45 protein-coding genes and 1 tRNA gene (2 of these 46 running past the window's edge) are annotated in these 57671 nt (G+C 35.8%); 29 read left to right on the top strand and 17 right to left on the bottom strand.

Annotated features, from left to right (window positions below):
- The 10 genes from ABD692_RS08395 to ABD692_RS20945 form a co-directional block, all read left to right on the top strand.
- A protein-coding gene (locus ABD692_RS08395) for a glycosyltransferase family 2 protein (protein ID WP_316763723.1) crosses the window boundary here: on the top strand, window positions 1-118 show its final stretch. It extends 836 nt beyond the left edge of the window; 118 of the gene's 954 nt are visible here — the last part of the coding sequence; the start codon falls outside the window, past its left edge; it ends in the stop codon at window positions 116-118.
- A 53-nt stretch (window positions 119-171) separates the two neighbouring features.
- Window positions 172-1140, top strand: coding sequence for a glycosyltransferase family 2 protein (locus tag ABD692_RS08400; RefSeq protein ID WP_316763720.1), 969 nt, complete (start codon window positions 172-174; stop codon window positions 1138-1140).
- Window positions 1137-1964 (top strand): hypothetical protein, encoded by an 828-nt coding sequence (locus tag ABD692_RS08405; RefSeq protein WP_344766173.1) that lies wholly within the window; start codon window positions 1137-1139, stop codon window positions 1962-1964. Before ABD692_RS08400 ends, ABD692_RS08405 begins: the two co-directional genes overlap by 4 nt.
- Before the next feature lie 85 nt (window positions 1965-2049).
- On the top strand, window positions 2050-3549 hold the full coding sequence (locus tag ABD692_RS08410; protein ID WP_344766175.1) for a GH3 auxin-responsive promoter family protein: 1500 nt from the start codon (window positions 2050-2052) through the stop codon (window positions 3547-3549).
- A gap of 296 nt (window positions 3550-3845) precedes the next feature.
- Window positions 3846-5033 (top strand): 1-deoxy-D-xylulose-5-phosphate reductoisomerase, encoded by a 1188-nt coding sequence (locus ABD692_RS08415; RefSeq protein WP_344766177.1) that lies wholly within the window; start codon window positions 3846-3848, stop codon window positions 5031-5033.
- Window positions 5034-5061: 28 nt separating this feature from the next.
- Window positions 5062-6378 carry an RIP metalloprotease RseP gene (rseP, locus tag ABD692_RS08420; protein ID WP_344766179.1) on the top strand — a complete coding sequence of 439 codons (1317 nt, stop codon included), beginning with the start codon at window positions 5062-5064 and terminating at the stop codon, window positions 6376-6378.
- A gap of 75 nt (window positions 6379-6453) precedes the next feature.
- Window positions 6454-6993, top strand: a complete 540-nt coding sequence (locus ABD692_RS08425) for an iron-sulfur cluster co-chaperone HscB C-terminal domain-containing protein (protein WP_316763706.1) — start codon at window positions 6454-6456, stop codon at window positions 6991-6993.
- A gap of 267 nt (window positions 6994-7260) precedes the next feature.
- Window positions 7261-7551 carry a DUF3817 domain-containing protein gene (locus ABD692_RS08430; protein WP_344766182.1) on the top strand — a complete coding sequence of 97 codons (291 nt, stop codon included), beginning with the start codon at window positions 7261-7263 and terminating at the stop codon, window positions 7549-7551.
- Window positions 7552-7637: 86 nt separating this feature from the next.
- Window positions 7638-7717: transfer RNA gene (locus ABD692_RS08435), tRNA-Leu, on the top strand.
- Window positions 7718-7764: 47 nt separating this feature from the next.
- Window positions 7765-8049 (top strand): GIY-YIG nuclease family protein, encoded by a 285-nt coding sequence (locus ABD692_RS20945; RefSeq protein WP_425567330.1) that lies wholly within the window; start codon window positions 7765-7767, stop codon window positions 8047-8049.
- 263 nt (window positions 8050-8312) lie between these two features.
- On the opposite strand, the gene ABD692_RS08440 is transcribed toward ABD692_RS20945, so the two are convergent.
- The 3 genes from ABD692_RS08440 to ABD692_RS08450 form a co-directional block, all read right to left on the bottom strand.
- Entirely contained in the window at window positions 8313-9035 is a 723-nt protein-coding gene (locus ABD692_RS08440) for a helix-turn-helix domain-containing protein (protein WP_344766184.1), read from the bottom strand.
- 233 nt (window positions 9036-9268) lie between these two features.
- A complete protein-coding gene (locus ABD692_RS08445; RefSeq protein WP_344766186.1) occupies window positions 9269-10453 on the bottom strand; it encodes a 4-hydroxybenzoate 3-monooxygenase in 1185 nt (394 codons plus the stop codon).
- 779 nt (window positions 10454-11232) lie between these two features.
- Window positions 11233-12129: an EamA family transporter gene (locus ABD692_RS08450; RefSeq protein WP_344766188.1), complete on the bottom strand. Its 897-nt coding sequence runs from the start codon at window positions 12127-12129 to the stop codon at window positions 11233-11235.
- Between the two features lie 118 nt (window positions 12130-12247).
- On the opposite strand from ABD692_RS08450, the gene ABD692_RS08455 reads away from it, so the two are divergent.
- Window positions 12248-13672, top strand: coding sequence for an aminotransferase-like domain-containing protein (locus tag ABD692_RS08455; protein WP_344766190.1), 1425 nt, complete (start codon window positions 12248-12250; stop codon window positions 13670-13672).
- Window positions 13673-13703: 31 nt separating this feature from the next.
- Here ABD692_RS08455 and ABD692_RS08460 read toward each other — a convergent pair whose 3' ends face one another.
- The 5 genes from ABD692_RS08460 to ABD692_RS08480 all read right to left on the bottom strand — a co-directional run bounded on the left by ABD692_RS08460 (window position 13704) and on the right by ABD692_RS08480 (window position 17726).
- The gene (locus ABD692_RS08460) at window positions 13704-13856 is read right to left on the bottom strand and encodes a DUF2256 domain-containing protein (RefSeq protein ID WP_344766192.1); all 153 of its coding nucleotides are present in this window, start codon (window positions 13854-13856) and stop codon (window positions 13704-13706) included.
- A gap of 7 nt (window positions 13857-13863) precedes the next feature.
- A complete protein-coding gene (locus ABD692_RS08465; protein WP_344766194.1) occupies window positions 13864-14700 on the bottom strand; it encodes a phytoene/squalene synthase family protein in 837 nt (278 codons plus the stop codon).
- Between the two features lie 12 nt (window positions 14701-14712).
- The gene (locus ABD692_RS08470) at window positions 14713-15327 is read right to left on the bottom strand and encodes a MarR family winged helix-turn-helix transcriptional regulator (protein WP_344766196.1); all 615 of its coding nucleotides are present in this window, start codon (window positions 15325-15327) and stop codon (window positions 14713-14715) included.
- A 53-nt stretch (window positions 15328-15380) separates the two neighbouring features.
- Window positions 15381-16100, bottom strand: coding sequence for an SDR family NAD(P)-dependent oxidoreductase (locus tag ABD692_RS08475; protein ID WP_344766198.1), 720 nt, complete (start codon window positions 16098-16100; stop codon window positions 15381-15383).
- A gap of 909 nt (window positions 16101-17009) precedes the next feature.
- Complete coding sequence (locus ABD692_RS08480) at window positions 17010-17726, bottom strand: helix-turn-helix domain-containing protein (RefSeq protein ID WP_316756855.1); 717 nt, start codon at window positions 17724-17726, stop codon at window positions 17010-17012.
- Window positions 17727-18448: 722 nt separating this feature from the next.
- On the opposite strand from ABD692_RS08480, the gene spt reads away from it, so the two are divergent.
- The 12 genes from spt (at window position 18449) to ABD692_RS08540 (ending at window position 31783) form a co-directional block, all read left to right on the top strand.
- Window positions 18449-19654 carry a serine palmitoyltransferase gene (gene spt, locus ABD692_RS08485; RefSeq protein WP_316756857.1) on the top strand — a complete coding sequence of 402 codons (1206 nt, stop codon included), beginning with the start codon at window positions 18449-18451 and terminating at the stop codon, window positions 19652-19654.
- Window positions 19651-20772: a hypothetical protein gene (locus ABD692_RS08490; RefSeq protein WP_344766202.1), complete on the top strand. Its 1122-nt coding sequence runs from the start codon at window positions 19651-19653 to the stop codon at window positions 20770-20772. Before spt ends, ABD692_RS08490 begins: the two co-directional genes overlap by 4 nt.
- Window positions 20769-21749 carry an NAD-dependent epimerase/dehydratase family protein gene (locus tag ABD692_RS08495; RefSeq protein ID WP_344766204.1) on the top strand — a complete coding sequence of 327 codons (981 nt, stop codon included), beginning with the start codon at window positions 20769-20771 and terminating at the stop codon, window positions 21747-21749. Before ABD692_RS08490 ends, ABD692_RS08495 begins: the two co-directional genes overlap by 4 nt.
- A gap of 21 nt (window positions 21750-21770) precedes the next feature.
- Entirely contained in the window at window positions 21771-23096 is a 1326-nt protein-coding gene (locus ABD692_RS08500; protein WP_344766206.1) for an inositol-3-phosphate synthase, read from the top strand.
- Window positions 23096-23551: a phosphatidylglycerophosphatase A family protein gene (locus ABD692_RS08505; protein ID WP_344766208.1), complete on the top strand. Its 456-nt coding sequence runs from the start codon at window positions 23096-23098 to the stop codon at window positions 23549-23551. Before ABD692_RS08500 ends, ABD692_RS08505 begins: the two co-directional genes overlap by 1 nt.
- 6 nt (window positions 23552-23557) lie before the next feature.
- The gene (locus ABD692_RS08510) at window positions 23558-23935 is read left to right on the top strand and encodes a GtrA family protein (protein WP_344766210.1); all 378 of its coding nucleotides are present in this window, start codon (window positions 23558-23560) and stop codon (window positions 23933-23935) included.
- Window positions 23932-26487: a DUF5686 and carboxypeptidase-like regulatory domain-containing protein gene (locus tag ABD692_RS08515; protein ID WP_344766212.1), complete on the top strand. Its 2556-nt coding sequence runs from the start codon at window positions 23932-23934 to the stop codon at window positions 26485-26487. The genes ABD692_RS08510 and ABD692_RS08515 overlap by 4 nt, the downstream gene beginning before the upstream one ends.
- A 10-nt stretch (window positions 26488-26497) precedes the next feature.
- Entirely contained in the window at window positions 26498-27778 is a 1281-nt protein-coding gene (locus ABD692_RS08520) for a DUF4833 domain-containing protein (protein WP_344766214.1), read from the top strand.
- A gap of 5 nt (window positions 27779-27783) precedes the next feature.
- On the top strand, window positions 27784-28404 hold the full coding sequence (locus tag ABD692_RS08525) for a sterol desaturase family protein (protein ID WP_344766216.1): 621 nt from the start codon (window positions 27784-27786) through the stop codon (window positions 28402-28404).
- A 1-nt stretch (window position 28405) separates the two neighbouring features.
- Entirely contained in the window at window positions 28406-29344 is a 939-nt protein-coding gene (locus ABD692_RS08530; RefSeq protein WP_344766218.1) for a phosphatase PAP2 family protein, read from the top strand.
- Window positions 29345-29469: 125 nt separating this feature from the next.
- Complete coding sequence (locus tag ABD692_RS08535; RefSeq protein ID WP_344766220.1) at window positions 29470-30315, top strand: AraC family transcriptional regulator; 846 nt, start codon at window positions 29470-29472, stop codon at window positions 30313-30315.
- Between the two features lie 142 nt (window positions 30316-30457).
- Window positions 30458-31783, top strand: a complete 1326-nt coding sequence (locus ABD692_RS08540) for an amidohydrolase (RefSeq protein WP_344766222.1) — start codon at window positions 30458-30460, stop codon at window positions 31781-31783.
- A 67-nt stretch (window positions 31784-31850) separates the two neighbouring features.
- On the opposite strand, the gene ABD692_RS08545 is transcribed toward ABD692_RS08540, so the two are convergent.
- Window positions 31851-32696 (bottom strand): alpha/beta fold hydrolase, encoded by an 846-nt coding sequence (locus ABD692_RS08545; RefSeq protein WP_344766224.1) that lies wholly within the window; start codon window positions 32694-32696, stop codon window positions 31851-31853.
- A gap of 290 nt (window positions 32697-32986) precedes the next feature.
- Here ABD692_RS08545 and ABD692_RS08550 point away from each other — a divergent pair, with 290 nt between their 5' ends.
- On the top strand, window positions 32987-33424 hold the full coding sequence (locus tag ABD692_RS08550; RefSeq protein ID WP_344766226.1) for a response regulator: 438 nt from the start codon (window positions 32987-32989) through the stop codon (window positions 33422-33424).
- A gap of 468 nt (window positions 33425-33892) precedes the next feature.
- Here the strand turns inward: ABD692_RS08550 and ABD692_RS08555 are convergent, their stop codons facing one another.
- The 3 genes from ABD692_RS08555 to ABD692_RS08565 all read right to left on the bottom strand — a co-directional run bounded on the left by ABD692_RS08555 (window position 33893) and on the right by ABD692_RS08565 (window position 37869).
- A complete protein-coding gene (locus tag ABD692_RS08555; protein WP_316756887.1) occupies window positions 33893-34186 on the bottom strand; it encodes a hypothetical protein in 294 nt (97 codons plus the stop codon).
- A 292-nt stretch (window positions 34187-34478) separates the two neighbouring features.
- Window positions 34479-35198 (bottom strand): 3-keto-disaccharide hydrolase, encoded by a 720-nt coding sequence (locus ABD692_RS08560; protein ID WP_344766229.1) that lies wholly within the window; start codon window positions 35196-35198, stop codon window positions 34479-34481.
- Between the two features lie 94 nt (window positions 35199-35292).
- Window positions 35293-37869, bottom strand: a complete 2577-nt coding sequence (locus tag ABD692_RS08565; protein WP_344766231.1) for a tetratricopeptide repeat protein — start codon at window positions 37867-37869, stop codon at window positions 35293-35295.
- A 225-nt stretch (window positions 37870-38094) separates the two neighbouring features.
- On the opposite strand from ABD692_RS08565, the gene ABD692_RS08570 reads away from it, so the two are divergent.
- From ABD692_RS08570 to ABD692_RS08585, 4 genes are all read left to right on the top strand, one after another.
- Entirely contained in the window at window positions 38095-46953 is an 8859-nt protein-coding gene (locus ABD692_RS08570; RefSeq protein ID WP_344766233.1) for an Ig-like domain-containing protein, read from the top strand.
- 23 nt (window positions 46954-46976) lie between these two features.
- Entirely contained in the window at window positions 46977-47978 is a 1002-nt protein-coding gene (locus tag ABD692_RS08575; protein ID WP_344766235.1) for a PorP/SprF family type IX secretion system membrane protein, read from the top strand.
- A gap of 8 nt (window positions 47979-47986) precedes the next feature.
- On the top strand, window positions 47987-49978 hold the full coding sequence (locus ABD692_RS08580; RefSeq protein ID WP_344766237.1) for an OmpA family protein: 1992 nt from the start codon (window positions 47987-47989) through the stop codon (window positions 49976-49978).
- 162 nt (window positions 49979-50140) lie between these two features.
- Window positions 50141-50335, top strand: a complete 195-nt coding sequence (locus ABD692_RS08585; protein WP_344766239.1) for a hypothetical protein — start codon at window positions 50141-50143, stop codon at window positions 50333-50335.
- Between the two features lie 81 nt (window positions 50336-50416).
- Here the strand turns inward: ABD692_RS08585 and ABD692_RS08590 are convergent, their stop codons facing one another.
- Together ABD692_RS08590 and ABD692_RS08595 are read right to left on the bottom strand one after the other, a co-directional pair.
- Window positions 50417-51610, bottom strand: coding sequence for a sugar transferase (locus ABD692_RS08590; RefSeq protein ID WP_316756901.1), 1194 nt, complete (start codon window positions 51608-51610; stop codon window positions 50417-50419).
- Between the two features lies 1 nt (window position 51611).
- A complete protein-coding gene (locus tag ABD692_RS08595) occupies window positions 51612-52016 on the bottom strand; it encodes a response regulator transcription factor (protein WP_316756903.1) in 405 nt (134 codons plus the stop codon).
- A 739-nt stretch (window positions 52017-52755) separates the two neighbouring features.
- Between ABD692_RS08595 and ABD692_RS08600 the strand changes: the two genes are divergently transcribed.
- A complete protein-coding gene (locus ABD692_RS08600) occupies window positions 52756-56208 on the top strand; it encodes a PAS domain S-box protein (protein ID WP_344766244.1) in 3453 nt (1150 codons plus the stop codon).
- A 65-nt stretch (window positions 56209-56273) separates the two neighbouring features.
- Here ABD692_RS08600 and ABD692_RS08605 read toward each other — a convergent pair whose 3' ends face one another.
- The 3 genes from ABD692_RS08605 to ABD692_RS08615 form a co-directional block, all read right to left on the bottom strand.
- Complete coding sequence (locus tag ABD692_RS08605) at window positions 56274-56471, bottom strand: DUF3606 domain-containing protein (RefSeq protein ID WP_316756907.1); 198 nt, start codon at window positions 56469-56471, stop codon at window positions 56274-56276.
- 128 nt (window positions 56472-56599) lie between these two features.
- On the bottom strand, window positions 56600-57589 hold the full coding sequence (mgrA, locus tag ABD692_RS08610; protein ID WP_344766249.1) for an L-glyceraldehyde 3-phosphate reductase: 990 nt from the start codon (window positions 57587-57589) through the stop codon (window positions 56600-56602).
- A gap of 77 nt (window positions 57590-57666) precedes the next feature.
- Window positions 57667-57671: the end of a M23 family metallopeptidase gene (locus ABD692_RS08615; RefSeq protein ID WP_344766252.1), read on the bottom strand. It continues 622 nt past the right edge of the window; the window shows 5 of its 627 coding nt (coding positions 623-627); its start codon lies off the right edge, out of view — the gene reads right to left on this strand; its stop codon occupies window positions 57667-57669.

Consider the following 57671-nt stretch of genomic DNA (forward strand, 5'->3'; position numbering starts at 1 on the left):
TGCACTGGTTGCTATAGTTGTAGGCTCGCAAATGTTTCTAACAGGTTTTGTTGCAGAATTGGTAACCCGAAATGCACCCGAAAGAAATCAATATTTAATCGAAAAAGAACTTAAATAAGCTACAAGACTAAGGCAAAAGTGCTTTGGTCTTTTAGCTTTTAGCTCCAGTACATGTTTTTCTCCATCATAATTCCGCTTTATAATCGCCCGCAAGAAATTAACGAGCTTTTAAAAACCTTAACTAAACAAACTTATTTACAGTTTGAAGTTTTGGTTATAGAAGATGGTTCTAAAAATGATGCAAAAGCAATTGTAGAAAGTTATGCAAATAAGCTTGATGTAAAATATTACTTTAAGGAAAATGCTGGACAAGGCTTTGCCCGTAATTTTGGGTTTGAAAAGGCGCAGGGCGATTATTTTGTAATCTTCGATTCTGATTGCCTTATTCCTGCAAATTACCTCGAAACGGTTAAAAATTATTTATACGAGCATCATTTAGATGCTTATGGCGGCCCCGATGCGGCGCACGAAAGCTTTACGCCAGTTCAAAAGGCAATTAGTTATTCTATGACCTCGCCCTTCACAACAGGTGGCATTCGTGGAAATAAAAAGCACGTTGGTCAGTTTCATCCACGTAGTTTCAATATGGGGGTTTCCCGACAGGTATGGGAACAGGTAGGCGGCTTTATTTTAACCCGCTTAGGCGAAGATATAGAATACAGTATCCGCATTCATGAAAATGGTTTTAAGATTGGTTTAATTCCTGATGCAAAGGTTTACCATAAAAGAAGAACAAGCTTCATACAGTTTTACAAGCAACTGCACTTCTTTGGCAGGGCTAGAATTAATATTTATAAACACTTCCCAAAAGAGTTGAAATTGATTCATTTTTTTCCAGCAGTTGCAACCATTGGTATGATCACAACAGTGCTATTGAATATCTTTTATCCGCCTTTGGCGTATATTTTCGATTTTCTGGTATTATTATACTTTTTGTTAATATTTTTTCACTCCTGGTCTGTAAATAAAGCTGTAAAAGTTGCATTTTTGAGCATTATATCTTCGTTTATCCAATTAACAGCTTATGGCTTAGGGTTTATACAAGATTTATTTAAAAGAGTGGTATTCAAACAACAATGATAAATTATCTAAAAGAAAGTACGTTTGCCGTTAACGATGTAATTCAAAAAGCCTGGGGCATTACTAAAAAACATTATTTCTCTATAGCTACGCTATGTTTTTTAATGTTTATTACAGCAAGTGCATCAAGTTTAATGGCTTTTTTTATTAAAGACGTAAGTCGTGTTTTAAGCTTTTTCATGGTCGTTATTTTTATCATGTTGTACTTTACCATTAACCTTTCTTTGTTTAAGTACATTTTTCATTTAATTGATAATGAAGACGAAGAGGTTACAATTGTGGGTACTTTGCCAACCAGACACCAGATTATAAGATTTTTAGTAGCAACGCTTTATTTTGTTGGCTGTATCTTGTTTGTTGGGATGTTGTTGGTGCCTATACTTTGGATTTTAGATCCTGTTTTACGTTATTTGGTTGATATCCGTTGGGTAGAAGATTTTACTGCTACAGGTAAAACAATAACAAGCATTGCAATTGGTGTTGCGTTGGTAGCTATTTTTGTAACCTGGTTACGGATTTCCTTCTTTCCGTTTTTCATTTTAGATAAAGGTTCTGCACCTTTTGAATCGATTAAGTTAAGTTTAGCAACAACTAAAGGAAACTTCACTAAAATTCTATTATTGCTCATGATTTTGGGTGGAGGCTATTTGATATACCTTTTATTGAATTATCTGCAATTACCTTTCATCGCGTTTATTGTTAATATTTTGAGTTCATTTATCATTGTACCTTTATCGAGTGTTGCGCTAACGGTAGCGTATCGTAAAATATCAAGCGAATACAAAGGAGATGAGCATCCTGATATTTTACATAACATCGTTTAAATTCATTATAATAGCATGCTGATTATAATTAAAAAAATAAATATTAACGTTAGAAAGGAGAAGCCCTTTTAGGGCTTGGGGTACTATGGGGTTAAAAGCAGCATTAAGTAAACCCTTTGCAGCATTTGCAGTTTGGCAAATTAATAAATGGAAGCATAATGCCGTAGCCGCACAGGCCAAAATTTTATCGAAACTGGTAACAAGTGCCCGAGAAACAGCTTTTGGGAAAGATCATCATTTTGAGGAAATAAAAAACTATTCCGATTTTAAGAAAAATGTGCCTGTACAGGATTACGAAGGTTTAAAAACTTACGTTGATCGGGTTGTAGCTGGCGAAGCGGATGTACTTTGGAAAGGCAAACCCCTTTATTTTGCCAAAACATCAGGTACAACTTCTGGCGTAAAATATATTCCGCTTTCTAAAGAATCGATGCCAGAACATATAAAGGCGGCTCGAAATGCTATTCTTACTTATATTAACGAAACTGGTAAAACTGATTTTGTTAATGGGAAAATGATTTTCCTTCAGGGAAGTCCTGTTTTAAATGTTAAAAACGGAATTAACGTAGGCAGATTGTCAGGCATTGTAGCGCATCATGTTCCTGCGTATTTGCAGAAAAATCGCTTGCCATCTTACGAAACTAATATTATAGAAGACTGGGAAGAAAAAGTTGATGCGATTGTTGAAGAAACCATCGCCGAAGACATGACGCTGATTTCTGGCATTCCACCGTGGGTTCAAATGTATTTCGATAAGCTTTCAGAGCGGTCGGGAGGTAAAAAGATTGCTGATATTTTTAAAAATTTTAGCCTTTTTATTTATGGCGGCGTTAATTTCGAACCCTACAGAGCTAAGATTGAACAAAGCATAGGTAAGAAAATAGATGCTATAGAAACTTATCCCGCTTCAGAGGGTTTTATTGCTTATCAGGATTCTCAAAAAGATAAAGGTTTATTATTACTAGCTGATGCTGGTATTTTTTACGAGTTTATTCCTGCCGATCAGTATCACAATAATAATCCGACAAGATTGTCGCTTGGCGAAATTGAATTAGACACTAATTACGCCTTAATTTTAAATACTAATGCAGGTTTGTGGGGCTATAGCATTGGCGATACGGTTAAGTTTGTTTCAAAAAATCCATATAAAATTGTAGTTACAGGACGTATAAAGCATTTTATATCTGCCTTTGGCGAACACGTAATAGGGGAAGAAGTGGAGCACGCTTTGTTAAGTGTTGCAAACGAAGAAAAAGTAGAAATAACAGAATTTACGGTTGCACCGCAGGTTAATCCAAACATAGGCGAGTTGCCTTACCACGAATGGTTTGTAGAGTTTTCTTCTGCCCCAAAAGATATGGTAGCGTTTAGCAAAAAGGTAGATGAGGCTTTGCAGAAAAAAAATATTTACTATTTCGATTTGATTGAGGGAAACATTTTGCAACCGTTAATAATACGTACTTTGCAAAAAGATGCTTTTGTTAATTATATGAAAAGCGAAGGTAAATTAGGCGGGCAAAATAAGGTACCAAGATTAAGTAATGATCGGAAGCTGGCCGATGAATTAGGTAGATACATTGTTTAATCAATCTCTCCCTATTGCTGGTTGATCCAAAAAGGCGAATTCGTTTGCTTTATAAACCCGATGGGAGTGAAAATACTTTTTTATTGCAGCAACCGTCAATAACTGTTATGCTGAGGAACGAAGCATTTGCAAGCGATGAAAAGGATGCCTCGTTTATCCGCATGACAGCAGTTAAAAAAGATTGAAGCGGACAGCGGGGCTTTCGGAACCGATAAGCAATAACCTGCTTTTCAAATAGAGCAAAAAAATAATTTTGAGCTTTATGAAAATATTAATTTAATACAGGGAAATAACAATTGAACAATATATCAATACAACAATCGCCTAAAGGAATTATAATATTAGGCTCTACAGGTAGCGTAGGTACGCAGGCGCTCGAAGTAATTCGGGATAACCCTGCAATCTTTAAAGTTTCAGTATTATCTGCATTAAAGAATTCAGAATTACTTATTCAACAGGCCAAAGAATTTAAGCCTGAGGCTGTGGTAATTTGTGATGAAAGCAAATATCTAGAGGTTAAAAGTGCTTTATCTTCTTTTGATATTAAAGTTTTAGCGGGTGAAGATGCTTTATCTGAAGTTGCAGTTTATCCACAAGGTGATATTGTACTTACCGCTTTAATGGGTTCAGTAGGTTTAAAACCAACAATGGCGGCAATTAACGCTGGTAAAAACATAGCTTTAGCCAATAAGGAAACCTTAGTTGTTGCGGGCGAATTAGTTACGCAATTAGCAATCGAAAATCAGGTTAAAATACTTCCTGTAGATTCCGAGCACTCGGCAATTTTTCAATGTTTGGTAGGCGAGGAGCAAAACGAAATCGAAAAAATTTATCTTACCGCATCGGGAGGCCCTTTTCTTGGTAAAAACAAAGATTTTTTAGCCACAGTTAAAAAAGAACAAGCTTTAAAACACCCGAACTGGGTTATGGGCGCCAAAATTACCATCGATTCTGCTAGTTTAATGAATAAGGGCTTAGAGGTAATCGAGGCTAAGTGGCTGTTTGGTTTAGATGTAGCGCAAATTGATGTAATTGTTCATCCACAGTCTATCGTTCATTCTATAGTGCAGTTTACGGATGGTTCGATGAAAGCGCAAATGGGCATACCAGATATGAAATTGCCGATTCAATATGCAATTAATTACCCCGATAGGCTAAAAAACAATTTTAAGCGTTTTAACTTCTTGGATTACCCAAGTTTTAGCTTTCAAAAAGCCGATATGGAAACGTTTAGAAATTTGGAATTAGCGTTTCAATCGTTAAGAAAAGGAGGGAATATGCCTTGTATTTTAAATGCTGCAAATGAAATTGTGGTAGAGGCATTTTTGAACGATAAGATTGGTTTCCTGGAAATGAGTGATGTAATTGAGCGCTGCATGGAGGAAATTAACTTTGTTGAAAACCCACAATTAGACGATTATTTAGAAACTGACAAACATAGCCGTATCTTAGCGGCCGAATTAGTAACAAAAAGTATATTTTAACATCTAACATAAAATTTTATAATAGAATATGAATGGATTGATTATGGCGGGGCAACTGCTGCTCGGATTGTCTATATTGGTAATATTACACGAATTAGGGCATTTTCTGGCAGCCAGGGCATTTGGTATCAAGGTAGAAAAGTTTTATTTGTTTTTTGATGCATGGGGTTTTAAACTTTTTAGTTTCAAAAAAGGAGATGTAGAATATGGAGTGGGATGGTTGCCGTTAGGTGGTTATGTTAAGATTGCGGGAATGATTGATGAAAGTATGGACACCGAGCAAATGGCTCAACCAGCTCAACCTTGGGAGTTCCGCTCTAAACCAGCATGGCAGCGTTTAATTGTAATGCTCGGGGGGATTATCGTTAATGTTATTGTGGGTATCATTATTTTTTGGATGCTTACATTTAAATACGGAGAAACTTTTACGCCTAATAGTGCAGTTGTAAACGGTATTCAGGTAGGTAAAGTCGCTTCCGATATCGGCTTAAAAAATGGCGATAAAATTTTAGCAATAAACGGAAATAAGGTAATCCGTTTCGAAGAATTAAAAAGTTCGAAAGTTTTAATGGGAAATACCATGCTTACGGTTATTCGTGGTGATAAAACAATCGAAATTCAAGTTCCAGATGATTTCCTAAATAAAGTAGCTGATGGGAAAAGCTTGTTTGCTGAACCACGCTTAAAAAGCATTGTTGACAGCCTTATGAGTGGCTATGGCGCAGTAAAAGCTGGAATGAAGGTTGGCGATAGAATTACCGCTGTTGATGGTGTTCCTGTTACTTATCAGGATGAAGTGAAACCGCTTGTGTTGAAGAAAAAAGGTAAAACTGTAGCCCTTTCGATTGACAGAAACGGGCAACCATTGGAATTAAACGTTACAGTTGATACTGCGGGAGCAATTGGTTTCTACGGTCACTTTAATGAAATTAAACGCAAAACCATTAACTATAGTTTGTTTGCTGCACTACCAATTGGCGCAAACATGGCCTGGAGTACGTTTATGGATAATGCCAAAGGCATTGGCAAAATGATAACGGGCAAAGTTAGTGCACGTAACATTAGCAGCCCGATTGGTATTGCAAAAGTTTATGGTGGTACATTTGATTGGGTTAAATTCTGGACCTTAACTGGTTTAATCTCTATGGCGTTGGCTTTTATGAATTTATTGCCAATTCCAGGCTTAGATGGTGGTCATGTGGTATTTCTTTTAATTGAAATGGTACAGCGCAAACCTGTAAGCGAAAAAGTTTTAGAAAAAGCCCAAATTGCTGGTTTTGTGATATTGATTAGTTTAATGGTGTTTGCTTTTGGTAATGATATTTTAAAAATATTCGGTAAGTAAAACCAATTTTATATAATTGCCGCAGCTATTAGAATCTCGAATTCTTAATGGCTGCGGTTTTTTAATTTATACCCCATGAGTGAGCAAAAAAAACAACCTAATTATTTTGAGTTTTACGAATTACCGATTCAGTTTAATCCTGATTTAAATGCGGTGAAAGCAAAATTCTACGCTTTTAGTAAACGGTTTCACCCCGATTTTTATGCCAACGAAAGCGAAGAGAAGCAACAGGAAGTTTTAGATTTATCTACCTTGAATAACAAGGCCTATCAGGTTTTAAGCAATCCTAAAAAGAGTTTAAAATATGTTTTGGAATTAAAAGGCATTGTTGAAACCGATGAAGGCTATCAATTACCTCAGTCTTTTTTAATGGATATGATGGATGTAAATGAAGCCTTAATGGATCTGGAATTTGAGCCTGATGCGGAGAAATTAAAGGAGGTACGAAACAATGTTGATTCAATTGAGAAAGACCTGGAGCATGAATTAAATCAATTAATAAATCAGTTTGATCAAAATCCATTAGAATCTGAAATAATGCTGGTTTCAATAAAGGATATTTTTTACCGTCAAAAATATATTAACCGAATTAGGGAGAAACTTCCTAAAATATAGATGATTTGCAGTTGAAAACTATGTATGCATAATATATGCCTTAAAATGCAATCATCATGCCCTAGGACTGGGCTCAGCTACGGATGGACATCCGATCGATATGCAATGAGCTAAGCAATGTAAATAAATTAATTAGTTTACGTGTTACGATTGCGGGCATGTACCTTAAAGCGCTATTGAAGTTTCAATAACAGCTGATTGTAAAATCATTTTTTTGTTTTTGTTAGTCAGCTTGTTTGCCTTACTTTCGAACAAACAATCAGATACATGAGTTCACTTTCCATTTTTAGAAAAGTTGCCGTTTTAGAAGGCATTTCTTACTTGCTGTTGCTATTTGTAGCCATGCCGTTAAAATATTATGCAGATATGCCTCTGGCAGTAAAATATACAGGCTGGGCACATGGTTTATTATTTGTGCTTTATGCTGCACTTTTGGTGTTAGCCTGGCAAGAGCAAAAATGGAAGTTTGGTAAGGCTGTTTTAATTTTCTTAGCCTCTTTATTACCGTTTATGCCTTTCGTTGTAGATCGGAAATTAAAAGATGAACGAGCATTGTAGTTGAATTACAGTAGATTAACATCTATTTTAAAATAATTTTGCGATTTAGGCTTTCGTTATATACATTTGCAGCCCCGCACATTAATGCCCAGTTGGCGGAATTGGTAGACGCGCTGGTCTCAAACACCTGTGGGAAACCGTGCCGGTTCGACTCCGGCACTGGGTACTTGACTAAAGCCTTAGATTCTTCTAAGGCTTTTTTTATTCTTGGTTATGGCATCAGTTTATATTTTATATTCAAAAAATCTGAATAGATTTTACATTGGGAGCTGCAATGATTTATCGCAGCGACTAGCCCAACATGTCAATAGAGACTTTGAAGATAGTTTTACAGCAAAGACTGATGATTGGCTGCTATTCTTTTCGGTTACGGATTTAAATTATCAACAGGCAAGATCTATCGAAACCCATATTAAAAAAATGAAGAGTGTTCCATATATTGAAAATCTGAAGAAGTACCCTGATATCATTACAAAATTAAGAGAAAGGTATCAATGACGGCGGCCCCGATGGCTATCGGGGTGGTAGACGCGCTGGTCTCAAACACCTGTGGGAAACCTTGCCGGTTCGTCCCGAAGGCTATCGGGACCAGCACTGGGTACATTTTTTCTTAGAGATCCCTTTTGATTTTACAGTCAAATTACATTTAGAAAGTTCATATCATGACTTGGAATTATAGGTTGCAAAACGGATTGTATTTGCGTAATCTATTATCATTATTCCACCGTTTATCGAGAAACAAGCTAATATTATTTTTGGAATTAGTTAGTAGCTTTTTTCCTAAAGGCTCCAGGTGAAATGCCAATCACTTTTTTAAATAGGCGATTAAAATATTTTTCATCCTCAAATCCCAAGGTATTCCCAATTTCCTTCACAGAAAGGCTGGAATAGTATAATAGCCGTTGCGCTTCCCGCATCATTTCTTGTTGAATATAATAGGTGACCGAAAAACCGGTAACTGCTTTAACAGTATCATTGAGATAGCTCGTTGTGATATTCATTTTTTCAGCGAGCTCGGATGCCCGACGGATGGTTTTGAGATGATGACGAAGCACTTGTTTGAATGCTTTAGTAATTTCGATACTTCTTGCTGAATGTCTGATTAGACTGAAGCGTTCCATGGATAGGTAGATTGAGGCGAGCTGATAGATAAGGGCAGTAACCATTGATTGCGTAATGGCTTGCCGAAACATATGTTGCGGGTCATTATAAATGGCAAAAAGGTTATCCATTGAAATGCAGAGGCCAGTAGATTGCTCAGGAGATAAAGGCGTAAGTATAATTTCTGATAAACATTGATCCAGGATATTTTTAAGCTGTTCATCCAGCATAGATGGATCAAAGGCTAAAAACCAGCCATGCTCCATTCGTGCGGAATTGATTTGATGTATCTGACCTGGATAGGAAAGAAAAAGGGTTTGATCAATAAGCCGAACTTTTTTAAAATCAACTTCCATTTCCATGCTTCCTTTATCTACCAGCACACAGTAGTAGAAGTCGTGCCGATGGGGCTCCGAGACTTTATACCCCTGCCCGGCTGAATGGTCGATGCCAAAGGGTTTAGATAGATGCCTGAAAACCAATCGTCCATGCGGTGAACCGGTATTTTCAAATTTTTGCTCATTACATTAAAGGTCGGCATAAATAATAAATAAATCTGCTATAAAGCGGTTAAAGCGGTGGACAAATCACCTGTCCACCGAACTATGTATAGATTTTAATTTAAACCGTGTTGGTATTCATTATGGAGCTTTGCCGCTGTTGGAGAGCTGAATAAATTATCTAGACGGGCACGCGCAGTCATTTGTCGAAAGGTTCCGTTTTGGGCAGGATCTCCGGCATCATGCATCATGTCTGTCATCCACACCGCAAAATCCTGGTAGTTCCAGATGTGTGGCAATACGGTATCAGAGTAGTTTGTAAGCCCATCAATATTATGGTCGCGTACCGCACGTACAATTGCCTGAGAAAGAATATCTACATCGTACAGCGCAAGGTTCATTCCCTTTGCACTTGTCGGTGGTACAAGATGCGCGGCATCACCTACAAGAAATAGGTTGTGGTATTGCATTGGCGCATGAACTACAGATCGTAATGGAACGAAAAACTTATCATGGATTACCGCATTCTGAACAGTCTGATCATTCAACCGCAGACGGATCTCGTCCCAAACCCTTTCGTCTGGCCAATCCTGGGCATTATCGCTCAATGCACACTGCAGATAGTAACGACTTCTAAGAGGGCCACGAGGTAATTGCGCAACACAGCCGTAGTTACTAACGCCCATAATAGAATGCCCTGTAACAGGTGCTTCAACAAGCGCAGCCAACCAGGCATAACCGAATTCATGGGTATACTTTGTTAAAATGCCATCCGGGATAGATGCCCGGCTCACCCCGAGGTCGGCATCACAGCCGGCGATATAGTCGCAGACAATTTCATGCGTGCCGGTTTCATCTATATAATTTATGTGTGGTTGTTGACCTTCTTCGTTATGGATTGCGACATCTTTAGCATCCCAGCGAACATCACCGTTCATGTTGTCAAGAAGTTCCCTCATCAGGTTTCCTACAAGCATTTGCTGAGTACAAAAACGGCTCCCACTTCCGTCATCTCCGGCAAGTTCGAAAATACGATCTGAGCCGTTTAGGCAGTAATTTATTGTCCCTGCGACAGGGCCTGCAAGAAGCTTGTCTGCCAACTCCCATTGCTCGAACATGCGAACCGCACGGGCATCAACAACGCCGGCACGCTGCCGCATTTCAATGTATGCACGATCACGTCTTTCTAGCACAATGCAAGGTATTCCTGATTTTTGCAGGAAAGTGGCGAGCGTTAACCCCGACACACCTGCCCCTATAATTGCAACTGTAGTTTTCATGTTTTTTTTATCTGTTTCCATATTGTCTAGTCTTAATTCTTTTTTGATTTACATGATTGCCATGTATTTTTAAACCATTACAAAGGTCACTGATATAAATAGGCGATTAGTTAACAATTCACGGCTTTACTTGGACTATTCACTGATGCTAAATGCTACGGAGCAAATTCAATCTATGAAGGCACTATAACTAGGGTAGACGTAAAATATCACTATTCCCTCGTTATTTAATAAGTTTCTGGGAGGTAGGACTTAGGAATTTTATAGTTTGCGAAGTCGCTTACTTTTATTCTGCTGACCTTCGCCTTTTTCGTAGATTCTCATAAACTCATTCCATTAATCAAATGAAATATTTAATTTTTGATAATGAGTTTTTGATAATTTGAATTACAGGAAATTTGGGGATAAATTACTACCAGATAGAATGTCAAGTTTTTCGGTTCAAAGTTTCCCAGTCAAGCGTTTTTAGCTGAAGTAATTTCTAAAATTTGGCTCGAAATTATATAAATCCTTTCAATTTTAAATCGTCCACTATAGGCTCAATAAGCAGTAAAAACGCTTTTAAATATTGAAAGTACTCCCGCTGATCGGTACATTAAATTTAAGCCCTTAACAACTTGATTGTTAAGGCTTTTTTATTCTATAAATGATTTCAGCCACCAAGTTTTGGCTTAAAATTCATTTTTATGAAAAATATAAGATCAGTAAATTAATGGATTAACTAAATTATGGTTTTCGCCCAGAATCAATATTTTTAATTTGCTGTTACCAGTTGTTTGAGCGTATTACTTGTTACGGTGTTAAATTTTCCAGCCAATCGACTTAAACCAGCTATCACTATTAAAAATAATAACAGCGATCAGGATGATGCTGTAAGCGACAACTGGAATTACGCCTAGTGGCTCATGATATACAACAACGGATAGCATGAAGGCAATAATGGGATTTAAATTAAGGATCATTCCAACTTTTGATGAACTAATTCCACTTAAAGCATATAAATTCAAGAACAATGCGATAATTGTATAAACAATAGCTATGATTTCTACATAAAAATAGAAGTTTATTTGGGTAGGCAAAGGACCTGAATAGTATGGATAAAATGGTAATAGGGTAATTGCCGATAACACAATATGAAAATTCAAGGTCAGGAACTTATCAAAGCCAGTGTTTTTGTTTTGGCTGATCAGATAACAAGCATAGCTAAGCCCAATTATTCCACTGTAAAACATGTTGATCAGGTTAGAGTAGGAAAGTAGAATACATCCTATACAGCTTAAAAATACAGCGAACCATTGCCTTGTTTCCAGTTTGTCCCGTAAAAAAAGGTAAGCTAGCACAGTTGTCAGAACTGGACAAATAAGATAGGCTACTGAAGTTGCACGTACATTAATATGGTTCATTACGTAAATAAAGGAGAACCAATTGATCGTTAAAAAGATACTGGCTCCAATGTTCAAGCCAATAATTTGATTTCTTTTTTTCTTTTGTAATCTTTTAAAATGCTCAAAATTCTCTTTCATCGCCTTGCGTTTGAAAAGAATTGATATGATTGACATCAATATTGCACAACTGAATACGCGATAAAACAAAATATCAAGAGCAAAGTAAGCGTGCAATGGTTTTAAAACTAAACTAAAAGTTCCCCATATCGAGAAAGCGAGAATAGCTGCCAGATAATATTTTAGGTTTTTCATTAATCAAATAAATTTAATATCCAGCATTAGCTGTAAGCTTTGGATGTGCAATATTAACCAGAAGAACTAAGTTATTACAGTATCAGATTTGTATATTTGAATGGACACAGTTTAGAGCATGGAAAAGGTTTTCTTATATAATGAGGTAGTTGAGCGTATTGCGCATCAAATTAAAAACGGTATTATTACACCAGGGGAAAAGCTTTCTTCCGTTAGAAAGCTATGTGAAGAACACAATATTAGTATGAATACCGCAAAACGTGTATTTCTAGAACTTGAAGGTCTGTCACTAATCGAGTCTAAGCCAAAATCAGGTTATTATGTAACCAATAGGCCTGAACTAAACTTACCACTTTCTCAATCGAGCAACCCATCCCTCATTGCCACCGACACAGAACCTGATGAGATTATTACACAAGTATATTCAAATATGGGGAGTGCCGACCTTACCCTTTTTTCCATTGGCGTGCCATCGGGCGATCTTTTGCCTTTCGCGAAATTGAAAAAAGAGATTATCCTAGCTACGCGGGCATTAAAAGGTGGTGGAACGGAATATGAGCCTTTGCAAGGAAATTTGAAATTGCGGAGAATGGTTGCCGCTCGCTCTCCCGCCTGGGGTGGGAATCTTGATGAAAATGATATCGTTACCACCAATGGTGGAATGAATGCACTTTCGTTTTGTCTAATGGCCTTGGCAAAGCCTGGGGATACCATTGCCGTGGAGAGTCCCTGCTTTCCTGGCACCCTCGAACTGATTATTAGTTTGGGACTTAAGGTGCTTGAACTTCCGACACACCCAGTTACTGGTATAGATGTAAATGCACTCAAAAAAGTAATTCCTACAATAAGCATCTGTTTATTGGTTCCTAATTTTAATACACCCATGGGAAGCTGCATGCCAGATGAAGCAAAGGAAAAAGTGGTTAGCCTATTGGCTGCCAGCGAGATTCCACTCATTGAGGATGATATCTACGGAGACCTTTACTTTGGGACGAACCGCCCTAAATGTTGTAAATCTTTCGATGTTGATGGAAATGTGCTTTGGTGCAGTTCGGTTTCCAAAACTTTGGCGCCAGGATTTCGAGTTGGCTGGATTGCTCCAGGAAAATACAAAGCCAAGCTGCTAAAATTGAAGCTTATCCATTCCATCTCCTCAACATCACTTATTCAGGAAGCAGTGGGGAATTTCTTTAAGTCTGGCAAATACGAGCATCATCTCCGTAGCCTACGCAAAACATTATATAGCAATTACCAAAATTATGTACAAGCTATAGCCGAATATTTTCCGGTTGGGACCAAAACCAGTAGGCCACAGGGAGGCTTGGCCATTTGGGTAGAGTTGCCTGAAGGAACTAATACCTTAAATCTTTATAACCTGGCTATAAAACATAAGATCAGTATTGCACCAGGCAGAATGTTTACCCTGCAGAACCAGTTTGAAAATTGTATGCGCTTAAATATAGGTTTACCCTGGACCGAAGAATTAAAGTTTAAACTGAAAACTTTAGGTAGTCTTGCTAGCATGGTTCAAAAAGCTAAATAGTGGTTTTCTAAAAATCGATCTAACTGTTTTTTTAGCAATTCGATAAACCCTTGTTGCTTCTGCATTTATCACTGCAATATTTTACTTCCAACCACACTTTTTCCCACTTCTTGCGCCAAGTAAACGGCTTCTCGCAATTTGCACAGATTTTGGAGGGCAGATTTTCCTTTTTAACTGCTTTCATCTTCTAATCAAATTCCGTAATACCTGCTTTTAAACATAGAACTAAGCATAAGTACGAATTTTTGGGGATTTGAAATTCGAATTCTTTCACTCATGATTTCATTTGTAGTTTTCCTTTTAATCTTATCAAAAAGCTTTTTATAATAGATATAGGCCAAATAAACACCTCTTCGTGATGATTTGGGCAATTGCTTTATGCCTTGCAATGCTGCTTCAAATTCTTCTGCTATTTCTTTCTCAATAACAAGTTTTTCAGCAATGGAAAATCTAGATAAATCCACTCCAGGAAAGTAACTTCGGTTCAAGAGCTGAAAATCTGCCTTAACATCTCGTAAAAAATTTACTTTCTGGAAAGCGGAGCCAAGCTTCATAGCAGATTCTTTTAGCCGCTCATAACTTGCGGCATCACCTTGTACAAAAACCTGGAGGCACATTAAGCCTACAACCTGTGCCGACCCCAATATGTAGCGTTCGTATTTTTGAGGTGTATATTCTTCCTGGCGAAGGTCCATTTCCATGCTTTCCAGGAAAAGATCTATGAGTTCTTGTTTTACATTATATTGGTTTACAACTTTTTGAAAAGCATTAAGAATAGGGTTCAGGCTAATTTGATCCTGAATCGCTTCATTGCAGTCCCTTTTAAACTTCCAAAGCAGCTGCGGCTTATCGTAATCATGGAAACTATCTACAATTTCATCGGCTAGCCTTACAAATCCATATATTGCATAAATGGCTTCCTGATGGCTTTTGTCTAGAAAACGGATACCCATAGAAAAGCTGGTGCTGTAGGTTTTGGTTACCATTTTACTGCACTTTGCAGATACACGATCAAAAATAATTTTCATTCAATATCAGTCTTAAATTTTTTCAAAATTTTGAGCAAAATGGAAGTCTTCGAGTTTCTGAAGCAAAGTAATAAGTTTAATTTTTTCTTCGAGAATAAGTGGGCCTGTTACGTTGGCCGATGCAGCCCGTATTTTGTCCATACTTTTGTTCAGTTCCTGTGTTCCTTTTGCCGAAATGCTCATAATCATACTGCGTTTATCAATCCCAGAGGATTGTTGGGTGATTAAGCCCTTATCCAGAAGGCGTTTAATGATTAATGTTCCCGCTGGCTTATCGTGAATGTTTTCTTTTATTAATGCTGATTTACTCATATTTCCAGCAGACTGGAGGTTAATTAGGTATATGAATTCATCGGGGGTTGAAAATAAACTATTGGTTATGGCTGCTTTCGCCTGTATTTTAGCATATCTGTAGAGATGAACAAGGGCCGTATTGATTACGCTATCTGCAGAACGACCATTAATTTTCCCAGTCCATTCAGGTTCTTCGGATTTTATATTTCCGCCTTGATCGGATTGCGTATTACTCCATTTTAGAAAAGATTTTAAATCGTCCTTTGCATCCATGCTGCTACTTTCGTATGTTTTTACCAACAACAATAAGTCGTTTAGAAGGTTGTACATCATCTTTTTTTATTGTAATGGTTTATAATTTCGATTTCGTTAGGTTCTATTCTTTACTAAAATGTTGTTTTTAAATTACCAAGGCCTCCATCTACCGGAATAATTTGCCCAGTTATCCAACTGCTCTCTGCCGAGAGTAAAAATGCAATGGCAGCGCTGATGTCTTTTGGCGTTCCGTATTTTCCCAATGGGTGCCTTTTTGCTGATGCATCCATTTTTTCGGGCGTGTTAAGTAGTTTTGAAGCAAGCGGTGTATCCGTTAAAGACGGTGCAACTATATTTACCCTGATTTGACTACTGCTTAATTCTGCTGCTAATGAGATCGATAAGCCCTCAATTGCTGCTTTGGACGCCGCAATACTCGCATGAAAAGCCATTCCAGTTCTTGCTGCAACAGAACTTATTAGCACAATAGATGCTGAGGAAGCATTCTTTAAAGATTTTAAGGATTGTTGTATAGATGTGGCAGCCCCAACTACGTTGAGTTTGAAATCATCAATAAAATCGCTTTCTGTCATTCGTGCAAATGGCTTAAGATTGATGTTTCCAACACAGTATACCAGGCCATCGAGTTCATCGGGTAAGAATGAGACTAATGCTGCTGTCGAACTCATCACATCCATTTCCAGATAGCGAACGGAATCAGGCCATAGCGGTGAACTGTTTCTGCTGGCGGTGAAAATATTCGCTCCCTCTATATGTAGTAAATTAACCAAATCGAATCCGATACCAGAGCTTGCGCCGATAACAAGGATATTTTTGCTCTTAAACCTCATGATTAAACATTGAAATTAGTTTAAGTATTTATAAACTAATTTGATTAAATAAAGTTTATAAATATACTAATTGTTTTAAAGTATAATCTGTTACAGCAAAAAAATGTTTTACTGATAGTTAATGTTGGCGTTTTAAGGGAAACCAATTCCTTAACTGTAACACTAGTGTTTATAGACAGTATAAGGAGGAAGCTAAAAGCGGTTATTGTGTATGATTTCAAAAGCCAAACTGTTCTACAATAGGACGGCATAATCCACCAAGCAAAAGCCTAACAGATATTGTTTACTGTTAGGCTTTTTCTGTTAAAGAGGGCAAGTATCTTGCTAACAGATTTAATATCTTTAAGAATATATTGGTTTCCTGATTTCTATTTCTGAAGCTGCAGTCTGATCCAGTTAATTATAAACAGTAAAAATAAGATGCTTAAAATATAAAATTCGATCTTATTTACGGCTCTAGTACCAAATTTTCTTACACAAACTCGATCAATAATCAGAAATACAAGTGCTAGAGGAATCCAAAGTAAGTTTACCCACCCTTGTAGCCTTTGGTCCATACCATTGGTATTTATTAAGATTATGGATGAAATTATTATGGCTAATATTGATATCAAGCTGAGAACTAAAAATATGGTCATTCTTTTTGTGTTGGCTGTTTTCATCAAATTTAATGTTTGCAATGTGGGCCAATTAATCTATTATTTCGGTTAATTGTTTATAACTAAACCAAGCTCATAAATATGTGACTATTCGGTGGTTTTATTTCAAATATAATACTTGTCACTTAATAGTGATAAAGGATTAATCTGACTCAATTTTTTATAGCCCTGTTTAAAGATAAATGGAATGAAAATCGTACATGGCACGATCAGGAATAGAGAAAAAAGCACAGAAAAGTTTTGGCTTATCTTAAAAAATAGTATGCTGTGCAATCGGATTTTTTTGTTTGTAATCAGAGGGAGAAAGGCCGGTTTGCTTTTTGAAAAATTTCCCAAAGAAAGAGGAATTGCTAAATTTCAATGCTAATGCAACTTCAGAAATATTTAGCAACGGATTATTCAGTAAAATTTTTGCTTCCCCGATAACTATATCGTCTATAAGCTCTCCTGCGGTTTTTTCAGTTACTTGTTTTACTACTTGCGAAAGATGCCTTGGCGTAATACATAATTTATTTGCATAATAAATTACCCGTTTTTCTTCTTTAAAATGCTCTGAAAGTAAATTAAGAAAATTAGTTGTTAACTCCAGTTTGCTATCCCTTTTTGCGGGCTCTAAAACCTGTCTTTTGTTGCTTAGCAAAATCAAATCGTAAACTATTTCTGTGAAACTATTTCTAATAATTTCATTTCGATGAGGGATATCTGCCTGGAGTTTTAATTTTTTTTGTAAAGAAATTATATCATGATATAAATCTGTATACTCTTCCTTAGTAAGTGAAAACTTATTAATGGATTGCGTCATAAATAATCTATAACTTTGAGCGCTACTTAAAAATATACCCTGTTTTTTTAAATACGCTTTGCTGAATCCAACCTTTATAAAGGATATGTTCGGATCGTTGGTGATCTCGTAAATTGAATCTGGAAAAACAAAATGAATATCCCTTTCTTTTAAAGTTTCGGGCAAGAAATTAGTCTTAATATTTAACTTTCCCTTAATAATTAGGATGAATGCGTAGGAGCTGGCCCGAAAGGGTTGATTGTGGCAAAAATCAGGAATATAGTTCTCGAAATAGCTAACTTCCAAATCTTCTAATGGCGGAAATTTCTTGTCGATATTAACGACCTGATCGTTATTGTTAAGAAGCTGTTGCTGCATGGATTTTTAGTGTTTCGTAACAGTTTTTTAACAGATATTTCCACGCCTTTCTTAATAAAAATAAAGCCTCATTTTTCGCAATATAATCCCCTGATATCTGACTGTTTTTGACGATAGCAAATCTAATATTTCAATCTATTTTTCAAATTTATTTTTTTTATTATGACTAATTTCTGATAAGAATTTAATCGTTTGATTGATTTTTAATTGTCAATAACTTATTGATATATAGATTTTTGTTTGAGTATTTGCTTTGTAATCGCTTAATTTCTACTGTTTTACCTATTTATAATAAAAGTCAGGAAGTCGAATAGTCAATTCATTTAAATGTCACATTTTTTCAATCCACCTTTTTGACCAATAGTTCCCACTTTTGAACCTTTTTTATCGAGGCATTCAACGTTAAAATTGCGTTATCAAATTGTTTGCAAATAATAATCTGATGGAACTTGTTTTTGCGCCAAATGCGTGCAAACAAAAAAGACAAGGGTTTTAATAAACAATAAAATAAGGGAGTATTACCATCCAGTATGCGCAAAAAATTAATAGATAGGATTGATGCATTTAAAGATGCCTCTATCATTAAGGAAAAAGGGCTTTATCCTTACTTCAGATCAATAGAATCTGCTCAAGACACTGAAGTGATTATTAATGGAAAAAAGGTGCTGATGTTTGGATCGAATTCGTATTTAGGTCTAACTAACCACCCCAAAATAAAAGAAGCAGCAAAAATTGCCATAGAAAAATATGGAACAGGCTGTGCAGGTTCAAGGTTTTTAAATGGCTCGCTCGATATTCATATAAATTTAGAAAACCGTTTAGCGGAGTATGTTTCTAAAGAGGCAGCTGTACTTTTTAGTACAGGTTTTCAGGTTAATTTAGGGGTAATTTCCTGTTTGCTTGATCGGAATGATTATTTGATTTTAGACGAGTATGACCATGCCTCAATTATAGATGGAAGTCGATTATCTTTTTCCAGAACGATAAAATACGCTCATAACGACATGGGCGATTTGAGGAGGAAATTGAGCAGATTACCAGAAGATGCAGCAAAGTTAATCGTATCCGATGGTATTTTCAGTATGGAAGGCGATTTGGTTAATCTACCAGAATTGGTTCAAATTGCTGATGAATTTGGCGCTAACGTGATGATGGATGATGCCCATAGTTTGGGTGTAATTGGTTTTAATGGCGCTGGAACGGCATCTCATTTCAATCTTACCAATAAGGTCGATTTAATAATGGGTACATTCAGTAAATCACTAGCCTCTTTAGGTGGTTTTATTGCTGGTGATGCCGCAACGATAGAATTTATAAAACATCGTGCCCGCTCGCTTATGTTTAGCGCAAGTATGCCGCCTTCGGCCGTAGCAAGTGTAATTGCTGCTCTAGATATCATCGAGTCTGAGCCTGAGCGTATTGATAAGCTTTGGCAAAATACAGAATATGCAAAAAAACTGCTTTTAGAATCAGGCTTTGATATTGGTCATAGCAATAGCCCAATTATTCCAGTTTATATTAGAGATAATACTAAAACTTTTATGATTACCAACATCTTGCAGCAAAATGGGGTGTTTGTAAATCCAGTAGTTTCTCCTGCGGTTCCGTCAGGTTCTTCGCTCATTAGGTTTTCTTTAATGGCTACGCACAGTTTTGAGCAAATCGAAATTGCCATAGAAAAACTTACAAGTGCTTTTAAAGCTGTTAATGTTGATTTGGTGGGGCTACAATCATGAAAAAAATAGTTAAAGTTTCAACTAAAACTGAGCTTGGTGCATTCATTGATTTTCCGCATGAGCTTTATGCTGATGATGTAAATTATGTGCCAGAGCTTTTTATAGCTCAACGCGATTTGCTTTCTCCAGGAAAGCATCCTTTTTATGAGCACTCGGAAATTCAACTTTTTTTAGCTTATGAAGATGAAAAAATAGTTGGACGGATTGCTGCAATTAACAACACCAACCATAATAAATTATATAATGCTACAGATGGTTTTTTTGGCTTTTTCGATGTTGTTAACAGTCAGGATATAGTTAGTTTATTATTCGAGGCCGCTCAAAACTGGCTAGCAGAAAAAGGATTAAATCGGATTTTAGGGCCAGTAAATTTCTCGACAAATGAAACCTGTGGTTTACTGATAGATGGTTTTGATGGGCCTCCAGTTGCCATGATGCCATATAACGCACCTTATTACCTTAATAGGTTAGAGCAATTAGGTTTCGAAAAAAATGTTGATTTAAGAGCCTATCGATATACTACGGGTAATTATAGCGATAGATCGGTAAAATTGATTGATCGGATTGAAGAGCGTTTAAAACGGAATGATATCGTGATTCGGACCATCAATATGAAGAACTTTAATCAGGATAAAGAAGCTATCCGTGAGGTTTATAACAAGGCTTGGGATAAAAACCTGGGTTTTGTACCTATGACGGATAAGGAGTTTGATTATACAGCGAAAGACTTAAAACTCATTCTTGATCCAGATTTCTGCATAATGGCTGAGCAAAACGGCAAAATTGTTGGCTTTGCCTTGGCAATTCCTGATATCAACCAAATTCAGATTAAAATAAAACGTGGACGATTATTTCCGACAGGCTTAATTAAGCTTTTAACGGGTAAGAAAAAGATAGACGGCATTAGAATTTTATTGCTTGGGGTAGTTGATGGATATCGAAAAATGGGCATTGAGGCATGCTTATATGGACATATTATTAAGAGTTTTTCTGCAAAGAATATGAAATATGCCGAAGCAAGCTGGACGTTGGATCATAACGATATGATTAACAAGCCAATTGAGGATATAGGGGGAAAGCTATACCGAAAATATAGAATTTTAGAAAAGGCGATATGAAAAAGCGGGTGTTGATTACTGGTGCAACTGGATTTGTTGGATATCATCTTATTCAGGCGGCTTTAGATAATAATCTGGAAGTTTATGTTAGTGTACGCAGGCAAAGCATAGTTGCTCATTTAGCCGATTTTGCTGTTAATTATGTTGAATTAGATTTCGAATCGATAGGGCATATGAAACATCATATCGAAGAAAAGAAATACAATTACATTATTCATGCGGCTGCTACAACCAAGGCAAAAAACCGTGAAGCTTATTTTCATATCAACGCAATTTACACCCGAAACTTTGCAATCGCGGCATCGACGGCTACTCATAAAATAGAAAAATTTGTGTTTGTAAGTAGTTTGGCTGCAAGAGGTCCATTATTGGGTCAACATGATGCAATTAGTTTATCCAACCCAGTAACAGATTACGGAAGAAGCAAAGCTTTAGCCGAAACCTATTTAAGTCAGCTTAAAAATTTGCCATTAATTGTATTTCGGCCGACTGCAGTTTATGGTCCCCGCGAAAAAGACATTTTTATCTTGATAAAAGCAATTAATTCGGGTTTGGAGTTTCACATAGGAACGCAGCAGCAACCACTAACTTTTATACATGTTACAGATTTGGCAGAGGCCATTTTAAAGGTGCTCAAGTCGGATTTGGTTTATAAAACTTACCACATTTCTGATGGTGAAATTTACAATCGCTTCTCTTTAGCAGAATACACCAGGCTAGCATTAAAAAAGAAAACACTTGTAGTTAAGGTACCATCAGCAATTATTAAGGGGCTCGCATGGGGCCTGGAGCACACCTACAAGGTATTTAATAAAGTACCAACGCTTAACGTGGATAAAATAAAAGAATTAACCGCAAGCAGTTGGGCATGTAGTATAGACAGTTTACAAAATGATATTGGGTTTAAACCAAAATACCAATTGGAAGGTGGTATTAAGGAAACGATTACCTGGTACAAAGAAAATAATTGGTTATAAATAAAATTAAAATAAGATAGAATGAAAGAACAAGTAAAATCAGCCGATGGCAAACTTGGAATATTAATGCCAGGTCTTGGTGCTGTTGCCACAACCATGATTGCTGGGGTAGCTGCTGTAAAAAAAGGCTTATCAAAACCAATTGGCTCTTTAACCCAAATGGGAAGCATCCGCATTGGTAAAAGAACGGAGAAAAAAGAACCAAAAATTAAAGATTTTGTGCCTTTGGCAAATCTCGAAAACCTCGTTTTTGGTGGTTGGGATGTATATGAAGATAACGTTTACGAAGCTGCACTTAATGCAAGAGTTTTAGATGCAAACCTTCTGCGTGACGTGCGTGAGGAATTACAGGCAATAAAACCAATGCGTGCTGCATTTGATCGGAATTATGTAAAAAACCTTACAGGTACGCATGTTAAGCAAACCGAAAACAGGTACGAGTTGGCGCAAGAGGTGATGGAAGATATTAAAAACTTCAAAAGCGAAAATAACTGCGATAGAATTGTATTGGTTTGGTGTGGTTCTACCGAAATTTATTTTGAACCATCTGCGGTTCACGAATCGCTTGGGGCCTTTGAACAAGGCTTAAGAGATAACGATCCACTAATTGCACCAAGTATGATTTATGCTTATGCAGCTTTAAAATTAGGCGTTCCTTTTGCTAATGGTGCTCCAAACTTAACGGTAGATATTCCAGCTTTAATCGAATTGGCAAAAGAAACCAATACGCCAATCGCTGGGAAAGATTTTAAAACTGGTCAAACCTTAATGAAAACCATTTTGGCGCCAGGTTTAGCAGCACGTTCTTTAGGTGTTAATGGCTGGTTCTCTGATAATATTTTAGGTAATCGCGATGGTTTAGTATTGGATGACCCAGATAACTTTAAAACAAAAGAAGTATCAAAATTAGGCGTACTGGAAGATATTTTTAAACCAGAAGTAAATCCAGATTTGTATGGCGATATGTACCATAAAATCAGAATTAACTATTATCCGCCGCATGGCGATAACAAAGAAAGCTGGGATAACATCGATATTTTCGGGTGGTTGGGTTATAAAATGCAAATCAAGATTAACTTCTTATGCCGCGATTCGATTTTAGCTGCACCAATTGTTTTGGATTTGGCTTTGTTTATGGATTTGGCGAAAAGAGCTAATATGTCTGGTATTCAAGAATGGTTATCGTTCTATTTAAAATCGCCACAAACCATTCCAGGTGTACCTGCAGAAAACGACATTTTTAAACAATTAATGAAACTTCAAAATACTTTGCGCTACATAATGGGCGAGGAGCTTATTACGCATTTAGGGCAAGATTATGAAGAAGAATTGGTAGAAACGCTGTAGTGCTATTCCATAAAATCATATCAACCGTTTTCGGCATAGGGTACATTGGCAAAGGGGCAGGAACCATCGCTGCAATCGCGACCTGCCTTTGCTGGTACTTTTCGCAAACCATTTATACAAATCCGTATTTATGGCCACTGCTCATCACCTTGTTTTTAACGCTAACAGGCACAATCTCTGCCGATGTTGTTGAAGATGAGTGGGGCAAAGACCATCAGAGGGTAGTTATTGATGAAGTTGTTGGTATGTGCATTGCCTTATTGGGGACACCGTTAAAACCTGTTTACATTATTCTGGGCTTAATACTTTTTAGGTTTTTCGATATTTTAAAACCCTTTTACATCAAAAAAATGGAAGCGTTACCTGGCGGATTAGGTGTAATGGCCGATGATGTATTGGCTGGAGCATATTCAAGCATCGTTCTTCAAGTGGTTGTTTCCTTCGGGTTATTTTAATCTCTAATGTTAAGGTACTTCAAAGCCCAGGCTTCATCATTAACCGCTACCGCTGTAGATTTTTTAGTCACGCTGCTAGTAGCGAACTTTTTCAGCTCCTGGTATTTAACAGCTGGTATTATCGGAACAGTTTGCGGAGGAATGGTAAACTTTTACATCAATAGGTTCTGGGTTTTTGATGCGGCTTCAAAAGCACTCAAATGGCAGGCGCTTAAGTATATTTTGGTTTGGGTTGGCAACTTAATATTAGTAACGCTTGGCGTTTACTTTTTTACTCATTTTTTTAATATCAATTACATGCTCTCCAAAGTATTTGTATCGATTTCGGTTGGTATAAGCTACAATTATTATATGCAAAAGCTGTTTATTTTCTCCGTTAAATGAAACAATTACCGTTAATTTCTTTTTTTATTGGCTTGTTTTCAATATTAAATTTATTGCTCAGCAGCGATGCTCTTGCTCAGGCAACTGTAGTTTCGGGCACGGTACGTGATGCCGTAACCAAAGAAACGCTGCCTAATGTTTCTGTTTTTTTTAAGGATACCAAAATCGGTACTCAAACCGATGTTAATGGAAATTATAACATAAGTTCGGCCGAGCCTCAAAGCGGTTTAAGTTTTAATTCTGTTGGTTACACCATTGCAAGTAAAAATATTATGCCTTCGGCAACGCAGCAAACGGATGTGTTGCTTGTGCCGAGTTCAAATTCGCTGGATGAAGTGATTATTGTTGGCGGAAAGAGAATTAAATATCGGAATAAAGATAATCCAGCAGTAGAATTGATTAGGCAGGTTATTGCGCATAAAGACGAAAACCGCATTAAAAGTTATCAAACAGTTGCTTATCAGCAATATGAAAAAATGTTGTTTTCGGTAAGTAATGTGTCTGAGAAATTTAAGAACAAAAAGATGTTCCGAAATTATCAATTTCTATTTCAGGAACAGGATTCAACCTTAATTGGGGGGAAAAATCTTTTGCCAATTTATATTCAGGAAAGCCTATCGGATAAATTTTTAAGTAAAGAACCCGAAAAGAGTAAAACAGTTATTGTAGCACAAAAGCAGGTTCAGTTTGATAGTCGGTATATCGATAATAAAGGAATGAAAACCTATTTCGATCGGATGTATCAAGACATTGATATTTATAAAAACAACATATCAGTTATTAGTAACGATTTTTTAAGTCCGATTGCAGATGGTGCGCCAGCGTTTTATAAATTCTTTATTACCGATACCTTAAAAAATCAGAAACCGCAAATTATTGAGCTTTCTTTTACGCCACGTAATACTGGTGATATGCTGTTTGAAGGGAAGATATACGTAACTAATGATGGTAAATATGCAATTACAGGCGCATCATTCGGGGTAAACAAAAACATAAACCTGAATTTTGTAAGAGCTTTAAAAATTGATTTAAGCTTTGAACCGAACGCTGCGGGAAAATATAATTTAAGTAAAAGCAAGTTGCTTACGGATTTTGGTATCGGTAAAACAAAGGGTGTTGGTTTTACTGGAGAGCGAACCGTTACCTTCAAAAAATACCAGTTTGATGCGCCTTTGCCAGATACTGTCTTCCAAGGGAAAAGTACATCAGTTTTAGGTGATGCAGGCAAAAAAGATGATTTGTTCTGGAAAAAAAATCGATTAGATACAATTTCTGCCAGTGAGTTAAAGATTTATGGCAATATCGACACCCTGCAAAATCTTCCATCATTTAAACGTACTATGCAAATTGTCACCTTGCTTTTTGCGGGTTATCAAAATCTTGGTCCTTACGAAATTGGACCTGTGAATACCTTTTATAGTTTTAATAATGTAGAGGGACTTCGATTGCGTTTAGGTGGAAGAACAACGCCAGAATTAAGCAAACGTTATTATTTTGAGAATTATGCCGCTTATGGTTTCAAAGATGAAAAATGGAAGTTTTTTTTATCGGCAACGTACTCAATTAACAACAAGTCGATTTATGAGTTTCCTCAAAATTATATAAGAGCAAGTTTTCAACGAGATACTAAAATACCTGGACAAGAATTACAGTTTGTGCAAGAAGATAATTTCTTGCTTTCGTTTAAACGCGGGGTTAACGATATGTTACTCTACAACGATTTCTATCGTTTAGATTACGTAAAGGAATACGAAAATCATTTCTCTTATACTTTGGGGTTTAAAAAATGGAGTCAAACACCTGCTGGAGGATTATTTTATCAGAATGATGCAAATCAGTTTGTAAATAGGTTAACAACCAGTGAATTGTCGTTACAACTGCGTTATGCGCCAAACGAAAAGTTTTATCAGGGAAAAATATATCGCGTACCAATTACCGATCGATATCCTGTCTTTAATTTCAAATATACTGCAGGCTTAAAGGGGTTGCTGGGTGGAGAATATAACTACCACAATATTATGGGGAGTATTGATAAGCGGTTTTATCTTTCTCAATTGGGCTACAGTGATGTAACCATTGAAGGAGGTTATATTGCTGGTAAAGTTCCTTTTCCTTTATTAGATATCCATCGAGCCAACCAAACTTACGCTTATCAGCTTAACTCTTACAATTTGATGAATTTTCTAGAATTTGTAAGCGACCATTATGCGAGCATCAACATAGACCATAATTTTAATGGTTTTTTCTTTAACAAAATTCCTTTACTGAAAAAGTTAAAATTAAGAGAAGTTGTTTCTTTTAAGGCACTTTATGGTGGATTGCGTGATGAAAATAACCCTGCATTAACTTCCAGTTTATATAGACTTCCTGATTATGAAGATGGTTCGAAACGAACTTACGCATTAGGAAATGATCCATACATGGAAGGTAGCGTTGGGGTTGGGAATATTTTTAAGTTACTGCGGGTCGACTTAGTTAAGCGATTCAATTATTTAAATCATCCAGAAGTATCTGAGTGGGGAATTAGGGCCAGGGTAAAATTCGATTTTTAAAATTAAAGTTATGAAAGCAAAGTTAAGAGACAGCTTGCAGTTGGGCATATATAAGGTAATTAATCCTTTTGTAAGAGGCTTGATTAAGATTGGGCTAACGCCAAATGCAGTTACCACAATTGGTTTGATACTGAATATTGGTGTTGCGGTTATTTTTGTATTGGGTGCCGAAAAATCGAATCGTGGAGATATGTCTTACATTGGTTGGGGTGGTGCTTTGGTGCTTTTCGCTGGGCTTTTCGATATGTTGGATGGGCAGGTAGCAAGATTAGGAAATATGAGCTCGAAATTTGGTGCGCTTTACGATTCCGTGCTAGACCGTTACAGCGAGATGATTATGTTTTTAGGGATTTGCTATTATCTGGTTGCTCATCATTATTTCTTAAGTTCTTTATTTGCCTTTATCGCATTAATTGGTTCGATGATGGTAAGTTATACCCGAGCAAGAGCCGAAGGACTTGGTGTGGAATGCAAAGGAGGATTGATGCAACGGCCAGAGCGTGTGGTAACAATAGGCGTTTTTGCTATTGCCTGCGGTGTTGCTGGTCATTTCATTGGCGGTGATTACAAAATTTATCTTCCTGGTATTTCATTTCACGTTTTCGAAACTATGTCGATATTCACTATGCCGATAACTTTAATGGCATTGTTAACCAACATCACAGCGGTTAAAAGGTTGCAGGAAGCAAAAAGGGGATTAGAAGCTCAGGAAAAAGCAGAAAGAACAATCGGTAATAAAGCGGCATTAATTGTTGGCTTTACGCTTGTTTTTGGTTTGTTAGGTATAAAAACCTCTGTTATGGCACAAGATCCCTCGCCCATAACTTTTCCAGTACCAAAAGATATCAGTAATCAGCTTTTTTATCTTCAGCGAGATCCAAATACGAATACCATTATCTGTCAGTTAAATGTAGATAAAAAAGGAGAAGTTAATGCGGATAACCCTGTTAATGTTTTTTGGATGCGATATGATGACAAGGGCGAAAAGAAAGAGTTAAGCTATATCCAACGAAAATTTGCTTACGGAATTTTAACTAAAAATATGGGAAACGGTCAGTTCGAGCTTCGCTTTACCTCGCATAAAAAACTACCTATGTATCTTAATAAATCAGAAGCTGACAAGCGTTATCATGTTTATGCTACAATTAATAAGAAAAAACTACAAATTGAGCGTATTTTTTTGAGGATTGAAGGTGGTTCTTTTTGGCTCCCCAACGTTAAATATGTAGAAATAAAAGGTTACGATGCAAAAGAGCCATCGAAATTATTAATAGAGCGAATTAAAATATAAAATCTATGAAGAAGAATTTTATCTCGAATTCATCATCATCCATAAGAATGTTTAAAAGCGATTTTATGGAAAGCCTCTCAAAGGTTAAATATTATGTACCATTAATCGTATATATTCCTGTTATTGGTTACTTATTTTATAAATCATTTGCAGAAATTAATATGTCGGTTATCAGCTTTGCTGGCTGGTTTTTATTGGGTTTAGCCATCTGGACCATTACCGAATATATTTTACACCGCTATGTGTTTCACTTCGAACCCGATGTAGCGTGGGGGAAAAAAATTCATTTTATATTTCATGGCGTTCATCATGATTATCCAAACGATGCAAACCGATTGGTAATGCCGCCTTCTGCAAGCATTCCGATGGCTTTGGGTTTTTACTTTTTGTTCGATTGGTTATTGCCAGAAACCAAAGTTTATCCATTCTTTTCTGGTTTTATGATTGGTTATCTGTTTTACGATATGGTTCACTATGCATTACATCATGCTAATTTTAAAAGTGGTTTCTGGAAAAAACTAAAACAGCATCATATGTTGCATCACTACTCAGATTCTACAAAAGGCTATGGCGTAAGCTGGACTTTTTGGGATCATATATTTAAGTCGAATTTTGATAAAAGGTAGTATGCCCGAAAATGTCATCCTCGAAAAATCATTTTTCGCCAGCGGTACAGTTGTTAAAACTGCAATTATTTCAATTGCTTACCTTTTGTTATCGGTGCTATTGGTTGGTTTTAAAACCGATCAGTTAGTACTTGTATTTATTTTTAATGCCCTATTTTATATTTCTTCTGGAACGAGAAAATTTATCATCGCATTCTCCATATTTATCGTTTATTGGATAATCTTCGACTATATGAAGGCTTTTCCAAACTATCTTTTCAACGCTGTACACATAGGGGATTTATATCTGTTTGAAAAAAAGCTTTTCGGGATAAATTTTGATGGATTATTACTTACACCAAATGAATACTGGAAACTTAATACCACCTCATTTTTAGATGTGCTTACGGGTTTCTTTTATTTAATGTGGATTCCAGTGCCCTTAGGTTTTGCTGCATATCTCTTCTTTAAAAATAGAAAATACTTTATATACTTCTCCCTAACCTTTGTGTGGGTTAATCTTTTAGGTTTTATAATTTACTACATTTTTCCTGCCGCACCACCTTGGTATGTGCAAGAGCATGGTTTTAAGTTTATCTCTGCAACTGCAGGAAATACCGCTGGCTTATCCAGATTTGACCATTACTTTGACATTCAACTATTTCAGGGGATTTACAGTAAAGGCTCGAATGTTTTTGCCGCTATGCCTTCTCTACATTCGGCTTACCCAGTTATTGTTTTGTATTACGGACTTAAAAGCAGGTTGAAATTTATAAATATACTTTTTGCTGTTGTCATGTTGGGGATTTGGTTTGCAGCAGTTTACAACAGTCACCATTATGTTCTTGATGTAATTGCAGGTGTTTTATGTTCTCTTTTAGCGATAGTAACCTTCGAACTTTTTTTAAAGTCAGAAAGATTTAAGAATCTACTAAACCAGTTTTACAATCTAATTAAATAGCACCTCTTTTAGGAATAAAAATAGTAGTTGATGGTTTTGAAAATCGATTCTTAACTTTGAATTGAAATGGGATGAAGGTTTAGAAGTAGATCTTATTCGGTTGGATTATTAAACACTACTTGGCATTGGATGTAATTACAAAAATCCCAATATTAGATATTACTGAATTTTCGAGTAAGAATTCGGAGAGCAATTTATTGTATCACGAAATAAAAGGAAAAAGGCTTATTGAAAAAGCACATAAACACGATTTTTTTCTTTTCATGCTTTTTGTGCAGGGGAGCGGAACACATACCATCGATTTTGTTGATTATGAGGTAGCTGCGGCACAGCTACATATTTTATTTCCCGAGCAAATTCATAAATGGGAGTTAAGGGAAGAAACACATGCACATCAGGTTATGATCAGCAGAAATATGTTTGAAACCCTGGTTAATTCTTTGCGATTTTCATTAACGCTTTATCAAAACTATCCCGTAATCAGCCTTAGTAAAGAAACGCTGAATAAAATTTTATACGAATTTCAACAAATTAAATCCGAGTTCGGAAAACCATTAATATTTTCTGAAATTATTAATGCAAGGGTTAAACTTATTGCTTTAATGATAAGTGAAGAGGCAGAAATGATATTTAATAATCAAACGGTTTATAAAACTAAACCCATACTTTTTAAATATCGCTCGCTTGTTGATACTCATTGTAAAAGTGAAAAACTGGTTTCATTTTATGCAAACGAACTGAATATTTCGGCCAATTATTTGAACATACTTTGTAAAAAATACTTTCATGTTTCTGCAACTGCTCTAATTCACGAACGTTTAATTTTAGAAATAAAAAGAATGTTGCTCACCACAAATAAGCCGATAAAAGCTATAGCATCAGAACTTGGTTTTTATGATATCGCCTATTTCTCTAAATTTTTTAAAAAATATACGCAAACAACCCCAAAGGTATTTAGAGGACAATTGTAAATTGTAATATTTTTTTCGGCTAAAACGGATTAATAAGCAATCTTAAAATCGTGTTGTTATAAATTATACAATTTTTAGCATAAATCCTACTTAGGAGTTAATGCAGTATAGTGTTATTTTCGTATCAAAGAAATTTAATATTATGACAGCACAATCTATCTCAAGAAAAGATTTTATCCGCAACTCGTCTATATTACTTGCCAGTACCTGTGTGCTCAATTCGGCTCAGGCAATGGAAGGTGAGCATACTACGGAAATCTTTGCTGGCAAAACACTTATTCTAAAAAACGTTATGCTCGAAACAGGATTTACTTATGATCAGGATGACGTAATTAAAACAAATACAGCACTTTTTACAATTGAGATAGAAGAGGGGAAAATTAAAAGTGTTTTACCAAATAACCCTAAAGGCAAGGGAATTGATGCGAAAGGTTTTTTGATGCTTCCTGCATTTAGAGATATGCACATCCATTTAGATAAAACCTATTATGGACTTCCGTGGCAGGCGCATTTGAAGAAAAATAAAAGTGTTAAGGATATGATTGCCTTTGAACAGCAAATAATTCCTGAGCTTTTAAAAACTTCTGTACCACGTAGCGAAAAGCTAATTGAATTACTTCAATCATATGGTACAAGCTATGCGAGGTCTCATGTAAATATCGAACTGACCTCTGGTTTAAAATCTTTAAAGCATTTAGAAACGGCACTTCAAAACAAAAAGTCGTCTTTTCAGGCAGAGCTCGTTGCTTTTCCTCAGCATGGAATATACTACACCAAATCTGAGGAATTAATGAAAGAAGCCGCAAAAATGGATATTGATTTTATTGGCGGACTCGATCCATTTAGCATTGATGGAGGCATTGAAAAACATATGGATTTTGTGGTGCAGCTAGCGCTTGATAATGGAAAAGGTATTGATATTCATCTTCATGAAGGTGGCGAATCGGGCTTGAAAACAATCGAATATTTGATTGCCAAAGTAATGGAGAATCCAGTGCTGAAAGGCAAAACCTATGTTAGTCATGCTTTTGCACTAAGGTATCTGGATAAAAATAAAACAGAAGAAATTGCCGAAAAACTTGGACTTGCGAAAATCGGAATTGCATCAACTATTCCGCTTTCTGGTAATCCGATGCCAATACCAACCCTGTACAAACATGGGGTAGAAGTAGTTGCTGGTAATGATTGTATTGTTGACCATTGGAGTACCTTTGGTACAGGTAGTATTTTGCAAAAGGCAAATATCGCCGCACAAATTTACGGGTATCGTACAGAATTCGACCTTTCGAGGATATTAAAACTTGCTACTGGAAATATTGTTCCATTAGATGATAAAGGAAATAGACAATGGCCAAATGTTGGTGACCAAGCGAACGTTGTATTAGTGGATGCCTCCTGTTCAGCAGAAGCGGTTTCGAGGGTATCGCCAGTTAAATCGCTCATTCATGATGGAAACCTTGTTTTTTAAGAAGAATTAATTTTTCCTGATAGATAATGAAAGGCCTTCAAATAATCTTTCAAGGCCTTTTTGTTAGTTATACAGGTTGTAATCTGGAATCGCGAATCTTACCTTTCAGTTTGCTATCGGTTTCTATGTAAGATTTAATTGCTTTTATGGTTTCTTCTGGTGCACTAATGTGCGGGTAATGGCCAGTTGCATTCATCATATGCATTGTATTATGTGGCGTATGGCGTTTAATGTAATTTCCAACAGATTCAGAAGAAATGAAATCTTCTTTAGCTTGCAAACTAACACTTGGAACTGTAAGTTCTTTCAAACGATCTCTGTAATCGCAGTTAAATGTTGCTTTGGCAAAGGCTAAAGCCATTTTTGGATTCATAGCTTCAAAGGATTCGAGCAATACCTCACCAAACTTTGGATGATCTGCATTTTGCATAACCTCGGGGACCATATATTTTGCCCAGCCCAGATAATCATTAGCCATAGAGTTAAACAGCTCTTCCACTTGATCTCGCTCTAAACCTCCAAAGTATTGATTAGCGTTTATGTATTTAGGGGAAGCGCCTATAAAAATTAATTTTTCGAATAATTCTGGTTTCTGTAGTGCCGCAAGCATTCCAATCATTCCGCTAACAGAATGGCCTATGAAAATGACTTCTTTTAGCTTAAGTGCTTCTATAATATCTAAAACATCGCAAGCATAACCATCTAATGTAGCGTATTTGTGGTAATCATACTCAGAAATATCTGAAAGGCCACAGCCCACATAATCGAAAAGTATAAGTTTATAATCTTTTAAAAAGGCATCTGTAATGAATCTCCAGGTAGTTTGGTCGCAACCAAAGCCATGAGCAAGCATAATAACCCGTTCGCCTGAACCAATGACGTTAACATGGTTTCTTTCAATAATGGTAGACATACTTTGTTGGGACAATTTAATTACTAAATTAAAAATCAGAAATCAACTTGCGAAGTTTAATAGCCGTTTTTATGTAAAAATGTTAACGAATTATATAAATTTATTCTTTTTTTTATTTTGAGCCTGCGCTTGATTATAACTTTTATGAAAATAAGCCACTAAATAATGAACAGAATGACAAGCCCTTATTATTTTGGTAATTAAACTAAAGCGTTTAAATTGTAGCAGAAAAAATGTTGCAGCGAATATGCAATCCACATCTATTTAAATAGAAAATTTAAGGTCTTTTTATGAAGCGTGTTAGAGCCATAGTAATTGATGACGATAAACTGGTTTTGTTTATTCATCAAATTATGATTGAAGATTGCCAACCAGTTTGGGATACAGATTATTTCCCTGATGCGAGTTCGGCTTTAGAATTTTTAAAATTAAGAGCTTCATTAAAGATAAGCTTTCTCGTTTTTTTAGATATAAATATGCCTGGGATGAGTGGTTGGGATATGCTCGATGAAATCGAAAAAAATCCTTTTAAAGAACAGATTTTTGTGATTTTATTAACTTCATCTGATAATCAGAGCGATAAAATTAAAGCAGGCTCGTATAAAAACGTTAAAGCCTATTTAACAAAACCGTTTAAAACAAAAGACTTTGCCGAACTTAAAGCAAACGAAGCACTTTCCGTTTTCTTTAATAATAGTTTAATTAAACAACCAGCTTCGAAAAGTTAAGTTTTTAATAGATGTTATTTGTATTTATCGTCGTATTATTATAGTTTTGAAATTAGGATATAATAAACAGTTGATGTTTCGTTAACTGCTCCATTAGATGCGCCTGTTTGCTTTGAATAGAACTTACCTTTATTAAGGCTCGATTTTATTCATCTAAGGCCAATTGTCGTGTTTATTGTATAAATGGCGAAGATGACATAATCTTTTACCTTTTTTTTTATAACTTTAGGTAGATTTTTACTGCTTCTTTGCAAAAACTTAAGCCCATTTTAATTAATGGGCTTTTTTGTTTTAAGGGTCTTTTTGCTTCAACAAATGGAATAAAAAAAACGGGCAAAAAACAAAACTGTTTTAATGCCCGTTATCTAAATTAACGCTCTCGAATCGAAAATAAAGTTATTACATGATGTTTCCAAATTTTGGCTATAAATTTATTTTTCTTTACTAAATCTTAACAAAATGTATTTGCTAAGGTTTTTTAAGGTAATTTTCTATAACTATTTCGAGCTCAGGTAATAGTGGTCTTTCGCTAAAATTTGTAAGCTTGTGTTGTGCCGAATTATACTTTTCTATATAGGTTGCATCTAAAGAATTAAATTTAAGATAACCTTGCTCAAAGTAACGTTCTTGTATTTCGGTAGAAGTATCCATAGAACGAAACCATAACTTTACCAGAGAATCGGAAAGTTTATCTAAAAATAACCAATGGTATAGTTCAGAAGCATCAGCATGATCTGCTAAATCCATTCTTTGAATTTCCATTATAATTATATCAGTATTTTCAAAAAAGTATAGGGTTTTGAATTTTGGTAACATAGCCGCAAAAATATCAACTGCTTTTGATTTTGAGCGTTTTATTTTTGAACATTTTTTTATTTGTATTCAATTTAATTTAATAAAATGATATCATTTGCAAATCTATTTTAATGCTATAAAATAATAATGTGTGTTTGCTTAGAAATAATTTTAACTAGTAGCAGTTTACTAGATGCTTAATAAAAAAGCCTTAAATAGAATTTTCTATTTAAGGCTTTTTGGTTTTCTTTACTGAAGATTATAATGTTTTAATCTTAATATTTCTCCACTGGCTCGAACCAGGATGTTCTTGTAGCGCAATTTTACCTTTTGCTACTTTAGCGAAGTTTGAAAACGAAGCTTCTTTAAACTTGCTGTTTTGAACCAATTTATTCCATTCTTCACTACCAATTTGTCCATCAAATGTTTTTGTTCCGTTAAGATAGAAAGTTAGGTGGCCTTTATTTTGTATTAATCTTACCTGGTTCCATTCGCCTACGGGTTTAGGTCTAGATACAGAAGCATTACCCGACATGTCGTACAAACAACCAGCAAGGTGATTTTCTTTTTTATTATCTTGCGCATCAACATTATCAAGTACCTGCATTTCAGGGCCTGTTAGATAGGTTGCGTAAAATTTTGGATCTTCCTGAATGTCGAAAATAATACCGCTATTACCACCTTTAGATATTTTCCACTCCAGATTTAATTCGTAATTTTCGTACTCTTCATTAGTAACAATATCGCCACCGCCGTTTTTCGGTTTCGACGGGTCGAAAACAATTGCACCATTTTGTACAGTCCATTTTGAACCTACAGTATCACGAAGGTAAGTATGCCAACCTTTTGTGGTATTACCATCGAACAATAACTTCCAGCCGTTTTTAACCTCTTTTTTGGTTAAGGTATTCGGTGTTTGAGCCATGCTGGCGCCATATAATAGCACAAATGCGGCAAAAAATAACAATGTTTTTTTCATCAGTATTCGTTTTTTATTTCGAATGTAATATAATTTATATTTTTCTGATAAAGTGCGTTTAAACTGTTACAAATCGTTTTAGTACAGTTGCGTTTTACTTATAAGATCTTAGAATATTAAAGGTATGATCAAAGTCTTCGTTATTGATATTTGTAAAACTGGGCATCGATAATTTATGCAGCACTAGATAATTTAACAAGCTTTTAATGGCTTGATTAACTTTCTCGATTTCATTATTGCTTTTCAAAGCATCTATTTCCATTAATCTAAAGCTTATTTCTAATGTGTTAAACTTATGATCTTGTGCTAAAGTTATTCCTCTGGTTATTTCGAGTAAAGCGTTTGGATAGTTACCTGTGTGATTTAAAAAGTTAGCTTTAGCTAGAATATATACACCCTCAATATACGAGCTATAGTAAATTTTTTCGTTGTCGATAGCCTTTTCGAGGTACTGAATAATTCTTTGCGCTTTTTTATTCTGATTAAGCTTGATATAGGTTTGCGCTAACATTACCAGCAAAAAAGGAGGGAAAATTGATGATCGTAAATAAAATAGACCTGGATATTTTTTTAATATTGCAGTTAAAAATTTTAAGCAACCTTTATAATTTTTATCGGCAAACAAAACAATTAAAACTAATCTGTAACAGATAATTTCTGCACTAGTTATTTCAATATTTCTGTAAACTCCACTATTGTTAACTTGTTCGCAAAGATTATCAATTTTCTCATTAAGTATTTTGCTGTTGCTTGGTTTGTTTTGTAAAAGGTTAGAGAAGAATAAAATGAAGTCGTAAGGATTGATGGGAAATAATTCTGCCAGTTTTTTGCCGTTTCTTTTAAGAAGTTGCATACTTTCCGTTAATCCAGCTTTATCTATATCGATAACGTTTATGCTACTTTCAATAACGTTAAGCATAATTTGGATATCCTCATCAAATACCTTTTCAGAGATCTTTTTAATACATTCTTTGTAGTTTTTACTCATTAACCTACTCATAACCATTAAATCGATAAAATTCATATCGATGGTTTGTGCGTTAAAGTTGGAGCTTGCTTTACTTAATTCGAATAAGGCTACATCGCAAATAAAATCGAAAGCCTTGTTTTTTTCTGTATTAGAAAATGGTAATTGAAAAATATAACTTAGGGTCTTTATCTCATTTCTGTTTACGCAAAACCTAATGCTCCAATTTAGCATGTAGTTTCTTAAGTCAGGCTGATTAGTATAGGAAGTTAAAATTTCTTCAAAAAAGGCTTTATTAGGTTTAAATTGGAATTTTTCGGTTAATTGAAGGAATAAAAAATAAGTGTAAATATCATTGTTTAAAAACCTTATAATTTCGGTTGGAATAGAAGTTGTTAACCTTTTTTCTTCAATTAAAATACCACTGTAAATAAGTTCCTGATAAGATTCCTGATAGTTTTTAATATAACTAAGGATATTTTCTTTGGCAACGCGATGACAAATGTTTCCTTTGGATATACTTGCGCTTACTTCCTTTAAAATAAAAGTTTTCTCGGTACTGTTTTTCGATAGAAAGATTTTATTTTCTAAAAGATAGTTGATCAGTTCGTAACATAAAATAGGATTAATAAGCTTATGCGATGAATTTTCTTGCTTGAGTTTATAATAGATTTGCAGCCAAAATGGTGTTCTAAACTGTTCGAGTAAACTGTGATGAACTTCATCTTCTTTTACTACTTTTCCTTCAATGCAGCTTAAAGTAAATAAAATCTCCTCTTTATTTAACGGCGGAACATTTGTGTTTTTGTCGTCATCAAAAAATAAACCTTTATACCATACCTTTGTTAAAAATGCCGAGCCAGTTATTGCAGGTTGCAGATTTACCCAGTTATTTACCCGTAATCCTAATACAATTTTAACAAAATCGCTTTCTTCGATACTGAATAAAAAATGGGTAAATGTTTTAAAAAATTTAATGTTTGATAAAAACTGATCAATACCATCAATTATTAATATAAATCGGCCTTTTGCATTTTTTTGATCTTTTTTAAAATGAGCAATAAGTTCGCTAACACCCGCAAATTTAAGCTCCTTATAAAACCAATCTTTTAATGTTAAGCCATTCTGAATAATGTCGTTGATGGTTCCAGCATTAATAAGGAGAACAATATCCTTTTTATAAATCGCATCTTCGCCATAAAAAAAATGTTCTACCAGGTGCGCCAGAAGGATTGATTTTCCCTGACCAGGCTGGGCACTAATTGTTGTAAACTGGTAGTTGTTTTTTAAAAAATAATTAAAATCGGCGTATAAAAAACTTCGGTTAGCCGTAGCATCGAAAGGAACGCCAGAACTGTTCTTCTTTGCAATTAAAGAAATTTCGGTAATGGCCTGGCACTTTAACTTTAAATCCTGCCAAATGTCATTAACATCAGCGGTTTCATTCTCTTTGTCTTTGCAAAACGATTCCCAATCTACAAATCCAATATACTGCGACAGGCTATTTAATGTAAATAACGAAAATTTATGTACAGTTTGTGCGAAGCCAAAGAACCGTTTCACCGTGGTTTCGCTGACGTAATTTTTAGTTTCCTTAAAGATAAGCTCCGAAATTGTCTTACAATGGGCGGGATCAATATTTCTTAAACCCGATTTTATAAGAACGAACTTCCTTAGTTGAGAGAGCAATTCGTTTGTATTCATTAATAGAGGATGATAATACGAATGTCACTAAAATTATGCAATAGCGGAAATCATTTAGGTAACAAAATACCTATGAACAAAATGAATGAGCTTTTAAGATAATAAATGAACGGTAATGGATAAAACTGAGTGCATATTGCTGACGTAGATTTGAAATGACAAACAAAAGCACTCTTTAGGGGGATGTTTTTTTTGCTCACATAATCAACCCTAAAAACGCCTGACATGATGAAAAACTTTACCTACCCATCCCCATTGGGAAAACTGTGTATTGTTCAATTAATTACACTCCTTTTAATAACGCTGATTTATCAGAAATCGTATAGTCAAACAAAAGTTTATGCAAATGAAGTAAGTTCGGTAACTGGTAATGGTCAATCATCATTAACTGGTTGTGGTACACTTGGCCTTGGCGCTTGTTTTACACCTACTGTAGAAAATTCTGCAAACGCTATAACTTCAGATCCTTTAACATTTGCTACTGTAAAATCCTCGGGTGGTTTAGCACTTGGATTGGGTGCTTATGCAGGGGAAATAGAACTTAAGTTTCCGAATACAATTCCTGCTGGAACCACATCTTATGTTCGAATAAGTACTGATACAACTTTGTTAAACCAATTATTGGGTGGAAATTTAGGTGGATTGTTGGCTGGTGTAGTTGGTGGTGTAGCTTTAGGTAATCATTCTATAGAAGTTGGGGCAAGAAATACTGCTGGAACAACTGTTTTAAGTGGTTCTAGCACAGGTGTTTTTACGAGTTCGAACTTAAGGTTGTTAAGGGGTGCTGACGGATTTTTTTATGTAGCGCTACGGCCAACACAAGATTATGACAGGGTTTATGTTAGAGACGTAACCAGTGCATTATTATTAGGTACATTGAATAACACAAGGGTTTATAATGCTTTTTATACTAGTGGAGTTGATTCGTGCGCACCAGCTTTCGCCACAGGATTTGAAGGGAATGGCATAACGCTCGATGTTTTAGGCTTAGGCAAAGCAGGTGTAACTAATCCAAGTTATGCCATTGATGCCAACCAAAATAATTACTCAGAATTAAGTTTAGGTGCATTAGGAGTTGCAGGATCAATTAGTCAGAATTTTTATTTTGATACACCTTCCAATGTAGGAGACGATATAAATTTAAGATTTAGTGCTTCATCGGCACTCCTTAATGCGGGCGTATTAAGCCGCTTGTCGGTTATTGCATATAACGGGGGCGCCCAGGTTTTTTCTCAATCAGCATCTACTCTATTAAGTGTCGATTTACTGGCATTGCTTAATAACGGTCAGCCAGTAACCGTTCCATTTTCTCCGGGTGTAGCATTTGATCGGGTTGAGGTAAGATTGTCGTCCTTATTAAATGTTAACTTAACACAAACGATTTTAATTTACGGCTTAACAAGATCATCTGGCAGGCCAACTTTTGTTTTGCCAGCTAGTAATAACGTTGCCGCTTGCTATAACGGAACAGCTGCTTTAACTGCTACAACCTTAAATACTAATGAATTAATTTGGTACGCTGCCATACAAGGTGGCGCTGCTTTAGCGGTAACACCTTTTAATGGTACTTATACTACACCAGCTTTAACAGCAAATAAAACTTATTACGTAGCCACTAGAAGGATTAATTGTTTACAGGAATCGGGGCGGGTACCAATTACCGTTACGGTAAATCCAGCAATTGTTTTTAATGCGAGTACTTTAGCAAACGGCACTAATGGATTTCAATATACCAAACAAATTGATGCTGCGACAGGTGGAACTCCAGGTTTTACATATACTATTACAAGTGGAAGTGCTTTACCATCAGGATTAGCTTTATCGTCTAGCGGATTAATTTCTGGAACACCAACCGTTACAGGAACTTTCCCTTTTTCTATAACGGCAACCGACAGTAAAGGGTGTGCAACGACAGCTAACTTTACAATTGTAGTTACTGCTGCATTAGTGCTTACACCAGGTAATTTGCCAAATGGAGTTACTGGCACTACTTATTCGCCACAAATTATTCCTGCAGCTACGGGCGGAACAGAACCTTATGTTTATTCGGCAATAAATTTGCCTCCAGGTTTAACTTTCGATCCATCGACCAGACAAGTAAGCGGAACACCAACTCAAGTTGCTACATATACTATTCCCATAACAGTAACCGACGCCAATGGAAATAGTGTAACTTCCGGATTTAACGTTAAAATTACCAATCCATTGGTATTGCCAGCAGCGGTTTTGGCCAATGGTACAACAGGCAACCCTTATCCTGCGCAGGTTATTCCGTCGGCAACAGGTGGAACAGGACCTTATGTGTATGCCGCTACTAATCTGCCTCCAGGTTTGGTGTTTAATGCAGCAACTCAAGAGATTACGGGTACACCTTCTGCGGCTGGTACCTATACTTTTCCTGTTACGGTTACTGATGCAGATGGTAAAACTATAACCACAAATTATACAATTGTTGTAACCGATCCACTTGTTTTGCCATCAGCTGTACTTGCTGATGGAAGTGAAGGAGTTGTTTATGTCAGTCAAACTCTTCCATCTGCAACTGGCGGTGTAAGTCCATATATTTATTCAGCCACAGGCTTACCTCCAGGATTAACATTCAACCCCACATCACGTGAGATTACGGGAACTCCGAGTCAAAGTGGTAATTATACAATTTCTTTAAGGGTGGTAGATGCTCAGAATAATACTGCATCTAATACTTATCCGCTAAAAGTTATTGGTTTACTATCGTTACCAACGGCAACGCTTCCAAGTGGCATTGTCGGTAATGTTTATCCTACGCAAACATTACCAGCTGTAACGGGTGGCACGGGGCCTTATAGTTATTTGGCCACCAATTTGCCTCCAGGTTTAAATTTTAATACAAGCACAAGGGAAATAACGGGTACGCCTACTTTAGGAGGGACATTTGTAATTTCATTAACTGCATCAGATGCAAACAACAATAGAGTTAATACCGATTATACAATCGTTGTTAATGTTAATCAGCCTGCAATTGCTAGTGTAGCAATTTGTGTTGGCAAAACAGCTACCTTAAGTGTTAGCAACCTTCAAAGTGGTGTTACTTATAATTGGTACGCATCAACTGGTAATACGCCTTTGGCTACAAATAATAATGGGGTTTTTGTAACATCCGTTTTAAATGCACCCACAACTTTTTATGCAGAAGCTATTTCAGGTACTGCTGTAAGTGCGAGAACGGCTGTGGCAGTTTCTATTAATCCAGCGGCAAATCCCGCGGTTGTAACAACAAATAATCAGACCATCAACTCAGGGCAAATCACCACATTAGTTGCAACAGCTGATGCTGGGGATACAATAAAATGGTATGATGCTCCAAGCGGTGGAACTGAATTAGCAACAGGTTCAAATTACACAACACCGTCATTATTAACTACAACTACTTTTTATGTTGAAACAACAAATGCTAGTGGTTGTGTAAGCAGTAATAGAGTGGCTGTTACAGTTACTGTTATTACTGGCGGTGGAAATGCAAATTGTAATTTTGCAAATGCACAAAATACAGGTATTGTTGGGATATGTGTTTTATGTGGCATTACTGGAGCGGGAAACTCAACGGATACGGATCCTAATAATTTCACAAGAATTTCATTAGCTGTAGGTGCTTTAGCTACAGGATATCAACAATTGATATTTCCTTCTTTAGGAGCAGCTACCGATAGCGTTCGTTTAGATTTAGGTTTACCAACAGGATTACTGGATCTATCCGTTTTGAGCAATATTACCGTAAATGTACTAAATGGTACAACACTGGTTAGCAGCTACAGGTTAAATTCGTCAACATTAAGGCTAGCATTATTAGGTGGCACAAGGTTTAAAGCTACTCTACCTGCAGGAGGCGTTTTTGATCGAGTGGAACTTCGATTTGGCGGATTAGTATCAGCTATTAGCAGTTTAGATATCTATGGTGCAACAATTGTTTATCCAGCGCCAACCATTATCAGCGGTTCACAAACAATTTGCTCGGGGGCAATCGCGAACTTATCCGCAACAGCCAATGGCGGTACAAATTTGAAATGGTATGATGCAGCTACTGGAGGGAATCTTCTGGCAACAGGTGAGAACTTTAACACCCCAGCTCTAACTTCTACAACTATTTATTATATCGAAATAGCCAAAGGAACTTGTCCAAATTCGGATAGAATTCCTGTTGTGGTTACCGTAATTCCTGCAATTACAACACCTGTTTTAGCACCAATAGCAAATGTTTGTTCAGGTTCTGTTGCAACGCTTTCTGTTAGCAATCCAGATCCAGCCTTAACTTATAACTGGTATACGACTTTAGCAGGTGTAACACCAGTTTTTACAGGTAGTGTTTTTGTAACTCCAGGTTTAAATAGCAATATAACTTATTATTTAGAGGCAGCAAATGGAAGCTGCGCTAGTGCAAACAGAGTTGCTGCAAATGTTAATGTTAACCCGTTACCTGTAACACCGACGGTAACGGTTTCATCTTCAACTGTAAACGCTGGTCAAACATCAACTTTAAATGCCAGTTCTTCTGAAAGTGGAGTAACCTTTAATTGGTATGATTCTGCTAGTGCTACCAATCCGATTTATAGTGGAGCAACATTTGTTACACCACCATTAACGACTACTACAAGTTATTTTGTGGAGGCTGTTTCCGCTGCGGGCTGTCCTTCATCAAGTCGTGTAGGTGTTACAATAACTGTTAATGGAACTGGTACTCCCATAGGGATACCTTGTGAAGTTGCCTCAACTCAAATAAATGGCGTAACAGGAGTGGCATTGCTTTCTGGAGTATTTAATGCTGGACTTGCCATAGATAACGATGCACAAACAGCTTCCTCTTTAGTTATGCCTATAGGCGCACTTGGAGCCTCCGTACATCAAACTTTATATTTTAGTAGCTTATCCAGCGTGGGCGATACTTTAAGTGTCTTAGTTTCATTTCCTCAAAGTATTTTATCAGTCGGAGTTTTAAATAATATATCTATAACAACATACAATGGAGCAACATCAAATAACGATGCCACTTTGTTAAGCAGCAATTTACTAAACGTTCAGTTGTTAAATGGAAATACACAGGCATTAATAACTTTAATCCCATCTGCTGCTTTTAATGGCGCAGAACTTCGTTTAAATTCGGGAGTTGCCAGCGCATTAACCTCAGTTAACCTGAATTATATGCAACGTAGTTTGCTTGCACCAACAGTTGTATCTTCGAATGTTAGCGGTTGTATTGGTGTAGCGGCATCGCTTCAGGTTTTAAATCCAATTCCTGGAGTTACCTATAGATGGTTTGATGCAGCTCAGAATGCAGTTTTCGATGGACCGATTTATTCGACCCCACCTTTAACCGCCGATGCAAAATTTTATGTCGCAATTGTTTCTGCTTCAGGTTGTGTTAGTGCAAAAACCGAAGTTGATGTAATTGCACAGCCTGCGCCAGCTACACCAGAATTATTATCTCCTATAGTAAATGCATGTGTTGGGAGTACTATTATTTTACAGGTTAAAAATCCTGTTAATGGCATTATCTACAAATGGTACGATGCTAATAATAATTCTGCAGGGCCAGATGGCACAACGTTAACTGTATCTCCACTAGTAAATACAGTTTACCAACTTGAAGCTGTAAATAGTTGTGGATTAGCATCGGCAAAAGTGCCAGCAACTGTAAACATCGGCGCTACTCCTAATGCACCAGTAATAACCCCAACTTCAGCAACAATTGTTTCAGGTACAACAGCAGTACTAACGGCAACCACTTCGATAGTTGGTGCTACGGTGAACTGGTATAGTGATGCTTCATTAACTACATCAGTATACACTGGAAATGTATTTGTTACACCAGTTTTAACGGCAAATACAACCTATTATGTAACTACAACTGTTGCTGGATGTGGAACTTCAGTACCAGTCCTGGCAACTGTAACCGTTACTCCAGCTACGCCAGGCACAACCAATTGCGGAATTGCCAACACTACTTTAGAAACTAATGTTGTTGGTGTAAATGCAGGGGCTGGGGTATTTAACCCAGGCGCTGCGATTGATAATGATATTAATACAGGTTCGATATTATTTATACCAGCGGGAGTATTAAATACTTCAGTTTACCATCGATTAGGTTTTGCAGGTGGTTTATCAAATGTTGGAGATACTTTGAGAATTAAAATTTCATCTCCAGGTAATTTATTATCAACTGCGGTATTACCTAATATAACTTTAACAACTTACAGCGGTTCTACATCGAACTTAGATGCCGTTTCTTTGAACAGCCAGCTAATTGATTTAGATCTTGCTGCTAACGGAAGTGAAGCAACAATTGTCTTTATACCTTCAAAACAGTTTGATGGTGTTCAACTTAGCCTAAATTCTGGCCTTGTAGGAGTTTTAACATCAATCAATTTTAATTATGCGCAACGTTCTATTACTGCGCCAGAGGTGAGTTCGGCAACTGCTAGTAGTTGCGTAGGCTCATCTGCTGTTTTAAGTGTTAATAATCCGAAACCCAATACAGTTTATAAATGGTATCAGGGTAATGTTTATCAAGCAGGAAAAGATGGAGCAACTTTTTTAACTGATGCAACGTTAACCGCAGGAAGTTATGATTTCTTTGTAACTGCTACTGGAAACAATGGTTGCGAAACTGCAAAAGTAAAAGTTGTTGTAACCATTACACCACCGCCTGCGGCTCCATTACCATCAACAACAAACCCTGTGGCAACCTGTATAAATGCCCCTGTAACTTTAAGCGTTCAACCTGTTGCTGGTATAACCTACAATTGGTATAGTGCAGCTGCGGGAGGTAGTTTATTGGTTAGTAACAGCAGTAGTTTTACTACAAATGCAAATTTATTACCTGGGACGTACACGTACTATGTTGAAGCGCAAACAGGCTCAGGTTGTACTAATTCATTAAGAACACCAGTTACAATTACTGTAAATCAAAATGCGTTGGCATCAGATATTCAGGTTGCTGGAAATACAAATTTATGTAATGCCAGTACCACTGTGCTTACTGCCAGTAGTTTAACGGTTGCTAATCCAATATTTACCTGGTATAGCGATGCATCATTAATCAATGTGGTTAATGTCGGTGCTACATTTACTACTCCTCAAATAACTTCAAATGCAACATATTATGTAACCGTAAGTGGCGACGATCGTTGTGCTAATCGTGTAGGAAACGCTGCAGTTATAAATATTGGTATTAATCCTGTTGCGGTTGCAACAGATATTAATGTATCGAGTACAACAATTCAATGTGCTGGCTCATCAGCTACGCTGGTTGCAAGTTCTTCAGTGCCAAATGCAGTATTTACCTGGTATATCGATGCAGCTTTAACCAATGTAGCTTTCTCTGGAGCATCGTTTACCACACCGATTTTAACTACAGGAACAACTTATTATGTTACAGTTAAAGGTGATGGGAAATGCGAAAATACAGCAGCTACAGCAAAAGCGGTAACAGTAGCTGTTAATCCTTTATCAAATGCAAACGATATTAATATTAGTGGTACACTAACCGTTTGTAAAAACTCTACTGTAGCATTATCGGCTTCATCAACAACGGTTACTAATCCAGTATTTACCTGGTATAGCGATGCAGCTTTAACTACAGTAGTTTATTCAGGAGCATCATTTACAACACCAGTGTCAACTACAACAACTACTTATTATGTTACCGTAAAAGGGGATAATAGTTGTGCAAACAGCGCAGCAAATGCCAAAGTTGTTACTGTTACAGTAAGAGATTATGCAACTGCTGCCGATATTACGTTGAATAGTGCCAAAATATGTTCAGGTTCGTCCGTAACTTTAATGGCTTCTAGTTTAACCGTAACACAGCCAGTATTTACCTGGTTTAGCGATGCATCTTTAACCGTTCCAGTATTCACTGGGCCATCTTACAATGTTTCGGTTGCCACAACTACTAATTTTTATGTAACCGTTAAAGGCTCAAACAAGTGCGAAAACGGTGTAGCCGATGCGAAACTTGTAACCGTTACCGTTAATCCTTTAGCAACAACTACAGATATAATCGTATCGGGAAATACGGCAATATGTACCAGCTCAGCAGCGGTTTTATCATCCTCATCCACAACAGTAACCAATCCAGTATTTACCTGGTATAGTGATGCGGCACTTACTAATATATCTTTTGTAGGTCCAGTCTTCACAACATCTATTTTAAATGCTGGAACCACTTATTATGTAACCGTAAAAGGCGATAATAAATGCGAAAATGCTCCAGGTAACGCAAGGGCAATTCCAGTAACCGTTTTACCAATTCCTGTTGTCCCAACTTTAATAAGTGCAGCAAACGGAATAATTTGTGTAGGGAGCACAACAGTTTTGAATGTTACCTCGCCAGATCCAACCTTAACTTATAGATGGTATGCAACGAGTTCGGGTGGCACTTCATTAGGTCAGGGAAGTACTTTTGTAACACCAGCATTGGCCGCAACAACTATTTTTTATGTAGAAAGTGTTAATTCTTCAGGCTGTGCAAGTGCTTCGCGAACGCCAGTTACCATTACCGTATTACCTATTATAGCTGTACCAATTGTAAGAGTAGAAACTACAACTCCAAATAGCGTAAGTTTTGCTTGGAATGCTGTTAGCGGGGCTTTAGGTTACGAAGTATCAACAAATAACGGAGCAACCTGGCAGGTATCTAATGGTGCAACAAGTCATTTAATAACGGGCTTAAAACCAAATGAAAGCGTTACGTTAGTTGTTCGGGCATTAGGCCAGATTGGGTGTCAAACAAGTGCTAATTCAATACCTGTACCAGGGAAAGCAGCCAATCCACTTGGGAATCAAATTTATATTCCAAATGTATTTACCCCTAATAATGATGGTAAAAATGACGTATTTCTAGTTTACGGAACAACTATAGCTTCTGTTAAAATGAATATTTATACCCAGTGGGGACAACTAATTTTCCAAGTTAACTCAACCACTTCGGGATGGGATGGTACTTTTAAAGGAGTTGCGCAACCAAGTGGTGTATATGTTTATATGATCGAAGCAGAATCATCAGACGGAACAAAAGTGATTAAAAAAGGTACAGTAACTCTAATCAGATAATTAACAGCTTTAAACTACATCTTATGAAAATTCTATTAAAATTCAAAATATATCTAGGGGCACTGATCTTAAGTATCGTATCGATAAATTCAAACGCACAAACGGATCCTCACTTTTCGCAATACTATGCGTATCCATTATGGTTAAACCCTGCATTAACAGGCGTAATAGATGGCGACTATAGAGCTTCAGTTAATTTTAAACAACAGTGGGGGGCACTTTCTAATTCTTTCTTAACAGGAGGAGCATCGTTTGATGTAGCACCAACAAAGAATTTTGCATTTGGAGCTACAATTCTAAATCAACGAGCTGGGGAATTAGATTTTAACTATTTAACGGCCCTGGTTTCTGGTTCTTATCGGTTAAGATTTGGTATTGAGGGACTTCAAATGATAAGTTTTGGCTTACAGGCTGGCTTTGTAAATAGAAGTTTCGATTTATCGCAAAGTCGTTTTGGAAATCAATTTAATCCCATAACTGGTTACGATGGTGGAATGATCAGCGGTGAAAGTTTTTCGTCAACTTCATCTTTCGTACCTGATGTTAACGCAGGTATAATGTACTTTGATGGTAATCCAAATCAAAATGTAAATGTGTTTGTAGGTGCAAGTGCGGCTCATTTAAACAGGCCAGTAGAAAGATTTTCTGACAACAGTTCGCGTACACCAATTCGTTTTACAGGGCATGGTGGGGCTAGAATAAGAGCCTCTGAAATTTTAGATGTTGTACCTAACGCTTTGGTTATGTACCAGGGTAATACAAGAGAGATTTCGGTTGGAGCTTATGCGCAGTTAATGGTAAATAATCAATCTAATGTTCTGTTTGGAGGTAATTATCGAGTTAAAGATGCAGCCATAGCTTTTGTTGGTTTACAGTTTAAGAATATGGTTTTTGGTTTAAGTTATGATGTAAACACATCTACATTTCAGCGAGCATCAAATAGCAATGGCGGTTTAGAATTATCTATTTCTTTAATTGGTCGTAACGGTATAATTGGTCCTAACTTTTTCTGTCCTCGTTTATAATTAATGTTATGAAAAAATTAATCATCTTGTTTATTCTAGCTTCAGTTACAACACTTAAAGCACAATACGTAGTCAATTATAAAAAAGTAGCCGATACCTATTTCCAAAGTAAAGATTATTATGCTGCAGCTACATTTTATAAAAAAGCCTTAAAAATTTCTTCTGATAGCACTCAGATTATTTTGCCTTATGGAAAAGAGAAGAAGTTAAATAGCGATGACAAGCTAATCGAAGATTATGAAGGTTCTCTTTACAATTTGGCCGAATCTAGCCGAATGTACAGAGAATATGCTGAAGCAGAAAAATATTATGCTGTTGCAAGTACCTTTAGCAATCCAAAATATAAAAGAGCTTCGTTTTACTATGGCGAAAGTTTAAGGGCAAATAAAAAGTTTACGGAAGCCATTACTGCTTTTGAGCAATTTATTCAAAAAAATAAAACTGATGAGCTGGTTAAAATGGCCAACCTCGAGATTTTGTCCTGCAAGTTCGCAATCAAAGAAATGCGATATCCTCGACTTGTTCAATTAAAAAAAATACCCAGTAATGTTAATGGTTTAGGGTCTAATTATGCACCAGTTGTAAGCGGCAATAATTTCTATTTTACGTCATCAAGACCCGTTTCTGTTTCGGGCAAGCCCGATGTTATTACAACTGTAAAGGGCGAAACTCAAATATCTACAAAGGCAAACCCTTATATTAATAACATTTATTTGGCTAAAAATGGCTTACAAGAGCAAGAAGTTGCCGTAAAATTAATTGATTTGGATTTGCCAAAAGATATGGAATATGCTGCGTTAAGCTTTAATAACGAAGGTACAACCGCTTATTTTACTGCGTGGAAGGATAAAAGCAAATATGAGATTTATTCCGTTTCGAAAGTTGATGATAAATGGACAAAGCCACAATCTTTAGGCCTTCAAATTAACAGCAAGGATTTTAATTCTGCGCAGCCGTTTGTTACCGCAGATGGTAAATTTCTGATTTTTTCATCAGATAGGGCTGGTGGTTACGGTAATTATGATTTATGGTATACTGCAATAAGGGCTGATGGCTCTTTTGGTCAACCAGTTAATCTCGGTGCCGAAATTAATACCGATGCAGACGAGAAAGCACCTTATTACAATATTCAAACTAAAAAATTAATATTTAGCACAGATGGAAGGGTAGGTTTTGGTGGATTAGATTTTTTTGAATCGGAAGGGGATTTGGTAAACTGGTCTACACCTAAAAATATGGGTTATCCTTTCAACTCATCAAAAGATGATATTTATTTTACAGCAATAAATGCCGATGGAAGTAAAGGCTACATCAGTTCTGATCGAGAATCTTCTTGTTGTTTAGAAGTTTTTGAAGTAAAGCGGGAGTATATCTCAATAGCTGGAATAGTTGCCGATTGTAAAACGAAAAAACCTTTAAATAATGCCTCGGTTACAATGTTTGATCAGGAAATTGAAAGACATGTTTTAACAGACGAAACTGGAAAATATGAGTTTAAAATGGACAGCAGGAGGCCTGTTAAGCTTAATATGACCAAAGAAAACTATTTCGCGTTAAGTAAAAGCTACACTTATGAGGAAATAGCAAAGGCAGATACATTAATGTATGTAGATTACTGCATAAATTCCTTTAAAATAAACGTTCCAATTGTCCTCGATAATATTTATTACGAGTTTAATAGCGCTGAGTTAACCGAATCTTCGAAGAAAGTTTTAGATGCTTTGGTGATAATTATGGATGATAACCCCGAAATGGAAATAGAATTGGGTGCCCATACAGACGATATAGGTACTGATGCTTATAACCTGGATTTATCAGATAGGAGAGCGAAATCTTGTGTAGATTATCTGATAAGTAAAAATATTTCAGTGGGCAGGTTAACATCCAAAGGTTATGGCGAAACAATGCCTATTGCTCCAAACAAATTTAAAAAAGGAAAAGATAATCCAGAAGGAAGGGCGAAAAATCGTAGAACAGAATTTAAAGTAACAAAAAAATAAGTTTGTTTTAGTGTTTGGTTTAGTATGGCAGGGGGTTAAAACTCCTGCCTTTTTTTTATTCAGATAAGTTGTAAATTGTATTTTAAATTATACGAATTAATTAGACAATTTTTTATATAATTGCCTAATTTTAAATTTTGATATCTACAATTTATTAATCAAATGTTAAGAAAAGGCAAAATAACTTTAATTGACGACAACGGTTTTGGTGTAATTACAGATGAAAATGAGCAGGAAATTCCCTTTAGTCTCGATCATTCTTTTTTCTATAATCTAAAAGGAGCAGATGTTAATTTCGATATAGAATTGAGATCCGATGGACTAGTCGCGGTTGATATTTCTTTGATTGCTAGTTAAACTAAACTTATATAATTTAGCTATCTTTTGTAGAGTTAAAGAAGCTAAATCTGTTATTTTACGAGAATTTAATTTATAAACCTAAACGTTTTCCTTTTGGAGCAACGCAGGAATTGTTTTAAGTATTAGTTTAATATCGTTAACAAAACTCTGGTTTTTAGCGTAAGTGTTATCAAGCATTAATCTCTCGTCTTCACTCATATCGCCTTTTCCACGCTTTTCTACCTGCCACAAACCTGTAATACCAGCTGGCGCAGCGAAACGTAAAACATATTTGTCAGTGGTTAACTTCTCTGCCTCATAAAGCGGCAAAGGCCTGTTTCCAACAATACTCATATCGCCAATAATTACATTCCAAAGTTGAGGAAGCTCATCTATACTGGTATTTCTGATGAAATTACCAACCTTGGTAATTCGTGGGTCGTTTTTAATTTTAAAGAAAGCAGAGCCCGAATTCATTTTCGAATACTTAAAATCCTTTTCACACCATTGAATGTTATCGGCGTAAAGCGGGTATTGGCATTTGCCTTCTACAGCGCATTGGCTACACAAACTTTCTCGTATGGTATTGTCTTCTTCTTTGGCAGAATCAATGTCGTATTGATTAAGATGTTTTAAATCTTTAACACTTTGATCAGCGTTAACAAACATCGAACGGAATTTGTAAAATTTAAAAACCTTAAAGCCTGTTCCTGCACGCAAAGAATAATAAAAAACTGGTCCTTTCGATTCTATTTTTATAAGAATATAAATAATTAAGAATAATGGCGATAACATAAAAAGAGCAAGCCCAGCAAAGAAAACATCAAAAACTCTTTTTGCAAAGCCTATGTTTTTTATCGGAGGTATATTGGGGATAATGTTATCTCTTAATTGATTCCAATTTTCGATTAAAAAATTAATACGTTTCTCTATTCTATTAACTTTAATCGGGATTTTGAACACATCAGAAATTCCAGCAGAAAGCGCTAGTTTTCTTAAATTAGGGTTAAAATAATTTACAACTAAAAAAAATGGTACTAAAGGAAGTTCTTTCTTTTTTAGTGTTTCAACTAAGGCTAAGCCAGCAGGAGCCATAATTTCGCTGTACGAAATTATAGCGACAATATTCAGGTTATGTTCAATCCAGGCCGAAGCCATTTTCATTCCATTTTCGAAATGAACCAGCTCTTTATCTTCAAAATCACACTCTGCAAATACATTCGCAAATGCATCTTCAAAGCCTATAAGGGCAATAATTGGATTGCCTGGAGAAGCGTAGATTTCTTCACTCATATTAAGCATTCAATTTTCCCATTCGTCTTAAAACAACTCTAATTCTAGCTTCTAGTTCTGCTGGATTAAAAGGTTTTACTATAAAATCATCAGCACCCGAATCTAGGCATTTAATTCTCTTTTCAGAGCTTTCTTCTCCCGATAGAATTATAATTGGAACGGAATTAAAAAAATCACTTGCTTTAACTTGCTCGATCAACTGCAATCCATTTAGTTTAGGTGTATTTAAATCAGCAATAATCAAATCAGGAATGTTTCCATTTTGTAAAAAAGATAAAGCATCTAAACCGTTCGATCTCATTTCTACGTTGTAAGTCGAGCTTAAAATTTCTTCAAGTATTGCCTGCATAAATATGTCGTCTTCAACAATCAAAATTTTGATAGAACGTGTACTTGATAAATTCATCTTTGGGATTATAGGTTTAAAATGCAGCTTCTATTAACGTAAAAACGGCTTAAAAGGTTTTGTAAAACTTGTAAAAATTTTTATTTTGGATTATTGAAAGGCCTAATAATTTCAACTTAACATTTATTGCAGCGTAATTATGATCAATAGACAACAATTTTCGACTATTTAGTATGGGGCAAAATTGTAATGACTTAAAAGCCATTTTGCGAATTAGAGCAATAATTATTTTCATTTATTTGTTGGGATTTAACAAAAAAAAGCAAATTATCTTATCAAATAATCGGTGTTTTATTGTAGGTTCTATTATTACTACAAGTTTTTCTAATTACCTTATTTATAAAAGACTAAAAAAATCAATTAAGATATTTGTGCAATGATATAAAAAAGGTATCTAATTACAAATTCATTTCAGGTAATAATAATTTAAAAAAATAATTATTTGACGAAAATGTATGGTGTAAGGCTTTTGGTTAAATAAACAAGCTGTTTTTTTGTAATTTATTAGATGAAATCCAAATAACCCAGTTAATTGGGTAGCAAAGCGTGCAGAAAAATATTAAGGACTATATAGATTTAAGATTTAAACCCATATCTTTAATTTCTTTTAACTCCCTATTTAACATTTTTTTTTCAAAAACTGGAGGAAAGAAATATACAATGTCGTTAAAGGCATAATTTAACTAAACTCTCTCTCAAAGTATAAAAAACTTTGAACATTAAATTATCGTTGAAAAATATGAGTGCATCTTTATTTTCATTCAGCCAGAACCAATTAAATAGATTATTTCCTTTTTTTATTATTATTAATAAAGATTTAATTGTGGAATCTTGTGGCACTGGTTTCGAAAAAATAAGTCAAAATATTGCTAATACACCTTTCTCTGAGAATTTTGCAATTGTTGATATAAGCGATCAACAAGTAGATTTTTTAAGCTTAAAATCAATTAACGAACAATCGGTTAGCCTTATAGTTAAAAACGATTTAAGTAAATTAATATCTGGAAATTTCGAGTTTATAGAAAACGATAGCTATTTTCTGTTTGCAGGTACTTCGGTTAATAATTTGGAAATAATCGAACCAAATTTAAAGCAAACTACCAGAGAACAAAAAGAGCAATTATTAATCTTATCGCAAATTGCAGAAGTAAATACCAATTCTGTTATTATAACTGATAGTAAGGATATTATTACTTGGGTTAATCAAAGTTTTACCACCATGACTGGTTATTCTTTTGATGAGGCGATTGGCAGAAAACCAGAACATTTATTGCATGGACCAAGTACTAGTCAAACTACTTTAGATTATTTAAATGCTCAGGTATCTAAAGGCGGTTCTTTTAATGCCGATATCTATAATTATTCAAAATCTGGAGTACCTTATTGGGCTAGAATAAAAGGACAACCCATTCATAACCAAAACGGAGAATTAACAGGTTTTTTTGCGCTAATAGAGGATATTACAAAAGAAAAGGAATCGCAGGAAAGGTTAAAAGAATCGGAAAACCGATTTAGAGTAGCATTAGAAAAAATAGGTAATGTTTGGGAACACGATTTTATCACAGGGAAAACCTTTTTCTCGAAAACGAATAACGAATTTTGGAGCTATTCGAACGAAGAATTAGAGCAAGGCGATACAAATTGGTGGGATAATGTGCATAAAGATGATTTTCATTTACTGCTTTCCAATTTTAAAAAATATAGAAGAGGTCAAATAGAATCTCACAATGAAGAATATCGTATTATTCACAAAAATGGCGATATAAGATGGGTTTTAGATCGAGGTGTTGTAATCGAAAAAGATGAGCATGGCCGCCCACTTAGGGTTGTTGGCACACATACCGATATAACACCAATTAAAAAAACGGAACAAGAGCTTGAGCAGCGCGTAAAACAGTTTAAATCTTTATCAGAAAATATTCCTGGCGTAATTTACGAATACGAATACAGAGAAGATGGTACCGATGGGCTAAGATATATCAGTCCAGCAATAAAGCGTGTTTTTGGTATTACTGCTGATGAATTTTGGAATCAAAAATACATTGCTCCAGCCGATCAGGAAAGAATTAATGAGAAGCAACAATATAGTCGAAAAACACTTCAACCTTTTTATGATGAATCTGAAATAACGATACCAGGTTTAAGTACCAGATGGTACGCCGTTCATTCATCATACTCTTATACCGATCAAAATAATGCTAAGGTTTTTACAGGCTTCATGTCTGATATTACCGAAAGAAAAAGTATTGAAGAATCGCTTCGAATTAACGAAGAGAAATACAGAAGTATTTTAGCCAACATGAAAATTGGTTTACTCGAAGTTGATCAAGAAGGCAAAATAACTTATGCCAATAATAGTTTTTGCTATATGAGCGGTTATACAATGCCCGAGTTAATTGGTCAGAAATCGGCGGAATTATTTCTGTTTAACGACAGCTCTGATTTAGAGAAAGAGATGTGGAAAAACAGAGAAATGGGCCTTGCAGACGCTTATGAGGTAGAAACCAAAGATAAAAATGGCGATAGAAAATGGTGGTTAGTTAGTGGTGCACCACGCTTTAATGATAAGGCAGAACTGGTTGGTTCTATTGGTATTCACCTCGATGTAACTGATCAAAAAGTTCAGGAGCTGGAATTGGTAGAATCGAGAATTGAGGCTGAACAATCAGCACATTCAAAAGAAATTTTCTTGGCAAATATGAGCCATGAAATTAGAACACCAATGAATGCGATTATGAGCATGGCTAATCAGCTTGCTAAAACTAATTTAGAACCTCAACAAGAGTTTTACTTAGAAACTATTCATACTGCTTCTAAAAGCTTACTGGTTATTATTAACGATGTACTTGATTTATCTAAAATTGATGCGGGTAAACTTAGTTTAGAAAATATTGGTTTTAATCTGATCGATGTACTTCAAAATGCGATGCAGGTTATTACCCACAAAGGGGAAGAAAAAGGATTAGACCTTAATAATTTCTATTTTGATGGAAACATTGCAAAGGTATTAATGGGCGATCCTTACCGCTTAAATCAAGTATTACTAAACTTAATGACAAACGCAGTTAAGTTTACAGAAAGAGGGTCTGTTGATTTAAATTGCCGAGTTATTGCAGATAAACCCGATTCTCAGGTTATCCATATCTCTGTTAAAGATACAGGAATTGGTATGGACGCATCCTTTGTGAAACACCTTTTTGAGAAATTTAGCCAGGAGTATGAATCCGTTAGCCGTAAATACGGTGGGACAGGTTTGGGTATGAGTATTTGTAAAGAACTGGTAGAGCAAATGGGGGGCGAGATTTCTGTAGAGAGTGTAAAAGGCGTAGGCTCGACTATTTCATTTGTTGTCGAGTTTCCGAAAGGCATTAGCACAGATATGCCAGAGAAAATAGAAACGCAATTTAGCGAAGAATTTTTGGTAGGCAAAAAAGTTCTGGTTACTGATGATAATGATTTAAATCGTTTAGTTGCATCTATATTACTGTTAGATTTCGGAGCGACCGTAATGGTGGCCGAAAATGGAGAAATCGCTTTAGAGATGATTTCGAGAGAAACATTTGATGTTGTTTTAATGGATATTCAAATGCCAGTTATGAATGGTTATGAAGCAACAAAGTTGATTAGAAAAAGCGGAAATGATATTCCAATTATTGCGTTAACAGCCTCTGCAATTAAAGGCGAACGAGAAAAGTGTATTGCTTGTGGGATGAATGATTATATAACCAAGCCCATAAACGAAGAACAATTTTTGAAAACAATAGATAAATGGATTACAAAAGATTCCGAAAGTGAAATGAATATTGAGATGGAAAACTTGCTAGAAAATGAAGGTGTTGAAGGCTTGTATGATTTAGCTGGATTAAGGGCCATAAGCAAAGGCCGCGAAGCTTTTGTAAAGAAAATGGTGGATATGTTTTGTGAGCAAACACCAATTACTGTAAAAGAAATGATTGATGCTTACCATGCAAATGACTTGGAACAAATGGGATTAATTGCACATAAGTTAAAATCGAATATTGATAACCTAAGCATATTTCCATTACTAAGAACAATAAGGGATATAGAAGCTATTGGAAGAGAAAATTTAGATGGTTCTTCGTTACCAACTTTATTAAAAGATACAGAAACTGTAATTACAAAAGTGGTTGAGCAACTTAGAGAAGAGTTTAAAGAAGAAGATTTCGCTTAAAAGGACAATAGTCATCAATAGCCATAAACTGCAAGCTAACTTTTGTAGCTAAAATTGTAGTAAACTTAAGCTTGAATGGCTATTTTGCTACTACTATCTAAGTAATTTCTTACACTTTTAACGGTTGTGCTTTTACAAGCTCTAATTGCCGATTTTAAAGTTTCAATACTTACACCTAATGTTGCAGCCCAGTAATTTCTGTTTTGCTCATCGGCAACCATTATAAATTCTTCTTTCGAATCAAATGTCGATTGTTGGCTCATAATAAATCCTTTTTTGTCCTTGTAATAACAAGTTCCATTTAGGTTTGGTTTTAAAAATTTTAATTTTTTTGTAAAAAAAAAGCCTCCAACATTAATCATAATATTGGAGGCCCTGCATATCAAAATCTTTAAGCTAAAATATCATCTATTTTTTGGAGTTCTTCTTTACTAAATACTTTATTATCTAAAGCTTTTAACGAATCGGTAACTTGTTCTGGCTTACTTGCCCCAATTAATACAGATGTTACACGTTCATCTTTAAGCAACCAAGCAATTGCCATATGGGCTAATTTTTGATCTCTAGATTTTGCAACCTCGTTTAATTTAGAAATTTTAGAAAGTGTTTCTGGTGTAAGATTACTTTCATTTAAAAAAACACCGCTTGTAGCCACTCTCGAGTCGGCAGGAATTCCGTGCAGATATTTATCCGTTAGTAAACCTTGCGCTAAAGGCGAGAAAGGGATACAACCAACACCATTTTCTTTAAGAACGTCCATTAAGCCATCTTCCACCCAACGCTCAAACATCGAGTATTTTGGTTGATGAATTAAACAAGGCGTACCCATTTCTTTTAATAGATTAAAAGCTTTTGCAGCCTCATCAGCCTGATAATTTGAAATACCAACATATAAGGCCTTTCCTTGCTGAACAATTAAGTTTAATGCGGCCATTGTTTCTTCCAATGGTGTTTCTGGATCTGGGCGATGGTGATAGAAAATATCTACATAATCTAACTTCATTCGCTTTAAACTTTGATCTAAACTAGAAACTAAGTATTTCTTCGACCCCCAATCTCCATAAGGGCCGTCCCACATGGTGTAACCTGCTTTTGATGAAATAATCATTTCATCGCGATAGCTCTTAAAGTTTTCTTTTAATATTTTACCAAATGTTTCTTCGGCAGAACCTGGAGGCGGGCCGTAATTGTTAGCTAAATCGAAATGCGTTATGCCTTTACTAAAAGCTGTTGCGATAAGGTTTTTACTGTTTTCGTAAACATTTACATGTCCGAAATTATGCCACAAGCCAAGTGATAATTCTGGTAGTTTTAAGCCGCTCTTTCCGCAACGACGATAATTCATTGTTGCGTAGCGGTCTGTTAAATCTATATTACTCATTTTAAGTATTTTGTTTTATTAGATGGGATTGATTAGTTTTTTCAAAGAAAAGGAAAAATAGATCAACATTATACTGCTTACT

The sequence above is a fragment of the Pedobacter ginsengiterrae genome, assembly GCF_039537385.1.
GTDB lineage: Bacteria > Bacteroidota > Bacteroidia > Sphingobacteriales > Sphingobacteriaceae > Pedobacter > Pedobacter ginsengiterrae.

What these genes read in the sequence shown, in the direction of transcription:
- spt (WP_316756857.1), top strand. Translation starts at nt 18,449, where the DNA reads ATGCGCAAAAAATTAATAGATAGGATTGATGCATTTAAAGATGCCTCT.
- ABD692_RS08400 (WP_316763720.1), top strand. Translation starts at nt 172, where the DNA reads ATGTTTTTCTCCATCATAATTCCGCTTTATAATCGCCCGCAAGAAATT.
- ABD692_RS08410 (WP_344766175.1), top strand. Translation starts at nt 2,050, where the DNA reads ATGGGGTTAAAAGCAGCATTAAGTAAACCCTTTGCAGCATTTGCAGTT.
- ABD692_RS08545 (WP_344766224.1), bottom strand. Translation starts at nt 32,696, where the DNA reads ATGTCTACCATTATTGAAAGAAACCATGTTAACGTCATTGGTTCAGGC.
- ABD692_RS08425 (WP_316763706.1), top strand. Translation starts at nt 6,454, where the DNA reads ATGAGTGAGCAAAAAAAACAACCTAATTATTTTGAGTTTTACGAATTA.
- ABD692_RS08600 (WP_344766244.1), top strand. Translation starts at nt 52,756, where the DNA reads ATGAGTGCATCTTTATTTTCATTCAGCCAGAACCAATTAAATAGATTA.
- ABD692_RS08500 (WP_344766206.1), top strand. Translation starts at nt 21,771, where the DNA reads ATGAAAGAACAAGTAAAATCAGCCGATGGCAAACTTGGAATATTAATG.
- ABD692_RS08595 (WP_316756903.1), bottom strand. Translation starts at nt 52,016, where the DNA reads ATGAATTTATCAAGTACACGTTCTATCAAAATTTTGATTGTTGAAGAC.
- ABD692_RS08580 (WP_344766237.1), top strand. Translation starts at nt 47,987, where the DNA reads ATGAAAAAATTAATCATCTTGTTTATTCTAGCTTCAGTTACAACACTT.
- ABD692_RS08510 (WP_344766210.1), top strand. Translation starts at nt 23,558, where the DNA reads ATGTTAAGGTACTTCAAAGCCCAGGCTTCATCATTAACCGCTACCGCT.
- ABD692_RS08590 (WP_316756901.1), bottom strand. Translation starts at nt 51,610, where the DNA reads ATGAGTGAAGAAATCTACGCTTCTCCAGGCAATCCAATTATTGCCCTT.
- ABD692_RS08490 (WP_344766202.1), top strand. Translation starts at nt 19,651, where the DNA reads ATGAAAAAAATAGTTAAAGTTTCAACTAAAACTGAGCTTGGTGCATTC.
- ABD692_RS08530 (WP_344766218.1), top strand. Translation starts at nt 28,406, where the DNA reads ATGCCCGAAAATGTCATCCTCGAAAAATCATTTTTCGCCAGCGGTACA.
- ABD692_RS08570 (WP_344766233.1), top strand. Translation starts at nt 38,095, where the DNA reads ATGATGAAAAACTTTACCTACCCATCCCCATTGGGAAAACTGTGTATT.
- ABD692_RS08605 (WP_316756907.1), bottom strand. Translation starts at nt 56,471, where the DNA reads ATGAGCCAACAATCGACATTTGATTCGAAAGAAGAATTTATAATGGTT.
- ABD692_RS08575 (WP_344766235.1), top strand. Translation starts at nt 46,977, where the DNA reads ATGAAAATTCTATTAAAATTCAAAATATATCTAGGGGCACTGATCTTA.
- ABD692_RS08455 (WP_344766190.1), top strand. Translation starts at nt 12,248, where the DNA reads ATGGAAAAGGTTTTCTTATATAATGAGGTAGTTGAGCGTATTGCGCAT.
- ABD692_RS20945 (WP_425567330.1), top strand. Translation starts at nt 7,765, where the DNA reads ATGGCATCAGTTTATATTTTATATTCAAAAAATCTGAATAGATTTTAC.
- ABD692_RS08460 (WP_344766192.1), bottom strand. Translation starts at nt 13,856, where the DNA reads ATGAAAGCAGTTAAAAAGGAAAATCTGCCCTCCAAAATCTGTGCAAAT.
- ABD692_RS08430 (WP_344766182.1), top strand. Translation starts at nt 7,261, where the DNA reads ATGAGTTCACTTTCCATTTTTAGAAAAGTTGCCGTTTTAGAAGGCATT.
- ABD692_RS08520 (WP_344766214.1), top strand. Translation starts at nt 26,498, where the DNA reads ATGAAAGCAAAGTTAAGAGACAGCTTGCAGTTGGGCATATATAAGGTA.
- ABD692_RS08495 (WP_344766204.1), top strand. Translation starts at nt 20,769, where the DNA reads ATGAAAAAGCGGGTGTTGATTACTGGTGCAACTGGATTTGTTGGATAT.
- ABD692_RS08540 (WP_344766222.1), top strand. Translation starts at nt 30,458, where the DNA reads ATGACAGCACAATCTATCTCAAGAAAAGATTTTATCCGCAACTCGTCT.
- ABD692_RS08550 (WP_344766226.1), top strand. Translation starts at nt 32,987, where the DNA reads ATGAAGCGTGTTAGAGCCATAGTAATTGATGACGATAAACTGGTTTTG.
- ABD692_RS08445 (WP_344766186.1), bottom strand. Translation starts at nt 10,453, where the DNA reads ATGGAAACAGATAAAAAAAACATGAAAACTACAGTTGCAATTATAGGG.
- ABD692_RS08405 (WP_344766173.1), top strand. Translation starts at nt 1,137, where the DNA reads ATGATAAATTATCTAAAAGAAAGTACGTTTGCCGTTAACGATGTAATT.
- ABD692_RS08555 (WP_316756887.1), bottom strand. Translation starts at nt 34,186, where the DNA reads ATGGAAATTCAAAGAATGGATTTAGCAGATCATGCTGATGCTTCTGAA.
- ABD692_RS08465 (WP_344766194.1), bottom strand. Translation starts at nt 14,700, where the DNA reads ATGAAAATTATTTTTGATCGTGTATCTGCAAAGTGCAGTAAAATGGTA.
- rseP (WP_344766179.1), top strand. Translation starts at nt 5,062, where the DNA reads ATGAATGGATTGATTATGGCGGGGCAACTGCTGCTCGGATTGTCTATA.
- ABD692_RS08450 (WP_344766188.1), bottom strand. Translation starts at nt 12,129, where the DNA reads ATGAAAAACCTAAAATATTATCTGGCAGCTATTCTCGCTTTCTCGATA.
- ABD692_RS08585 (WP_344766239.1), top strand. Translation starts at nt 50,141, where the DNA reads ATGTTAAGAAAAGGCAAAATAACTTTAATTGACGACAACGGTTTTGGT.
- mgrA (WP_344766249.1), bottom strand. Translation starts at nt 57,589, where the DNA reads ATGAGTAATATAGATTTAACAGACCGCTACGCAACAATGAATTATCGT.
- ABD692_RS08515 (WP_344766212.1), top strand. Translation starts at nt 23,932, where the DNA reads ATGAAACAATTACCGTTAATTTCTTTTTTTATTGGCTTGTTTTCAATA.
- ABD692_RS08525 (WP_344766216.1), top strand. Translation starts at nt 27,784, where the DNA reads ATGAAGAAGAATTTTATCTCGAATTCATCATCATCCATAAGAATGTTT.
- ABD692_RS08475 (WP_344766198.1), bottom strand. Translation starts at nt 16,100, where the DNA reads ATGAGGTTTAAGAGCAAAAATATCCTTGTTATCGGCGCAAGCTCTGGT.
- ABD692_RS08470 (WP_344766196.1), bottom strand. Translation starts at nt 15,327, where the DNA reads ATGATGTACAACCTTCTAAACGACTTATTGTTGTTGGTAAAAACATAC.
- ABD692_RS08565 (WP_344766231.1), bottom strand. Translation starts at nt 37,869, where the DNA reads ATGAATACAAACGAATTGCTCTCTCAACTAAGGAAGTTCGTTCTTATA.
- ABD692_RS08560 (WP_344766229.1), bottom strand. Translation starts at nt 35,198, where the DNA reads ATGAAAAAAACATTGTTATTTTTTGCCGCATTTGTGCTATTATATGGC.